The sequence below is a fragment of the Mediterranea massiliensis genome, from assembly GCF_900128475.1.
Classification (GTDB): domain Bacteria; phylum Bacteroidota; class Bacteroidia; order Bacteroidales; family Bacteroidaceae; genus Bacteroides; species Bacteroides massiliensis_E.
On sequence record NZ_LT635836.1, the window covers coordinates 196,197 to 253,867 of the forward strand.

The 57,671-nt window shown below is 47.7% G+C and carries 59 protein-coding genes (2 of these 59 cut by a window edge); 30 read left to right on the forward strand and 29 right to left on the reverse strand.

The features are described from left to right. The 15 genes from BQ7483_RS05470 to BQ7483_RS05535 form a co-directional block, all read right to left on the reverse strand. Positions 1 to 211 carry the 5' end (the start) of a M20/M25/M40 family metallo-hydrolase gene (locus BQ7483_RS05470; RefSeq protein WP_072545159.1) on the reverse strand. It extends 848 nt beyond the left edge of the window, so the window shows 211 of its 1,059 coding nt (coding positions 1-211); it begins with the start codon at positions 209 to 211; its stop codon lies off the left edge, out of view. A gap of 34 nt (positions 212 to 245) precedes the next feature. Further along, positions 246 to 1,541 carry a M18 family aminopeptidase gene (locus tag BQ7483_RS05475; protein ID WP_072545160.1) on the reverse strand — a complete coding sequence of 432 codons (1,296 nt, stop codon included), beginning with the start codon at positions 1,539 to 1,541 and terminating at the stop codon, positions 246 to 248. 11 nt (positions 1,542 to 1,552) lie between these two features. Continuing rightward, positions 1,553 to 2,842: a radical SAM protein gene (locus tag BQ7483_RS05480; RefSeq protein WP_072545161.1), complete on the reverse strand. Its 1,290-nt coding sequence runs from the start codon at positions 2,840 to 2,842 to the stop codon at positions 1,553 to 1,555. Between the two features lie 2 nt (positions 2,843 to 2,844). Next, entirely contained in the window at positions 2,845 to 4,128 is a 1,284-nt protein-coding gene (gene rimO, locus BQ7483_RS05485) for a 30S ribosomal protein S12 methylthiotransferase RimO (protein WP_072545444.1), read from the reverse strand. Beyond that, positions 4,128 to 5,546 (reverse strand): MiaB/RimO family radical SAM methylthiotransferase, encoded by a 1,419-nt coding sequence (locus tag BQ7483_RS05490; protein ID WP_162274245.1) that lies wholly within the window; start codon positions 5,544 to 5,546, stop codon positions 4,128 to 4,130. Before BQ7483_RS05490 ends, rimO begins: the two co-directional genes overlap by 1 nt. Then, positions 5,465 to 6,661: a radical SAM/SPASM domain-containing protein gene (locus tag BQ7483_RS05495; protein WP_162274246.1), complete on the reverse strand. Its 1,197-nt coding sequence runs from the start codon at positions 6,659 to 6,661 to the stop codon at positions 5,465 to 5,467. The genes BQ7483_RS05490 and BQ7483_RS05495 overlap by 82 nt, the downstream gene beginning before the upstream one ends. Positions 6,662 to 7,037: 376 nt before the next feature. Next, positions 7,038 to 7,385 carry a hypothetical protein gene (locus BQ7483_RS05500; protein WP_072545164.1) on the reverse strand — a complete coding sequence of 116 codons (348 nt, stop codon included), beginning with the start codon at positions 7,383 to 7,385 and terminating at the stop codon, positions 7,038 to 7,040. Then, the gene (yidD, locus tag BQ7483_RS05505; protein WP_072545165.1) at positions 7,385 to 7,732 is read right to left on the reverse strand and encodes a membrane protein insertion efficiency factor YidD; all 348 of its coding nucleotides are present in this window, start codon (positions 7,730 to 7,732) and stop codon (positions 7,385 to 7,387) included. Before yidD ends, BQ7483_RS05500 begins: the two co-directional genes overlap by 1 nt. Positions 7,733 to 7,739: 7 nt before the next feature. Continuing rightward, positions 7,740 to 7,970 (reverse strand): hypothetical protein, encoded by a 231-nt coding sequence (locus BQ7483_RS05510; protein WP_072545166.1) that lies wholly within the window; start codon positions 7,968 to 7,970, stop codon positions 7,740 to 7,742. 32 nt (positions 7,971 to 8,002) lie between these two features. Continuing rightward, positions 8,003 to 8,173, reverse strand: a complete 171-nt coding sequence (locus BQ7483_RS17710) for a hypothetical protein (RefSeq protein ID WP_154673568.1) — start codon at positions 8,171 to 8,173, stop codon at positions 8,003 to 8,005. A 307-nt stretch (positions 8,174 to 8,480) separates the two neighbouring features. After that, a complete protein-coding gene (locus BQ7483_RS05515; protein ID WP_072545167.1) occupies positions 8,481 to 9,689 on the reverse strand; it encodes a site-specific integrase in 1,209 nt (402 codons plus the stop codon). A gap of 7 nt (positions 9,690 to 9,696) precedes the next feature. Then, positions 9,697 to 10,509: a hypothetical protein gene (locus BQ7483_RS05520; protein ID WP_072545168.1), complete on the reverse strand. Its 813-nt coding sequence runs from the start codon at positions 10,507 to 10,509 to the stop codon at positions 9,697 to 9,699. Between the two features lie 34 nt (positions 10,510 to 10,543). After that, a complete protein-coding gene (locus tag BQ7483_RS05525) occupies positions 10,544 to 11,476 on the reverse strand; it encodes a relaxase/mobilization nuclease domain-containing protein (protein ID WP_072545169.1) in 933 nt (310 codons plus the stop codon). After that, positions 11,473 to 11,856 carry a plasmid mobilization protein gene (locus BQ7483_RS05530; protein WP_083535681.1) on the reverse strand — a complete coding sequence of 128 codons (384 nt, stop codon included), beginning with the start codon at positions 11,854 to 11,856 and terminating at the stop codon, positions 11,473 to 11,475. The genes BQ7483_RS05525 and BQ7483_RS05530 overlap by 4 nt, the downstream gene beginning before the upstream one ends. A gap of 325 nt (positions 11,857 to 12,181) precedes the next feature. Next, positions 12,182 to 12,694 carry a DUF3408 domain-containing protein gene (locus BQ7483_RS05535; RefSeq protein ID WP_072545170.1) on the reverse strand — a complete coding sequence of 171 codons (513 nt, stop codon included), beginning with the start codon at positions 12,692 to 12,694 and terminating at the stop codon, positions 12,182 to 12,184. 745 nt (positions 12,695 to 13,439) lie between these two features. Between BQ7483_RS05535 and BQ7483_RS05540 the strand changes: the two genes are divergently transcribed. From BQ7483_RS05540 to BQ7483_RS05605, 13 genes are all read left to right on the forward strand, one after another. After that, positions 13,440 to 13,754, forward strand: coding sequence for a helix-turn-helix domain-containing protein (locus BQ7483_RS05540; RefSeq protein WP_072545171.1), 315 nt, complete (start codon positions 13,440 to 13,442; stop codon positions 13,752 to 13,754). Positions 13,755 to 13,784: 30 nt separating this feature from the next. After that, positions 13,785 to 14,096 (forward strand): helix-turn-helix domain-containing protein, encoded by a 312-nt coding sequence (locus BQ7483_RS05545; protein ID WP_072545446.1) that lies wholly within the window; start codon positions 13,785 to 13,787, stop codon positions 14,094 to 14,096. Between the two features lie 728 nt (positions 14,097 to 14,824). Further along, positions 14,825 to 15,397 carry a glycosyltransferase gene (locus tag BQ7483_RS05555; protein WP_317041266.1) on the forward strand — a complete coding sequence of 191 codons (573 nt, stop codon included), beginning with the start codon at positions 14,825 to 14,827 and terminating at the stop codon, positions 15,395 to 15,397. Beyond that, complete coding sequence (locus BQ7483_RS05560) at positions 15,398 to 16,441, forward strand: glycosyltransferase family 4 protein (protein ID WP_072545173.1); 1,044 nt, start codon at positions 15,398 to 15,400, stop codon at positions 16,439 to 16,441. A 20-nt stretch (positions 16,442 to 16,461) separates the two neighbouring features. After that, complete coding sequence (locus BQ7483_RS05565; RefSeq protein WP_072545174.1) at positions 16,462 to 17,349, forward strand: ATP-grasp fold amidoligase family protein; 888 nt, start codon at positions 16,462 to 16,464, stop codon at positions 17,347 to 17,349. A gap of 6 nt (positions 17,350 to 17,355) precedes the next feature. Further along, positions 17,356 to 17,808: a glycosyltransferase family protein gene (locus BQ7483_RS05570; RefSeq protein WP_072545175.1), complete on the forward strand. Its 453-nt coding sequence runs from the start codon at positions 17,356 to 17,358 to the stop codon at positions 17,806 to 17,808. A gap of 52 nt (positions 17,809 to 17,860) precedes the next feature. Next, positions 17,861 to 18,328 carry a glycosyltransferase gene (locus tag BQ7483_RS05575; protein ID WP_072545176.1) on the forward strand — a complete coding sequence of 156 codons (468 nt, stop codon included), beginning with the start codon at positions 17,861 to 17,863 and terminating at the stop codon, positions 18,326 to 18,328. 40 nt (positions 18,329 to 18,368) lie between these two features. Next, on the forward strand, positions 18,369 to 19,694 hold the full coding sequence (locus BQ7483_RS05580; protein ID WP_072545177.1) for a UDP binding domain-containing protein: 1,326 nt from the start codon (positions 18,369 to 18,371) through the stop codon (positions 19,692 to 19,694). 371 nt (positions 19,695 to 20,065) lie between these two features. After that, positions 20,066 to 21,256: an AAA family ATPase gene (locus tag BQ7483_RS05585; protein ID WP_022020052.1), complete on the forward strand. Its 1,191-nt coding sequence runs from the start codon at positions 20,066 to 20,068 to the stop codon at positions 21,254 to 21,256. Next, positions 21,253 to 21,597, forward strand: coding sequence for a hypothetical protein (locus BQ7483_RS05590; RefSeq protein ID WP_072545179.1), 345 nt, complete (start codon positions 21,253 to 21,255; stop codon positions 21,595 to 21,597). The genes BQ7483_RS05585 and BQ7483_RS05590 overlap by 4 nt, the downstream gene beginning before the upstream one ends. A gap of 46 nt (positions 21,598 to 21,643) precedes the next feature. After that, positions 21,644 to 22,159, forward strand: a complete 516-nt coding sequence (locus BQ7483_RS05595; protein WP_072545180.1) for a hypothetical protein — start codon at positions 21,644 to 21,646, stop codon at positions 22,157 to 22,159. A gap of 50 nt (positions 22,160 to 22,209) precedes the next feature. Beyond that, complete coding sequence (locus tag BQ7483_RS05600) at positions 22,210 to 23,691, forward strand: DUF262 domain-containing protein (RefSeq protein ID WP_072545181.1); 1,482 nt, start codon at positions 22,210 to 22,212, stop codon at positions 23,689 to 23,691. A 144-nt stretch (positions 23,692 to 23,835) separates the two neighbouring features. Continuing rightward, positions 23,836 to 26,130, forward strand: coding sequence for a DEAD/DEAH box helicase (locus BQ7483_RS05605; RefSeq protein WP_072545447.1), 2,295 nt, complete (start codon positions 23,836 to 23,838; stop codon positions 26,128 to 26,130). Positions 26,131 to 26,210: 80 nt separating this feature from the next. On the opposite strand, the gene BQ7483_RS05610 is transcribed toward BQ7483_RS05605, so the two are convergent. The 6 genes from BQ7483_RS05610 to lipB all read right to left on the reverse strand — a co-directional run bounded on the left by BQ7483_RS05610 (position 26,211) and on the right by lipB (position 32,469). Beyond that, a complete protein-coding gene (locus BQ7483_RS05610) occupies positions 26,211 to 26,678 on the reverse strand; it encodes a C-GCAxxG-C-C family protein (protein WP_072545182.1) in 468 nt (155 codons plus the stop codon). A gap of 19 nt (positions 26,679 to 26,697) precedes the next feature. Next, positions 26,698 to 27,960 carry an Nramp family divalent metal transporter gene (locus BQ7483_RS05615; RefSeq protein ID WP_022020120.1) on the reverse strand — a complete coding sequence of 421 codons (1,263 nt, stop codon included), beginning with the start codon at positions 27,958 to 27,960 and terminating at the stop codon, positions 26,698 to 26,700. Between the two features lie 213 nt (positions 27,961 to 28,173). Beyond that, positions 28,174 to 28,419 (reverse strand): TIGR03905 family TSCPD domain-containing protein, encoded by a 246-nt coding sequence (locus BQ7483_RS05620; RefSeq protein ID WP_072545448.1) that lies wholly within the window; start codon positions 28,417 to 28,419, stop codon positions 28,174 to 28,176. An 8-nt stretch (positions 28,420 to 28,427) separates the two neighbouring features. Next, on the reverse strand, positions 28,428 to 29,162 hold the full coding sequence (locus BQ7483_RS05625; protein WP_022020118.1) for a YebC/PmpR family DNA-binding transcriptional regulator: 735 nt from the start codon (positions 29,160 to 29,162) through the stop codon (positions 28,428 to 28,430). A gap of 57 nt (positions 29,163 to 29,219) precedes the next feature. Beyond that, complete coding sequence (gene pheT / locus BQ7483_RS05630) at positions 29,220 to 31,682, reverse strand: phenylalanine--tRNA ligase subunit beta (protein WP_072545183.1); 2,463 nt, start codon at positions 31,680 to 31,682, stop codon at positions 29,220 to 29,222. 118 nt (positions 31,683 to 31,800) lie between these two features. Beyond that, positions 31,801 to 32,469, reverse strand: a complete 669-nt coding sequence (gene lipB, locus BQ7483_RS05635; RefSeq protein ID WP_072545449.1) for a lipoyl(octanoyl) transferase LipB — start codon at positions 32,467 to 32,469, stop codon at positions 31,801 to 31,803. A gap of 67 nt (positions 32,470 to 32,536) precedes the next feature. Here lipB and BQ7483_RS05640 point away from each other — a divergent pair, with 67 nt between their 5' ends. From BQ7483_RS05640 to BQ7483_RS05665, 6 genes are all read left to right on the forward strand, one after another. Continuing rightward, the gene (locus BQ7483_RS05640; protein ID WP_022020115.1) at positions 32,537 to 33,370 is read left to right on the forward strand and encodes a helix-turn-helix domain-containing protein; all 834 of its coding nucleotides are present in this window, start codon (positions 32,537 to 32,539) and stop codon (positions 33,368 to 33,370) included. 123 nt (positions 33,371 to 33,493) lie between these two features. Next, on the forward strand, positions 33,494 to 34,342 hold the full coding sequence (locus BQ7483_RS05645) for a DUF3298 and DUF4163 domain-containing protein (protein ID WP_072545184.1): 849 nt from the start codon (positions 33,494 to 33,496) through the stop codon (positions 34,340 to 34,342). Positions 34,343 to 34,384: 42 nt separating this feature from the next. Then, positions 34,385 to 35,008 (forward strand): 16S rRNA (guanine(527)-N(7))-methyltransferase RsmG, encoded by a 624-nt coding sequence (rsmG, locus tag BQ7483_RS05650; protein WP_072545185.1) that lies wholly within the window; start codon positions 34,385 to 34,387, stop codon positions 35,006 to 35,008. 45 nt (positions 35,009 to 35,053) lie between these two features. Next, positions 35,054 to 35,701 carry an MBL fold metallo-hydrolase gene (locus BQ7483_RS05655; RefSeq protein WP_072545186.1) on the forward strand — a complete coding sequence of 216 codons (648 nt, stop codon included), beginning with the start codon at positions 35,054 to 35,056 and terminating at the stop codon, positions 35,699 to 35,701. A 54-nt stretch (positions 35,702 to 35,755) separates the two neighbouring features. Next, entirely contained in the window at positions 35,756 to 38,605 is a 2,850-nt protein-coding gene (gene gcvP / locus BQ7483_RS05660; protein ID WP_022020111.1) for an aminomethyl-transferring glycine dehydrogenase, read from the forward strand. 96 nt (positions 38,606 to 38,701) lie between these two features. After that, complete coding sequence (locus tag BQ7483_RS05665; protein WP_072545450.1) at positions 38,702 to 39,256, forward strand: NUDIX hydrolase; 555 nt, start codon at positions 38,702 to 38,704, stop codon at positions 39,254 to 39,256. Between the two features lie 67 nt (positions 39,257 to 39,323). Here BQ7483_RS05665 and dnaK read toward each other — a convergent pair whose 3' ends face one another. Together dnaK and BQ7483_RS05680 are read right to left on the reverse strand one after the other, a co-directional pair. Then, positions 39,324 to 41,246, reverse strand: coding sequence for a molecular chaperone DnaK (gene dnaK / locus BQ7483_RS05670; protein WP_022020109.1), 1,923 nt, complete (start codon positions 41,244 to 41,246; stop codon positions 39,324 to 39,326). A 434-nt stretch (positions 41,247 to 41,680) separates the two neighbouring features. Then, positions 41,681 to 42,475 carry an META domain-containing protein gene (locus BQ7483_RS05680; protein ID WP_072545188.1) on the reverse strand — a complete coding sequence of 265 codons (795 nt, stop codon included), beginning with the start codon at positions 42,473 to 42,475 and terminating at the stop codon, positions 41,681 to 41,683. A gap of 209 nt (positions 42,476 to 42,684) precedes the next feature. On the opposite strand from BQ7483_RS05680, the gene BQ7483_RS05685 reads away from it, so the two are divergent. The 5 genes from BQ7483_RS05685 to BQ7483_RS05705 all read left to right on the forward strand — a co-directional run bounded on the left by BQ7483_RS05685 (position 42,685) and on the right by BQ7483_RS05705 (position 47,700). Further along, positions 42,685 to 43,878: a saccharopine dehydrogenase family protein gene (locus tag BQ7483_RS05685; protein ID WP_022020107.1), complete on the forward strand. Its 1,194-nt coding sequence runs from the start codon at positions 42,685 to 42,687 to the stop codon at positions 43,876 to 43,878. A gap of 90 nt (positions 43,879 to 43,968) precedes the next feature. Then, positions 43,969 to 44,415: a thioredoxin-dependent thiol peroxidase gene (gene bcp, locus BQ7483_RS05690; RefSeq protein WP_072545189.1), complete on the forward strand. Its 447-nt coding sequence runs from the start codon at positions 43,969 to 43,971 to the stop codon at positions 44,413 to 44,415. A 30-nt stretch (positions 44,416 to 44,445) separates the two neighbouring features. Beyond that, a complete protein-coding gene (gene recA / locus BQ7483_RS05695) occupies positions 44,446 to 45,486 on the forward strand; it encodes a recombinase RecA (RefSeq protein ID WP_022020105.1) in 1,041 nt (346 codons plus the stop codon). A gap of 99 nt (positions 45,487 to 45,585) precedes the next feature. Further along, positions 45,586 to 46,467: a LysR substrate-binding domain-containing protein gene (locus BQ7483_RS05700; protein WP_072545190.1), complete on the forward strand. Its 882-nt coding sequence runs from the start codon at positions 45,586 to 45,588 to the stop codon at positions 46,465 to 46,467. Positions 46,468 to 46,623: 156 nt separating this feature from the next. Beyond that, positions 46,624 to 47,700, forward strand: coding sequence for a YeiH family protein (locus tag BQ7483_RS05705; protein ID WP_022020103.1), 1,077 nt, complete (start codon positions 46,624 to 46,626; stop codon positions 47,698 to 47,700). Between the two features lie 91 nt (positions 47,701 to 47,791). On the opposite strand, the gene BQ7483_RS05710 is transcribed toward BQ7483_RS05705, so the two are convergent. After that, on the reverse strand, positions 47,792 to 48,409 hold the full coding sequence (locus BQ7483_RS05710; RefSeq protein WP_072545191.1) for a DUF6621 family protein: 618 nt from the start codon (positions 48,407 to 48,409) through the stop codon (positions 47,792 to 47,794). 207 nt (positions 48,410 to 48,616) lie between these two features. Between BQ7483_RS05710 and clpB the strand changes: the two genes are divergently transcribed. Then, positions 48,617 to 51,211, forward strand: a complete 2,595-nt coding sequence (gene clpB, locus BQ7483_RS05715; RefSeq protein ID WP_072545192.1) for an ATP-dependent chaperone ClpB — start codon at positions 48,617 to 48,619, stop codon at positions 51,209 to 51,211. A 71-nt stretch (positions 51,212 to 51,282) separates the two neighbouring features. On the opposite strand, the gene BQ7483_RS05720 is transcribed toward clpB, so the two are convergent. From BQ7483_RS05720 to nusB, 5 genes are all read right to left on the reverse strand, one after another. Continuing rightward, positions 51,283 to 51,705, reverse strand: coding sequence for a DUF5606 family protein (locus tag BQ7483_RS05720; protein WP_072545193.1), 423 nt, complete (start codon positions 51,703 to 51,705; stop codon positions 51,283 to 51,285). Between the two features lie 87 nt (positions 51,706 to 51,792). Then, the gene (coaE, locus tag BQ7483_RS05725) at positions 51,793 to 52,407 is read right to left on the reverse strand and encodes a dephospho-CoA kinase (protein ID WP_072545194.1); all 615 of its coding nucleotides are present in this window, start codon (positions 52,405 to 52,407) and stop codon (positions 51,793 to 51,795) included. Beyond that, positions 52,394 to 53,416 (reverse strand): CdaR family protein, encoded by a 1,023-nt coding sequence (locus BQ7483_RS05730; protein ID WP_072545195.1) that lies wholly within the window; start codon positions 53,414 to 53,416, stop codon positions 52,394 to 52,396. The genes coaE and BQ7483_RS05730 overlap by 14 nt, the downstream gene beginning before the upstream one ends. Positions 53,417 to 53,432: 16 nt before the next feature. Then, positions 53,433 to 53,762 carry a preprotein translocase subunit YajC gene (gene yajC / locus BQ7483_RS05735; protein ID WP_072545196.1) on the reverse strand — a complete coding sequence of 110 codons (330 nt, stop codon included), beginning with the start codon at positions 53,760 to 53,762 and terminating at the stop codon, positions 53,433 to 53,435. 43 nt (positions 53,763 to 53,805) lie between these two features. After that, positions 53,806 to 54,732 (reverse strand): transcription antitermination factor NusB, encoded by a 927-nt coding sequence (gene nusB, locus BQ7483_RS05740; RefSeq protein WP_022021857.1) that lies wholly within the window; start codon positions 54,730 to 54,732, stop codon positions 53,806 to 53,808. Positions 54,733 to 54,946: 214 nt separating this feature from the next. On the opposite strand from nusB, the gene BQ7483_RS05745 reads away from it, so the two are divergent. The 5 genes from BQ7483_RS05745 to BQ7483_RS05765 all read left to right on the forward strand — a co-directional run. Beyond that, positions 54,947 to 55,357, forward strand: coding sequence for a PUR family DNA/RNA-binding protein (locus BQ7483_RS05745; protein WP_022021856.1), 411 nt, complete (start codon positions 54,947 to 54,949; stop codon positions 55,355 to 55,357). A gap of 141 nt (positions 55,358 to 55,498) precedes the next feature. Further along, the gene (locus tag BQ7483_RS05750) at positions 55,499 to 56,089 is read left to right on the forward strand and encodes a 50S ribosomal protein L25/general stress protein Ctc (RefSeq protein ID WP_072545197.1); all 591 of its coding nucleotides are present in this window, start codon (positions 55,499 to 55,501) and stop codon (positions 56,087 to 56,089) included. 231 nt (positions 56,090 to 56,320) lie between these two features. Further along, positions 56,321 to 56,884, forward strand: coding sequence for an aminoacyl-tRNA hydrolase (gene pth, locus BQ7483_RS05755; protein WP_072545198.1), 564 nt, complete (start codon positions 56,321 to 56,323; stop codon positions 56,882 to 56,884). Next, positions 56,881 to 57,312 carry an RNA-binding S4 domain-containing protein gene (locus BQ7483_RS05760; protein WP_022021853.1) on the forward strand — a complete coding sequence of 144 codons (432 nt, stop codon included), beginning with the start codon at positions 56,881 to 56,883 and terminating at the stop codon, positions 57,310 to 57,312. Before pth ends, BQ7483_RS05760 begins: the two co-directional genes overlap by 4 nt. Positions 57,313 to 57,351: 39 nt before the next feature. Continuing rightward, a protein-coding gene (locus tag BQ7483_RS05765) for a Gfo/Idh/MocA family protein (RefSeq protein WP_072545199.1) crosses the window boundary here: on the forward strand, positions 57,352 to 57,671 show its beginning. The gene runs 667 nt beyond the window's last position; 320 of the gene's 987 nt are visible here — the first part of the coding sequence; it begins with the start codon at positions 57,352 to 57,354; its stop codon lies beyond the right edge, outside the window.

Consider the following 57,671-nt stretch of genomic DNA (forward strand, 5'->3'; position numbering starts at 1 on the left):
CAATCTCATCAATATGCGCTTCAATAAGAATCCGTTTGCTTGATGATGAATTCAAAACAGCATAACAATTATTGAGACTATCTCTGAAAACTTTTGAGAATGGCTTAACATACTCTTCGTACAGCACCAAAGCATCTTCCTCAAATCCAGAAACACTATATGAATTCATCAGTTTCTCAAGAAAGAGCCTTTCTTCTAATATCTTTTTCATCTGACGACAAACCTGATTATGATTAATTAATTTCTTAACTTCGCATATAAGCACTCAAAGCCCTATGGAGAGTATACATATCAGACAATGATGTTGTTTCTTTTATTGAGTGTCCAGCCCAGGTCGCAACTCCTATGTCGACACATTTAATCGGAGCCCCCATCGCAGCAATAGTTGAAAGTGTATTTCCACCTGTTACATCATTGTTACTCATCTGATATTGATATGGGATATTTTCTTTTTGAAACAAAGAAACCATTATAGCCTCACTCTCGGCATCAGTAGCATAACGAAGACGAGTATCGGTTTTAATAACGGGTCCCTTACACATGATGGGACGATTAGTAGTATCACTCAGTTCTGGATGGTTCGGGTGTACGGACGATGCAAAATCCAAACTAACGCAAAAACTGTTTTCCATACATTGTGATGTTTTATAGATTTCATGTCCCATAGCTTTGAGAATTCTCTCTACAACACTATGGTATATATTAGAAGCTGCGCCCTGCTTTGAAATGCTGCCACATTCTTCATTGTCCCATATAGCAAGCGACAAGGTCTTTTTTTGCAGTTTTGCATTTATTATAGACATAAGCCCTGCATAAACATATGCAACGCAATCTATTCTAGAAGACAACAAGAAATCCTTATTTTGTCCTACTATTGTCGCTTTGTCAGTGTTATAAAAACAGAGCTCCATACTTAAGATATCCTCAGGTAATACACTCAAAGACTCTGCGACAAGAGTATGGACAAAGTTCTGGTAGGCGTCTCTGTCTATTGTTCCGACAATCGGCATCATGTCATATTGCGCACTGATTCCGCCTCCCTCTTTGCCTGTTTTTTTACTATGAAAGGGTGTGGAAGGTATTACAGCTATCGGTTCATTGATTTTTACAGTTTTCTCTATAGGACTGTATATGTCATCGCTTTTTATGAATACGCGTCCAGCTATTGATAATGGTCTATCAAACCATGTGGAAAGTTGCGGTCCACCATAGGGCTCAATATTTATTTTAACGAGACCGCCTTCTGCATACACTTCTGGCAATGACTTCAAATGCAAACATGGAAAGTCACTATGGGCTGCTATGACTTTCAATCCATTATCAGGCAAATCCTCGCCAATGGCAAATGCAAATAACGTGGAGTTGTTCTTAGTAACATACACTTTATCTCCTGGATATAAGGCTGGGAACTCTTTACATAGGTCCAATTTCTTAAATCCTGCATTATCAAGAATGGAAGATGTGTTTTTTACTACCAAATACTTGGATGGGGAATCATCCAACATCTTCATTAGGCCTGCAATATATTCGTTATAATCCATGTGTCACCGTTTTATATATCGTAATGTTTTAATATAAACCTTTCTAGAAAATATCGCATTGAAACGCAATATGCACAACGTGCATCTTCATCCATGGTGCAATTATCTGTATAACATCCTCCCGCACAATGCCATTTGCATGCACAAGACTTACATCTATCAAACTTATGCTGATTATAGCCCAGAATCTCTGTTAATTTATCTTCATCAATTATGATTTCACCATTTTCACTGACATTGCCAAAAATAAACTTATCATACAAAACATCCTTACTCGATGAGACGCAATGACATATAGACAAAGTCCCCTCTGCTGTCAAAACGAACTTTCCAGGACAATATCTGTCTGCAAGGCATATTACGGCATTCCAATAAGGACAAATAAGGTATATGCCTTTTTCTTTCGCAATTTCTTGTGCTTCAAAGAAGTTATCTACGAACTGTTTATAATATAGTTTTCTGCTTTCAATAGTCGGGAAATAACTGTCCGAAATTAAGGATTTGAACGAGACCTTTTTCACTAACGGCATTACATCGGCCATATGATGTATCATTTCATCCATCCTGTTTACATTTTCATTCGTAATTACAGTATTTAATGCCACATCTAAACCATACTCAGCAAACTTGTTGATATTATTCTTCACAAGTTCATAATTCCCGCGCTGTTTGTTCTGTATATCCTCAAGTATATCAAATGAAACAGATAGGCTGATGTTGTTTGACTTGCAATAATGCATAATCTCCTCGGAGATGATGGAGCCATTAGTCACCAATGATACTGGCAATTCTTTTCCTCTATCTGCATTCTTACGATACGCATAGTCCAATGCTGGCTTCAGTACTCCCCAAGACAGTAATGGTTCCCCACCACCCAAAACAGATATGGTCAAACGTTCATTGACCGCTCTTTGGGTATCCAAGAAATAATCAAGAGCCGAATACAATTTATTGATAGATATCTCCATACCTGAGCGTCCATGCGCGGAGTAACAATAGCTACAGTGAAAGTTGCATTTGTTATTGGGCAGTATCATCATATTAAGAAGTCCTCTTTCATCCTTTGATGTATAATACACCTTTTTTATCGGGTCATTCAAGTGCTGCAATATGATATCCACCTTGTCTTTATGCTTATACTCTCTGCCCTCTATTGCATTTCGCAATTCATCAATGACTTCTAACGGCACTATTTGGGCATAACCGACCAATGGCAGGTAAATGATCCAGTTCCCTACATGTTTACCATAAGTGATTTCAATAGGATAAATATCCTTGCAAGTTAATGATAACGTTTCCATAATCAATTGATAATTTCTCCATTAATATCCTTTCCTCTCACACCAGTAATCTTGACATTGTAGAAGTCACCAATATTCAAGCTGAGATTGGATGACACATATATCTTAGGATCAGCCATTGGAGTACTATGTTCTCCTCGTCCAATATAATACTCTCCATACTTCTCATCTATAATAACTTTCTCGAACGTTCCAACTAAAGAACCATTTAGGCTCTCATAGATTGAACTCTGCAAAGACATAAGTGACAACGCTCTTTCAATCTTAACACTTTGAGGAATATTATCCACATAATTCTTATCACAATATGTACCCGATTGGTGCGAATAGGCAAATACGCCCATGCGCTCAAAACGCTGTTCTTTGACAAATTCATACAATTCATCAAAATCTGATTGTGTTTCACCTGGATGTCCCGTCATTACAGTCGTACGAAGATAAATACCGGGAACCCTATCTCTGATAGTGGCAATCAATTCTGTCAATTGCTCCTTTGTCATATTTCTCCGCATCAACTTCAACATTTTGGTATTGCAATGTTGAATAGCCATATCCAAATAGTTGCAAACATTTTCTCGTTGCCGTATAGTATCCAACAGATCCAATGGGAAACCTACTGGATAGGCGTAATGCAGTCTAATCCACTCTACACCATCTATATCAGCAATTCTGTTCACTAGTTCTGCGATTCGCTTATCTTTATATATATCTAAACCATAGGCCGTAAGATTCTGCGCAACAAATTGAAGCTCTTTTACTCCATTCTTAACCAAATACCTTGCTTCGTCCACCAGTTCCTTAATGTCATACGATGTCAGCGGACCATTTATTTTAGGTTTAATACAGTATGAACAGGGCGAATTACATCCTTCTGAAATTTTAAGATACGCATAATGGATAGGAGTTGTCAAGGTTCGTTCATGCGTAATCAGAGACTTACTTCCTAACTCAACCAATATGTTTCCCCAATCGAAATTACCATATATTCTATCCACTTCAGGAATATCTATCCTTAACTTTTCGCCACGTTTTTGGGAATAGCAGCCCATTACCCAAAGTTCTTTAATTTTACACTCCGACTTTCTCTTCGCATACAGTTTGAGTAATTGCAGAGAATCACTATCCGCATTCCCGATAAACCCGCAAGTATTTATTATGGCTATATCAAAAAGAGAATTACTCTCACCAAACACGACATCGTGCCCAGCCATCAATAATTGCTTCATCAGTTTCTCGCAATCAACAAGATTCTTGAAACAGCCTATATTAATAACATTGATTCTCATCAGCAACAAGATTGTCTATTTGAACAATGCCCATAAAGATATTTGGGCGAAACACTATCTACTACCACCTTAACGCACTGATTTATCTCTATGTCATCAGCAGCAATAATGACAGTACGATGATTCATATCCCTACCAAATGATTGATTCAGACTATTCTTTCCCTCCACAATCACATCTAGCTGTTTGCCTATCAGTTCCTGCATCTTATCCAATTTGATGGAATCGTTAAGTTCTTTGATAATCTCGTATCGTTTTTGCTTTTCTTCCTCACAAACATCATCTACATAGATTCTTGAGGCTATAGTCTTTGAACGCATTGAAAAACGGAATACATTGATATCATCGAATTGCAGGAGCTTGACAAGTTCAACCGTTCTCTGAAAATCCTTCCATGTCTCACCACAGAATCCCACCATTATATCTGTTATGATAGATATATCTGGAATCATAGAACGGATACGCTTTACTCTTTTTATAAACATGTCGGCAGTGTATCCTCTATTCATCCGCTTCAACACCTCATCTGATGCAGATTGAATTGGCAGATGGAGCACATGCATTATATTAGGATAATCCAAAATTGTTTGAACGATGTCGTCTGATAGATACGAAGGATGAGAAGAGAGAAACTTGATTCTTAAATTCGGGCATGTCTCGGCCACCATTCCAAGAAGCATAGCGAAGTCATATACCTTCCCGTCAGAAGCATCCAACCATTTATATTTATCAATCAAGTGTCCAACCAAAGTAAGTTCCTTGTACCCCTTGTCTGCAATATCGAGAGCTTCGCCAATAATGGATTTTACACTCCTGCAGTGTTCTTTCCCTCTCGTTATCGGCTCTATGCAATATGAACAATTCTGATTACACCCTTTCATTACATTAATGGCAGCAGTGGTAGCATCTTCAATCTCCCGAATGGGCAATATATCCTCATACAATTCATCATTGCCGTCAACAACTGCAATCAGATGATTGTCACCCTTGCCTACTTTATCTAATAAAGTAGGCAGTGCCCTATAACAATTCGGATTGGCAATGATGTTCACATATGGATATTTTTCAAAGAGGGTCTGTTCAAGCAATGATGCGAAGCATCCTGTAATAACTATTGTTTTTCTTTTAATGTCATCTTCAGCCTCAAAATATGCCAACCGTTCATATATTTTATTGTGCCCATCCTCTCTTACCGAACACGAATTGAGGATAACTATATCCGAAGAACTGATATCTTCAGTATATTGATATCCATTATTAGACAATATTGCTATAATGACTTCGCTATCGCAAATATTCATTCTGCAACCATATGTTTCAATATAGAAGGTTTTCATCATTTCTGCTGTGACGATTTCAGGAACATTTCGTATCTCAATTCCATTAACTCTTCCATATGCGTTTTCTCTGGGCAACAATGATTGATACTGATACCTTCATATTTATTGCGCATTCGGGTCAGAGGACAACCACCTCCGCATAGTGTGATAAACTCACAACTCAAGCATTTAGGATCAAAAGTATAGTCTGCACCAGTCAGATATTTTGAGAATTTAACCATGTCAAATGTTCCGTCATTAACGTTCCCAATGGTCTCTTTTGCATTCCCAACCATTCGCCAGCATTTGTATATCTCACCTTCTGGTCCAATGACAAAAGCAAAATATTTGCTTGCAACGCAGCTATGTCTTCTGTATTTGGGCAAGAATGACTTTATTTCTATTCCATATTTGTCAAAAATATCCAGGACAAACTGGGCTTTATAACCGCCCTCACTAATATTATGTTCTGGCGACACACACTCTGACGAAAGCAGATCCGAAACAAATCCTGGATACATTGTAACCCTGCTATCGTTTATTTCAGACTTGAAACTACGATAAAAGGTATTATAATCATCTTTATTTCGTCGATCTATATTTGTCCTAATGTCTACGGTAATCTCCTTGTTTACCTCTAACAGATATTTGAGATTCTCCATAATAGTTCTGTATGTTGCCTGTCCGCCAAGTAAAGCTCTTCGCTGATTATGTATTTGTTCAGAACCATCAAAAGTAATCTGTATATTCCTTATTGATAGGCCTTTCATCTTCTCAGCCTTATCTTTTGTAAGCAGATAGCCATTAGAGACAATTTTTGCAGAATATTCAATACCTAACTGCTGGAACTTTTTTGTAAGTCTTACGATGGAATCAAAATTCAACAATGGCTCACCTCCATACCAAACAACACTTAATCTCTTCAGATTTGAATTGGACTTTACAAAACGGACAATTGCATCTTCAGTCTGTTCCGACATAGCAATATTTGGACGATCTTGCTCATAACAATATATACATCCGAAATTACATCCTCGGGTTGGCAAAATGGTAAGCGCCATATCCGATGAGTTATACCTATTTTTCAGTATGTCAGCCAGATAAACATTCAAATCATCTTCTTGATTCTCCACGATTATACGTGCTTTAAGCAAGAAGTTGCTATTGCTGAAATCTTTGTAACTGTCTGGGTTTTCTTTAAGTTCCAACCACATATTTATGTCATTCTCCAATATTCTGATGAATGCCAATGACATTGTATTGAACAACAAGTATCCATACTTATTGGATTTTGACAGGATATTATATTTTGACCAAAACATTTATTATACTTTTTATTTATCTGATAATACGGAATGAGGGCGACCCTTGCAGGCCACCCTCATCCCTTTCTGGTTAAAGGCTGAGGTCACCCCAACACATGTCACATGGTCCACTCTCGCAGAAATTGCTGTAACCAAATACAGAATTAGCATCTTGAGCAGCTGCTACAACTTGGAAATTAATAGCTTTCATATCATACAGATATTAAATTGTTCCTACTCGTTTAAGGCTTTTCGGATTCCGCCTATACTTATTTTTTTTAATTACTTATTTTAGAACAGCATATAAAATTGAACCTATCAATACTAGTAATCCAATAATACCTTTACCTCGTTCAGAGTGATATTCTTTAGTTCCATCTTCATAGAAATCTATTCTTATTTCGGGATTTAGAATCCTAGCGATACAATAAATTCCATAGAACACTAAACCAACTATAATCCCAATACCAAAACCTGCATCCCAACCGAAGTCTAAAAGCCAAGAAATAAAACCTCCTAGACATCCAAACATCAAGCACATCACAATCATCCCAATAAATTCGGGTATAATTCCGCTATGCCATAATATCGAAAGTATTATAAAACCACCTATTATATATAAAATCCATTCCACTATAATTTTAGTTTTAAATGTTTTGATTGCAATATTTGAGGATTATCAAAATCAATTAATGAAGGATTGTCTGGTGTTAATAATCGTTCTGCAATATCATTCTCTTTTAGAATAATTCCATTGACTGTTTTTAATTCATACTGATTCTGGTATTTATATATGACAAATCCAGGACAACAATGCTTATTCCTAAATAGTAAAGCTCTTATTCCTGCAATGAAACCATCTTCTGTCGTTGTACGCCATACATAATGCGAGCAACTTTCTCTAAAAATACATTGCTTCCGTTTGGATGGTGGAATAACCCTCCAGTAAACCTGTATTATAAATAGAAGAATGTATTTCATTGAAGGCTTACTTTTTCTTAAATATAGCTACGGCAACTGATGTATTGTAACCAGGTTTCGCTCCGATACCTAAGCATCCACTAGTTGGAGCTACAGATGTTTCAATACTACCCATACTGATAAATTCAAAGCCATTAGCCAACTCCCCATCAATTAATGACTGTAATTGATTAACTGCTACTTGTGATGCATCCTTCTGGTTAAGGTTTGCATTAAAAGGAAGAACTTTGTATTCCATAATGATTAATTTAATTGGTTAATATAAGTTTATTATTCTGTACTACCATTTTTACTAAATAATGCCTTAAAGCCACTGCCTATAAGACTAAATAAACCTCCTATGAGTGCAAATACAAGTTTGATTAGCATATTGAATATCCAACCTATAAGTTCAAATATCCAACCAAACATAACATCAATAATGTCTCCATCCTTAGCCATAATCTAACATTTATTTATCTGTTTAACAATGATTTATATTATCTTTTACTTTAATTTCTCTTTGCAAGAGTGATTTATATAGCATATTCCTATTGATTACAAGCAGGTTATTTGAATAGGTATAATGTGCTTTGCTCAACAATCCGCCTTTAGTCCTAACAAAATCAGAATCTTGCGTGACATTTTTTTAGTATAATTAGGTGCCATTTGCCGAAAAATGTGTAATTTTGCACAGCTAATAATCTCTCTTGCAAAGAGATAAGTTTTCTCTTGCAAAGAGACCTTTCATTCGCTCAACAATACCTCCTCATAGAGATTTCAATATCATACTGTTCGCCTTGTCGATGGCTACGGTATCTAACGATGCAAGGTAGATGCGTGTGGTAGCCTCCGAGTCGTGCCCCATACCCTCACTGATTACCGATAACGGTACATTCTTGCTCTTGGCGATGCTTGCCCAAGCGTGACGGGCAACATACAGAGTGAGCGAAACCGATAATCCCAACTCCTTACCGATGATTTTCAGGCAACGGTTGATGTTGTGGGCCGCATATATATATTGCTTGCGTTCTTCAATATCGTTGAATGGTTTGATGATGGGTAACAGGTAATTGGATTGTGAAGTGTCGTACTTATCCACAATCTCCTGCATACACTTCTCCCATTTGATGAACAGTTGCTGTCCCGTCTTTCGTCTGCGATAGGATAGTACCCCATTCTGCAAATCCTTTTTTCGCAGGTATGCCATATCCACGAATGACATACCACGAGTATAGAAACTTATGAGGAACATATCTCTGGCGAAATCAAAGGTCGGATTCATCGAAAAATCCATCTCTTTGATTCGCTTGATGACTTTCAGAGATACGGCTCGTTTGACGGTCTTGTCTACTCCTGTGTAGACGTGTTTGAACGGGAAACGCTGTGAGGTCAATTCCTTTTCTACGGCTCGGTTATACACAGCCCGAAGATTACGCATATAGAATGATGAAGAGTTTGGACTCACTCCGTTATTCTTCAAATATGCCTCGTATGCCATCATCATATCGGAATCCATATCATCCAATGGCACATCCTTGTCCTCTCGGAAGCGTCTGAAACTACATAGGGTCGCAGCATATGTTTCCGAAGTGCGGATTTTACCCAACGTTTTCAGATTGGCAATGACTCCCTCCATAAATGGAAAGAGAAAATTTTCGGGGTTGTCCGATGCAAATTCCGCTATCACGTCATCTGCGGTATAATCACAACCGCTATGCTCAAAATCTGTGATGACCTTCTGGAAATGCTTTACATCCATTCGGATTTTGTCGCCAATCTCCGATAGATAGCGTTTTCTGTTCTCGTTGAACTTGGGTAACACCACCTCCGAAGAGTGACTGTTCCACTCATAGCCATAGAGACGGTAGCCCGTCTTTTGCTGACGGGCTACACGATTATGGATTACTTGATAGAAAATTGAGCCTTGTCCGCCATCAACCGTTGATGGTCGGAACTTAATCTTTACTGTTGCCATATCACAATCAGGGTTTTGATTTATTTTGTTTAACCTTACTATTATCCTGCTTGTTCTTAATGGACTTCGCTTTGCTTTCCTGTTCCTTTGCTGCTTGCTCTTTCAATCGTGCTTGCTCGGCAAGGGCTACTTGTTTGCGGACAGCCTCTTCGTAGGTCTCTACATCTTCACGCATCTGCTCAATCTTTTGGTTATCTCGGTTGAGTTCAAATATGTTCTCCAATGTGGCTATCTGCTCAGCCGATGCTTCACCTTTCATCTTGATGTAGCGGTATTTGAGAGAATCATCCTCTTCATCCTTGTTCCGCTGCGACTCAAAGTAATATGCGGAAGCAAAGAATGCGATGACAATAGTATTGAGTGTAATCACAAACCAATCAAGTTTGGAATTGAAGTTTAAATTGAAATTATAGTCATTCTCTCTATGGAGAACTTTGGACTCCTCAATCATCGGTATAAGTGATGTCGTCAACTTTTTAAGGTTCTCTAACTCATTTTGTATGGCTACAAAATCGGGCTTATTCTTACCTGAAACACCCCTTACATTATCATTGACAACACCGAGATTCTCACTCAAAGTCTTTGTAAGTTCTTGAATCTTGCGTTCTGTGTACTTACAGTTAGCACCTGTAGCATTTTCTACAAGAGCCTTAATTTCTTGAACTAATGCAGTGTTGTCCACATTAGGAACAGCCGAATTACCCTCATTCGGTTGAGACTTTTGCAATTCAATTACTGCGGTTTCTATTCTTTCCAAGCATCCGTAGATGCCTTCCATAAACGACTCATTGTCGTTGTGGTTAAAATTTTTGTTGCTCATATCAATTTGTTTTAAGTGTGAAAAAATTGTTTGCTTAGAATCTTATTCCTCGATTCTTTTTCTTCTTGTCCTTCTTTTGTTTCTGCCAAGAAGGTACTTGTTCATCCTCTGATGGAGCATCCGATGGAATCAGTAGGCCCAATCCATTGTTCTCAATAAGGTTATCCATAACGCTGTAATTTTGCTCAACTTCTTGCCTTATAGGTCGCTGTTTAGGCTCAATTTCTGTCTGTTGTTTCGGCATATCCCAACTTAATTGTGCGTTTAGTTTAGAATAACTGAACTGTCTGCTCACATCGGAAGCCTTGAAAGTGTAGCCATCTTTGGTAAAACTCAACCCCTCATTCTTACCCGTTCTTCGGTTAATCTTGAAGGTCATTCCAATGCCTTGCTTTCGCAGTTGGTTACCCAAGTCCCACCAAGTACGACTGCGCTTCAAAGCAGCCTTGACTGCATTATGAATCTCATACTTCACCCGTTCAGGATCGTGAAGTTTCTTCACATTGGTCTTGCTCTTATCCTCTGCGTATGTCAATCCGTATTTATCTTTCAGCTTCTTCGTAGCAATCTCATTTCGCTTAAAATCGTTCTGCGAAGAGATTACTTTACCATCATAGTTGATGCGATTATAGACCAAATGACAATGCGGATTGTCGGTATTATGATGCCTTACCAAGAGGAACTGAGTGTTCTTAATCCCCATAAGTTGCATATACTCCAATGCGATTTTAGCCATAAACTCATCGGTTAATCGTGGTGTATCTTCTGGCTTAAAACTGATTGCAATGTGTCCTAACGGTTGCTTAATCTTCGGATTTAAGAGACACTGACAGTTGAAACTGTCAATCATCTCCTTGTTTGTTCCGAGCAAAACGCCATCCGATGCAATGATATTTGCATTGTCTTTTCCCATCACATAGCGTATGCATCCACCAAAGGATTTACCCTTCTTGATTTTGCCTATCATCGACACCTCCTTTCTTCGGCTTTATAGTCGCTCATTATCGACTTGAGTTTTTCAAGAACTTCCATCACTATATTCTTCGTGCGATAGAATCCCGTCTGATGCGATAGCTTTGTCAGTTGATTAAGGTTGTTTGCCATACCCGTAAGGTTGCGGATTGCGGCAGCATCCTCAGCCGAATGTTTGGGTGCTATTCGGGCGTCAAAAGCCGCATCTCTAATGTACTCGGCAAGCGTGCGATTGGCGTTCTTACTACGATGGCGTAGCTTCTCATAGTCGGGCTTTGAGAACTTCACCGTTACAGACTTTGTAAGTCGCTTCAGAGTGCTTACCTGTGGTCTGCCTCTGGGCTTGGGTTTCTGTGTTTTCTTTTTATTCATCATTGCGATTTTTACTTGGTTATTGATTTTCAATTTGGCTTTTTACAATCTGCGACCATCGGGAGCTGATTGCCTCCACCTTCGGGGTGGAGCGAGGTTTTTCGGGTGCAATGGCGGCCCCGCCGACATTTTTCGGCATCCCGAAAGATAACCTCGCTACACCCCAAGACTGAGGTCTTGCTACGTCCACCGTCATTGACGGTTTTCAATGGCTTCGATTGCTTTTTCAGCCTTGATTAGCCACTGTTCATTGTCATAAGTGACCACAACCTAATGCTTCCATGATTCTCGCTTTCGAGATTGCAAGAAAGCTGGAATGCAGTTCTACTTACATCCCTTTCCAATGCTCGAAGTCCTCGGCATAGAGTTCAATGTGATGGCGAACGATGTTTTCCAATAGTCCTGACATACTCATTCTATCCTCACCGATTTTGCAGGCGAACTTGTCGAGCATCTTACGCAACTTGCCACTAATGAATACCGGCTTGCGGTCTTCAATCTTGTAAGGTCGCATAAAGGTGCTGCGGTACTCTTCCAGCGAGAGTTTGCGTTGTTTGCTACTCACTCGGCGTTGGATGGGTGGTGTAGGTGGCTGTTCCTCTACTACATTGGTAGGCGGAACTTCATCTGTCACCCCTGTAACGGAAGGCACTGCTTCCGTTTGGGCTTGCTCCGCTACTGATGGTAGAGGAAGTGGCTTGATGTTCTCAATAGAGAAATCCTCCAATGCTGCATCAATACTCTTCTTTCGACTCTCTTCTATTTGCGAGTTATGCTCAGAGAAATCCAAACCTGTCATTTCCTGCAACTCTGTTTTACTTAAAGTCTGTTTTTTACTCATTTTTTGAATGTTTTTTAGTTCAACATATGGTCTTTGTGCACAATTATGACCGATTATCTGCTGCAAAGAAAATGTGCATACAATTCTACCACAACTAATTAGGTCTATGTAGGCAATTATGAATTGTATTGCTTTTCGGGGTGATTTATAAGCGGTGCTGATTGCATAATTCTTCCCAAGTTGAACGGGTAATTATGGATTAGGACGAAATGCTTAATTGAGGAAATTAAGGGCTTAAATACGATAGCGGATAGACGGACTGCCGAAACACCGGAAGTTGGTCTATCCGCTATACTGCTATCGTAGAATTAGCGACTATCTGTTTCGGCTGTTCGGAGCAGAGGTTTGGCAGACTGATAGGCATCGGTCTGTCAAACGACAATGTACCGGACAAGATCCGAAACGGACAGCCACTTGAAACGGAATCTGTGTGTAAGTGTGATAACTCTACTGAATATATGAGTATATCCAGTGAAAATACAGATTAAAGTGCCACGAACTACGCCAGATACTGCAACAAGTCCGATAAGCCATTGGAGTGTGGTAACTCCTATATTTCTTTGTACCAACAAAACGGAATTGCATATGAGGATAGAGGCTATTTATATGACTGATTATCGTGTCTATGATGAAACGATATGACAAGGAATGACACCTATTGTTAGTGCCATTGAAGTATAAAAATCTCTTCCTTATTTAGCAGTGCGAAACAAGAAAACAAGTGTAATAAATTATAATAAAGCGTATGGATTTAATCATTTTTGAGCGAAAGGCATTCGAGGAATTTGCCACGAAGATTGAGCAGTTCATTCTGCGAGTATCAAATTCACCCGTTGTCAAGAGCGGGAAGAAAAAGACAAACAATTGGCTCGACCATCAGGATGTTTGTCAGCGGTTGAAGATAAGCAAGCGTACATTGCAGACCTTGCGTGATAATGGTACGCTTGCCTACACCAAAATCGGCAACCGCACATACTACCTGCCCGAAGATGTAGAGAGCATTGTAACAAAGGTAGAGGACAGGCGAAAAGAAGCCAAGTGGAAAGGGCGAGAAATCTAATCAATGTATAACACTGAAACCAATTTGAATATGTATCAAGAGATGAGAACCAAAGACGATGCGTGGATGCAGTCCATTCACGAGAGTATCGACCAGCTATCGGAGATTCTCGATAGTATGCCAAAAGACGGGACAACCTTACAAAACGATGATGAGTATCTATGCGACAAGGAGGTGGCATATATGCTTAAAGTGAGCCGAAGAACATTGAGCGAGTATCGCAGTAACGGAACACTCCCTTACTATGTGCTCGGTGGCAAAGTCCTTTACAAGCGAAGTGAGATTGAGCAGGCATTGAAACGGGAGTACAACGGCAAGCACCTGCTTAATAGCAGCGGATAAACCTCTCTATATTTTTGGAGGGAGTGAAATTTACCGCTTGCCCTATATATCTATGATGTAAAATAATAGTGCTCCTATGGATAGAAACAAGAACAGCATACAAATGGGTTATCAATGTAAGAATCCTTTTGTATGCTGTCTGTTTATCTTTATCTACATTTTCGTCAGTCGTTCATTTCCGTTGCCGTCTGCATTCCTAAGTACAGACATTGAAAGGGGAAAGGTTTTCGGGGTGAATACTCTCCGTAGGAGGAAGATTCAGTCCGAAACGGCTTGCCGCCTGACCTTTCAACTTTCAAGGGCTGATGTACTACCTTCGCAGACGAGCAAAGGAAAGGGGCGAATGACGGAATCGGGAAACTCATATATATCGCAGATTGATGATAGACCAAATTCAAATATTACCCTGAACAATGAAAAATGCACCGTCCTTTTGCTCGTTCATAAAAAAGTTGTACCTTTGTTCCAAGATGAGTTGTACATCAATGCAAATCACGCAAGTATGTAGAAATCAGAACAGTTGCCAACTCATTACCTCGTTCTTGAACTTTCCGCATAAACTTTTTATTCTTAGCGGATTATGAGATTATTCCAAAAATAGATATTATTGTTGGTTTGGAAGAAATCCACTTCCACCACTGGCTACTAAATGCATTGCATCATGGAAAAAGTATTTTCCAGACTATGAAATCAAAGAATGAAATGAAGACAATTTCGATGTTAACATCATTCCTTATACAAAAGAGGCATACGAAGCGAAGAAATATGCTTTTGTTAGTGACTATGCCCGTTTTTGGATTCTATATCGTTACGGAGGGGTATATTTTGATACTGATGTTGAGGTTATCAAGCCATTAAATGATATCATAGAGCGAGGAGGCTTTATGGGATTGGAGAGTAATTTGAATTGTAATCCTGGATTAGGTTTAGGTTGTGCTCCAAACCTAAATCAATATAAAAAAATTTTAGACCGATATGAAACGTTACATTTCAAGCATGCCGACAGTAGTTTAAATCTTAAGACAGTCGTTGAATATACATCTGAATTGTTAATAAAAGAAGGTCTAAGTAACAAACCCGGTATACAAAAAATAAATGACATTTACATTTACCCGTCTGAGTATTTTTGTCCGATTAATATCATCACAAAAAAAATACATATCACGCAAAATACACGAACAATCCATCATTATATGGGATCATGGGCAAATCGAGGGCTAACATGGCATATCAAAAGGGCCATGCGAAAATTAATTCCTGAATTTTTACTTCTGAAGTATAATCAATTAAAACATAAATAAATGGATTACATCAATGGTAATAATTTGCTTACCATAGGCATTCAGCATCATCCTGTCCGTGGTGGCGTGGCTGCTGTCATATCATCTTACAGTAAAATGATAAGACCATTCCATTTCATTGGGACTGTTAATGATTCTAACAAGTTATTCAAACTGATAGTCTTTATCAAAGCTCTATTTGTTTTTATGTACTACATGCTTGTCAAGCATAATATAAAGATAGTGCATATTCACGGAGCATCTTATGTTAGTTTTTGGAGAAAGAGTGTCTTTATCTTACTCGGCAAGGCTTTTGGAAAGAAAATTGTTTATCATATCCATGGGGGAGGATTTAAAAAATTCAGCAAAGAACATCCCAATGCCGTCCGATATGTTTTATCAAAAACAGATTGCATTATCGCACTCTCCGAAAATTGGAAAGAGTTTTTTGAAAAAGAGTTTTCATGTAAAAAGGTAACAGTGATAAGCAACATCATAGAGACTCCCCAAATCAATCCTAAGAAAAGTAATCTGTTCACCTTATTGTTTCTTGGCAAAATGAATAAGAATAAGGGAGTATACGATTTATTGGACGTAATCATCAAAAACAAGTCTGAATACAAGAACAAACTACGCCTATTTTTGGGAGGCAATGGTGAAATAGAATCTGTTCAAAGGAAAATTCACGAAAATGGCATTGAGGATATCGTTATTTTCAAAGGTTGGGTCAGCGGCAATAGTAAAATCGATTTGTTCAATCAATCTGACGTATACATCCTACCCTCTTATTACGAAGGACTTCCCATCTCAATACTGGAAGCAATGAGCTATTCAATGCCCATTATTGCAACGAATGTAGGAGGAATCCCTGAAATAGTGGAAAATGGGATCAATGGTTATCTAATAAATCCTGGCAATAAAGAGGCCATAGAAAATGGCATCAATAAATTTCTTTTTAATCCATCATTGATAAAATCAATGGGTGAGAAATCTCAACAAAAAATAAAGAAACATCTTCCAGTTGAAGTATCTAAAGAACTATCACAATTATATAATACAATATAGGAATTTTCCAAATTGAAAATATGAAAGAAATCATCTTGTTTGTAGTCAACTTATTGGCAAATATAAAGATTCTTACCCCAATAAATGTAGCAAAACTTAGATTCTTATACATTATGCATAAGTGGCCGCACTTCAAAAATCCACGAGATTTAAATGAAAAAATCAATTATTTGAAGTTTTACGGTGACACGTCTAAATGGCCCCGTTTGGCAGATAAATATGCTGTTCGTCAATATATTTCAGACATGGGATTAGGTTCTATCTTAGTAAAGCTATATGGCAAATGGGATAATGTAAATGAAATCGATTGGGATATGTTACCCAATCAGTTTGTCATGAAATGCAACAATGGGAGTGGTGATGTACTGATATGTAAGGATAAATCCACTCTCAACATAGAGAGCACCAAACAATATTTTGACAAGATGTTACATCGGAAATTCGGCTTGACAAGCGGTGAACCACATTATGCACTGATCAAACCATGTATTATAGCGGAAGAACTTTTAGATAGTTCAAACCAAGCAGGGAATTCGACTTCTTTGATTGATTATAAGATTTGGTGTTTCAATGGCAATCCTCATAGTGTAATGGTTTGCTATAACAGACAACAATATCATGCCAACGTAGGTGTCTATGATCTCCATTGGCAATATCACCCAGAATATTCCATATTTACAAGTCATTACAAAGAAAGCAAACAACAACTTCCTAAACCGGTTTGTTTTGACGAAATGTTAAAAATTTCCCGCAAACTAGCTACAGATTTCCCAATTCTACGCGTAGACCTGTATGAAGTTAATGGGAAAGTCTATTTTGGAGAATTAACGTTTACATCACAAAGTGGTTGTATGGACTATTTTTCTCAACAATTTTTAAACGAAACAGGAAAATTAATCAATTTATAAATTACTATGAAAACAATATTAGCTGTAGCATCTATTGGAGGACATTGGATACAATTGTTACGTATTGTCAAACCATTGGAAGCTCAATATGAAGTAGTCTATATGTCAACCCATCCTAAATGTAAGTCTATGGTTAAAAATTGTCGTTTTCATACCATCATAGATTTTAGTCGTTGGGATATCTGGAAAATAATACCAGCTTCTTTCAATATCTGTTTCATACTGATCAAAGAAAGACCATCAACTATTATTACTACTGGAGCTGCTCCAGGACTTATAACCATTGCCTTAGGTCGTTTATTAGGGATTAAGACGATTTGGATAGATTCTGTCGCAAATGTAGCAACAATGAGCACTTCAGGGAAACTAGCGCGTAAATTAGCAAACTATGTTTATACTCAGTGGCCTGAACTTGCCACTGGACGGGTGCACTATGCAGGGAACATATTTGGAGATTGACGTTTCTCTAATATTCCCTCCTATTAGTTCTTTGACTTATTGATTTAAACTTATGATATTTTGTACAATAGGGACACAAGCTCCTTTTGACCGCTTTGTGAAGATTATAGATGAAGCGGCCGCTTGCATTGACGAGGAAATTATAGCACAAGTCTATAAAAGCGAGTATGTGGCAAAGAATATTCGCACAATAGACTTTTTGGCACCAGACGTTTTTAATGAATTATTCTGTAAAGCTCGCTTAATAGTAGCCCATGCCGGAATGGGAACCATCATTTCAGCCATGCGACAAAATAAACCGATTATTATCTTTCCACGTATTGCAGCTTTAGGAGAACACCGCAACGAGCATCAGCTTGCTACTGCACAGAAAATGAAAGAATTAGGGTATGCATATGTAGCCAACGATGATGTAGAACTGAAAGAATTGTTGACAAAAAAGGATTTAAAGCCGTTACATAAATTAGGAGAATTTGCAAGCCAATCTTTGATTGACGAATTGTCACAGGTAATTGGATAATAATGAAAGATTTATAAATATTAAATTCAAATTTGTGGATATGAATTACAAAATAGCAGTAGCCGGAACGGGCTACGTGGGACTGTCAATAGCGACGCTGCTGGCACAGCATCACCAAGTGACGGCGGTGGACGTGATCTCTGAAAAGGTGGAGAAGATAAACCGGCGCATCAGCCCGATACAGGACGAGTACATCGAGAAGTATCTGGCGGAAAAGGAACTGAACCAGACGGCGACACTGGACGGACGGAAGGCGTACGGCGACGCGGACTTCGTGGTGATAGCGGCACCGACAAACTATGACCCGGTGAAGAACTACTTCGACACGAGCCACGTGGAGGAGGTGATAGACCTGGTGCTGGAGGTGAACCCGGACGCGACGATGGTGATCAAGAGCACGATTCCGGTGGGATACTGCCGGAGCCTGTACGTGAAGTATGCACAGGTGTTCAAGGAGACACCGGCGCTGCAGGGGAAGCGGCTGAACCTGCTGTTCTCGCCGGAATTCCTGCGGGAGAGCAAGGCGCTGTATGACAATCTGTACCCGAGCCGCATCATCGTGGGTTATCCGAAGATGATGGACGACGGACGCTTCGGAGAGGAAAACGAGGCCATACGCACTATCGCCGGAGAGCACCTGGAGGAGAAGGCACGGGAGTTTGCGGCGCTGCTGCAGGAAGGGGCCATCAAGAAGGACATCCCGACGCTCTTCATGGGGATGAAGGAGGCGGAGGCGGTGAAGCTCTTCGCGAACACGTACCTGGCGCTGCGCGTGAGCTACTTCAACGAACTGGATACGTATGCGGAGATGAAGGGACTGGACACGAAGGCCATCATCGACGGCATCTGCCTGGACCCGCGCATCGGGACGCACTACAACAACCCGAGCTTCGGCTACGGGGGATACTGCCTGCCCAAGGACACGAAGCAGCTGCTGGCCAACTACCAGGACGTGCCGGAGAACCTGATTCACGCCATCGTGGAGAGCAACCGCACGCGCAAGGACTTCATCGCGGAGCAGGTGTTGAACAAGGCAGGATATTATACGGCCAACTCGCAATGGAACGCCAACAAGGAACAGCCGTGTACCATCGGGGTGTTCCGCCTGACGATGAAATCGAACAGCGACAACTTCCGCCAAAGCTCGATACAGGGAGTGATGAAACGTGTGAAGGCCAAAGGAGCGGAGGTCATCATCTACGAACCGACGCTGGAGGACGGAACGACGTTCTTCGGCTCGCTGGTGGTGAACGACCTGGAGGCCTTCAAGCGGCAGTCGCACGCCATCATCGCAAACCGCTACGACGCCTGCCTGGACGACGTGAAGGAGAAGGTGTATACGAGGGACCTATTCCAAAGAGACTGAGATCAAATATAAAATATTAAATATAAAATATTAGATTTCAGATCTTAGATTTCAGATTTCAATGGTTAATGATACTAACCGCTCACCGTTAACCGCTAATAGGGCATGACACTGTGTGTGTAATGGATCCCGCATCGAGTGCGGGATGACATGAATCTGTGGAACTCTGTGTAATCTGTGGTGAGAAAGAGAGAGGGATTAGGTTTGAGGTATTGGAGGAATTATCGGGAACATGCTGTTTTGAATGTGGTGACGGGAGGAAGTGAAAGTAAATGGCTACGTTTCCTAAATTTAATGTTCTTCGAAGGAATTTATTGATAAATTCATCGTATATTTGTATCCATCATATTTAGCAAACAGGATTTTTGAATATGGAAGAAGCAACATTAAATAAAGTTTTGTTCTCTGCATACAAACGATTTGGAGGAGATGAATGTTTGTCCATCAGACCTGTCACCATATTGGTGGGCAAAAACAGCAGCGGAAAAAGTTCAATCACAAAACTGTTGAGTATATTGGCCAAATCGTTTTCCGGAACGTTGAAAAAATCCACTTTGGTGCTGGAAACGGAAGGTGTATCATTAGGCGTATCTTACCAAAGCCTTTGCCACAACGGAAATACGACTGGATTGGAATTCGGAGTGGAATATACGGACGGAACCCAGATAATAATCGAGCTGATGGCTTCGCCCAAAAATGAAATTCAAATCAGAAAATATACGGTATGGACAAAGGGAGAAATACACTCCATAAAGCTGGCTGAAGACCGGGTGAACTACTACTGCGAGGAAAACGGAAAAACATATTTGAGCACCGGTTTCTCGGGATTCATACACAAGGACTTCCTGAATGACATCGGGGTGGATACCAAACTGAACTTCAACGTAGACTATATAGGACCGCTGAGGAACGAGCCCCAACGAAGCTATTATTATACAGGAGGAGAATTGTCTGACAATGTGGGACCCAAAGGAGAAAACGCCTACCAACTGCTATGTGCCGACGAAAAACTGGTCCAACAAACAAGTGAATGGTTCGAAAAGAACTTCAACGGATGCCGTCTGCGCATCGAACCGGGAGGAGAAAAAGGAGCCTATCTTGTACAGATGAACAAGCCGGACAACGGAGATTATTGGGTGAACATCGCTGACGAAGGTATGGGTATGAGCCAGGTGCTTCCCATCGTAACCAGATGTCTGCACAAAGTGCCACAATCAATTGTGGTAGTGGAACAGCCGGAACTGCATCTGCACCCCGCGGCACACGCCGAACTGGCACGCCTGTTTGCGACAAGTAGCAAGACCAGCCAACAACGCTACATCATAGAAACGCACTCGGAGAACATCTTGCTGGGACTGAGGGATGCCGTCGTGGATGAAAATATAGATTTCAAGGCGGATGATGCCGTCATCTATTTCCTGGATGAAGAGGAAGATGGGGTATCGATGGAGGAAATATTTATCGAAGAGGACGGCACACTGACCGACTGGCCCAAAGGGGTATTCAACGAATCGTATGAGCTACTGAAAGACATAGCAAGCAAAGCCACCAAAGCAGAATGATTTTCCACATAGACAACAGCATCATGGGGCAAGGGAAGGACATTGTCCTGAACTTTGCAAAGGCACTGCAGACCGCTGCCGACAACCAACACTGCGTGGAACTGACACCACAGGTATGGAACTGGACCGAAAAAACGATTCTGCTGACAGATGATTATCTGGGAAAACTGGTACGGGAACAATTGACCAGCAATACGGGACTATGGAAGCCTACCAGCATGATGAGGTTGCATGAGACGTCCGTCACAATAGGATATGGGGAAGGTATGCTAACGGTAGATGATATGGCTTTCCTGGCTAAAGAAGCGTCTACACTGGTATTGGAAAACGGATGGGTATGACGGAATTGCCGTCAAACGATGGGTACAACTCTACCGAAAGGAAAAAATGGCTGGAAATATAAACAAAGATGTACACAAGGCCATATCCGAAGGACGAATCAGAATATATAATAGCGGAGGAGGAAACGGAAGCATCCTCAACGCAGTAAGGACGTTGATGGAAACAACCCGCCATCTGTCGCCCTACCGACTGACCACCTTGTTTGACAGCGACAAGAATGCAGCCAATGACAAGGACCATAACCAAAACCTGAAAGACTCACTGAAGAGACTGCAGATTGAATGGCACGAATTGGAAAAAAGGGAAATAGAAAACTATTTTCCACCTGAAACATATAAAAAAGCCGGATTCATGACGAACGAAAACAGGGCAATGACAATGAGTAAAGAGGAATGGGACTTCCACGATACCGGCCATAGCGACGTCGTGAAAATCGAAAAGAAAAACATAAAGGACCTCTGCGACCATCTGACCAAAGAAGATCTGAAAAAGAGAGTGGAAGAAAGTTCCGGAACAGATGAAATCCAAAGAATCATTTTTCACCTTGCAAAATTCATCTGACTGTTATGGCTAAAATGACAATAAAGGCAAATAGAGACTATATTACGATTATGCTGGACAAAATATTGTCCGGAGAATATGCCATACCGGAATTCCAACGGGACTTTGTGTGGTCAAGCAAACAAATCGTAGAGCTATTCGACAGTATCATCAAGGGATATCCGATCGGAACGTTGATCCTATGGAAACCAGAATCGGAAAGCTTCAGAACGCTGCATGAAATCGGAGGAATCAGCGTAACACAAAAACAACAGGAATACGAAAAGATGTATATTCTGGACGGCAGGCAACGGATAACCGCACTCATCAGTGTACTATATCCAGGCGGAGAATACTACAACAAAATATATATCGACCTGGAGGAAATGCAAATCATACAGGCTCCGGCCAACAGACATACGGGAAAAGTAAACATGCTGAAGCTGGGAATGGCCTATGACACCTATGAGCTGGTGGATTTCCTCGAAAAACTGAAAGCCAGTCCGCTAAACGATACACAGAAGAAAATATACGCGGAAAGAGCCAAGAAAATCAACAAGACATTGCTCTCCTATGAACTGGGATATATTTCGGTAACAGGAGGAAACATCAACGAAGCTGTGGAAGTTTTCTCCAGACTCAATTCCAAATCGACGCCTATCAGTGCAGACTATATGCTGCAGGCACTGGCGTATGACCCCAATACGGGATTCCTTTTTGCCAATGAAATTTCGACCATCCTACAGAACCTGTGGAAATATAATTTCAACAAGATGAAAAGGGAACTGATCCTGAATTGTGCATATACTTATGCAGAAATTCCATTCATTGACGGCAAAGTGGAAGATCTGCTGAAGAAGAAAAACAACTTGAAGGATGTGATGGAGAATGTAGCAAAGGATGTGAGCCAGGCGGTGGAATTCTTGTATAAAGAATGTGGGGTCATAGACTACAGACTGTTGCCCTACTCCTATCAGCTCATCATGCTGGCCTCGTTCTTCAGATGGAACAGACAACCCAATCCGCAACAAATCAAAGAACTGAAGCAATGGTTCTTTTATACCACATACAGTGCATATTTCACCAATTCATCCCTGTCGGTGATAAGGGAGGACATCAAACGGTTTACCAACTATGCAAAAACAATAGAAAAGACTCCTATTGCATACAATCGGGACAATATGGATTTCAAACTGCCTGATTCGCTCAACTTAGGAGGGGTAAGGGCATGCGCCTTCGTCATCACAACCATTTTACAGCATAATATGCACAAATCCGATGCGGCATTGGAAATTATAACCATTCCGCACTCGGGAGGAAAATGTCCCGGTAACTCATTTATCTGTACCAGCAAAAAAGACATAGCCGAAATCTCAAACTGGCTGAACAAACGGCATGAATGGTCTGACAAGTTGGCCAAGTTTGGTCTGACAGCAAGTTTAGCCCATTGCTTTAAACAGAACACAGCCGAAACTTTTATCAAAGAACGGAGTCAATACATCTTACAACAGGAAAAAACGTTCATTAAAGACATGTTGTCTGATGTGTTGTAAACTGCCCGATTGAGTAATGGGATACATGGAGTTCTTGAGCGTGACGGCGGTCTGACAGAACTGTAACAAGAGCATTTCTCTTTTTCTTTGGCGGAGCTTCTCATTCTGAATGCTTCGCTTCTTCCATTTTTTTTCATAGGAATCATGCAGTCGACCGGGCTTCGTGACTACCAGCTGGCCACGAAAGCGAAAATCTTTGAGGCGTGGAAGCTGCACCCGAACGTGATGGTGCAGATGCCCACCGGTACGGGCAAGACACACCTGCTGGCGGCGGTGGTACACGACGTGCTGGAGGCAGGCGGCGGCAGGGGCTGCGTGTGGATCGTGGCACACCGGCGGGAGCTGGTGGAACAGATTGAGGAAACGGTGGCACGCTACGGACTGGAGAAAACGGACGGAAGGGTGCGGGCCTGCTCCATCCAGTGGCTGGCGAGACACTGGGAGGACACGGGTGAGAAACCGGTGCTGATCGTGATAGACGAGGCCCACCATGCGCTGGCGGAGACGTACCGGGAGCTGTGGAAACGGTATCCGGACACGCCGAAACTGGGAATGACGGCCACACCGTGCCGGCTGAACGGCCGGGGATTCACGGACCTGTTCGACCGGCTGGTGGCATCGGACAGCATCGCGGACTTCATCCGGAAGGGATGGCTGTCGGTGTTCGACTACATCTCGATCCGTCCGGAAAGCGAGGACCAGCGGCTGATAGACGGGCTGACGAAGCGCGGGGCGGACGGCGACTACCAGGTGAAGGAGATGGACGCGGTGCTGAACCGCCGTCCGGGCATCGGGAGGCTGTACGAGGGGATGCGGCGGTATGCGGCGGGGAAGAAGGGCATCGTGTATGCAGTGAGCATCGGACACGCACGGAACATAGCGGCCTACTACAGCGCACAGGGGGTCAGGGCGGAGGCGATAGACAGCCGCACGCCCGCACCGCTGCGGAAAAGGCTGGTGGAGGAGTTCCGGGCGGGACGCATCCGGGTGCTGGTGAACGTGGACGTGTTCAGCGAGGGGTTCGACTGCCCGGACGTGGAGTTCGTGCAGATGGCACGGCCGACGCTGTCGCTGGCGAAGTATCTGCAACAGGCGGGCCGGGGCCTGCGGAAGGCGGAGGGAAAGGAGACGTGCGTGCTGATAGACCACGTGGGCCTCTACCGGATGTTCGGACTGCCGGTGGCGGAACGCGACTGGCAGGCCACGTTCGAAGGAAGGCTGGCGGGGAAAGGCTATGCAACAGCCGGAACGCACGGCCAAACGGAGGAAGTAGCCGGAAGAAGGGAAAGGGAGGACGACACTACGGACTATGACCTGGAGGTGGTGGTGGAGCACGGGGAGCTGCTGGAATACCTGGACGCGACACGTCACAACCGGAGGAAAGAGGGACTGCCCTACCCGCTGAAGGCATTCAAGGACCGGAGGAGCAGGCTGTACGGACTGAAACGGGGGGAAACGGTAACGGCACCGGCTGCCTACGGAAAGGTAATCCAAACGACGGAGGACGTGGCCGAGGTGGAATGGGCCGACGGAAGCAGGGGACTGGTGGACGGAAGGGGAAGCCTCGTCCTGAGAACCGACAGCGGACGGAAAGCGAGACGCCTGAAGCACGATCTGCTGGAAGCCACGGACAAGGACGGACGGAAACGATACGTAGACCTGAGGAACAACTGCGTGTACGAAGAACGGCCGACGGTCATGGACTTCGGAGGGCTGGAACTGCTGAAAGCGGGGAACAGGTATTGCACGCGGACGCGGAAGGTTTACCGGACTCCGCCGGGACTGAACCGGACGGACATTGTATGCAAGGGCTTCTACCTGAAAATACTGGACCGGCTGGCAGCACTGACCGACAGGAATGCGGACGGAACGGAAACGCGACGGAACGGGTGCATCTGCCTGCTGGCCGACGACCCTGAAGAGGCATATCGCTTCGAGGGACAGCTGGCCGACGGAAGTATCGTGGTGGCGGACGATGAAGGCAGATACTACCACGCGGAGGCGGGAAAGGAGAAGCGGTACATCGCCCGGGAAAACGCCGAAACGGCGGAAGAAGACCCGGCCACAGCGACAGCCCGGCTGCAGGTGGAAGCGGAAGCACGCGCCGGGCAACGGCTGGAAGAGGACCGGAGGAGACAGGAGGAGATGCGGCAGACGCGACTGGAGAGCCTGGCGAACGCCGCACCGTTCCAATCGGGACGGAAATGGGGACTGAAAGCGGGAGAACGAATCCTGATCCCTCCCATCTACCGGCACATAGAGAAACCTGTGGGTTCCTACTGTGCCTTCGAAATGAATCCCTGCCAATGGGGAGTGGTCACCCTGGACGGACAGGTGGTGGTAGAGGCCAAATACCTGAACGTAGAAATTGGAACGGACGGCACGGCCCGCCTGACCCTGCTGCCGGGAAAGACGCAGACGGTGAAGCTGAAACCGTAAAGGGAGGAGCCGGAATACTAAAACCCGGAAAGAGAGAACACGGACGTCCGGTCATTCCGGGCAAAGCGAAGAAGGCCTCATCAGAGGCCGTTCTTACCTTCCAGATGTTCTACCCAGATGCGGGCGGCCTCTTCGACCATGCGGGCACAGGGACGCTTGGCATAATATTGCGCGGTACGTTCTTCGGGCATTGAGCTTCCTTCGGGCTTCTTCAGTCCCAGGAGTTCGGCACAAATCAGGGAACCGTTGCGCTTCTTAAATTCTTCGGCCAACCGCTGCACAAGGGCATAATTGGCAGCCTTGCTCTCGCGGTCACTGCCTTCGAGGGCGCACTTCTCCAGCCCGGCCAGCATGAACAGGCCACAGGCAGCCCCACACGTCATACGCATACGGCCGATGCCTCCGCCAAACGAGGCGGACATGTGCAGGGCCTGCTCTTCGGTAAAGCCATAGCGGTCGGCAAAGGCTGTCACGACCGACTGGGCACAATTGAAACCACTCTTGAAAAGGGCTACGGCCTTTTCTATTCTTTTCTCATTTTCTTCCATATCTGTTTTTCTTTTTGTCTTATAACAATTCTGACACAATCAGCCAGACGTTGAGCACCGTCACGACGGAGGCTATCAGATAGAGCACCACACTGCTCCACCGGCTGTTGGCGTACTTGCCCATAACACGCCTGGAGGACGTCAGCCCCACCTGGAGAAAGACGGTAAAGGGCAACTGGAGGCTCAATACCATCTGGGAAACCAGCAAGCCCTTGAAGGGGTCGCCGATGAAGAAGATCAGCAACAGGGCCACACCCAACGAAAGCACGACACCCACCTGCGAATGGCTGTCCTTGATGTGATAGGACTCACCGAACATGCCGGCAAAGATGGAACCGGCCGCCATACCGCTGGTGATGGTAGACGAGATGCCCGCCATGAGCAGAGCCAGGGCGAAGACTACGGCGGCATTACTGCCCAACAAGGGTTCGAGCAGGGACTTGGCCTGCTGGAGTTCGTCCACGGGAACGCCTGCCTGAAAGAAGGTGGAGGCGGCCAGCAGAATCATGGCGCTGTTGATGGCCCAGCCGACGAGCATGGAGAAGAGGGTGTCGAACAGCTCGTACTTCAAGACACGGCGGATGGAAGCGTCGTCCCGCTTATTGTACTCGTGGCTCTGGATGACCTCGGAATGGAGGAACAGATTGTGGGGCATGACGACCGCACCCAACACGCTCATGACGATGAGCATGCTGCCCTGGGGCAACGAAGGGGTGACCCACGAAGCGGCCGCCAACGGCCAGTCGACCTTCACCAGAAAGAGTTCGTAGATGAACGAAAGCCCGATGATGGAGACAAAGGCAATGATGGCCCGCTCGATCTTCTTATAGGAATTGGTGAAGAGCATCAGCAGCACAAAGGCTGTAGTGAGCACCGCTCCCCACGGTATGGGGACGCCGAAGAGCATCTGCAAGGCTATGGCTCCACCCAGTATCTCGGCCAGCGAGGTGGAGATAGAGGCCAGCACAGCTGTAGCCAGAATGGGACGGGACACCCACGCGGGGGTGTACTTGGTAGCCGCTTCGGAGAGGCAGAGGCCGGTGACGATGCCCAAATGGGCCACGTTGTGCTGCAGGATGATGAGCATGACGGTAGAGAGGGTCACTACCCACAACAGGGCGTAACCGAACTCTGACCCGGCCGCAAAATTGGAAGCCCAATTGCCGGGATCGATAAAGCCGACTGTCACAAGCAGGCCCGGCCCGATGTACTTGAACACATCGAGTCCGCCCAGATAACGTTTGTGGTCCCTCCGTCTGAGGTCCTTCAGAATGTTCTTCATATCCCTTTCGTCTAAAAATCACGCGATAAAAAAGAGACTGTATCAAAACAGAAGAAAATAACGTCATCCCGGCCTTGAGCCGGGAACCATTGCCGCATAAACAACCGGCGGAATGTGGATCCCGCATCGAGTGCGGGATGACCAAACGTTAGTACTTTCTCATTCTGATACAGCCTCTTCCTACATGCTTAACAAGAGATAGAGCTATATTGTTCAGTATCCCATTTCATGAAGCGCCTGACACAGCTGGTCGGGACACGAGGTGGGACGCATGCCACAACGGATTCCCTCCAGACGGGCAATGACATCCTTCACCGGCATACCTTTCACCAACCGGCAGATGCCCTGCAGATTGCCGTTACAGCCGCTCCAGAATTCGATGTCCTTGATGACACCGTCTTCCACCTCGAGGTTGATGTCGGTACTGCAGGTACCTTTCGTCTTATAATGATAGGTCACCGCAGCCATTATGCTTCCTCTTCGGGCTTCATGTTGGTGTACACCGTCTGTACATCGTCGAACTCTTCCAGACGCTCGATCATCTTGTTGATGGTTTCGCGATGCTCGGGCTCGATGTCCTTCAGGTCGTTGGGGATGTAGGTGAAGTCGCCGCCGACATCTTCGAAACCACACTCTTCGAGGTGCTTCTGAATGGCAGCGTAGCTCTTCGGGTCACCATAGATGGTGATGGTGCCTTCTTCCTCGTCTTCCTCATAGTCTTCATCCACGTCGAAGTCGATCATGTCGAGGATGAATTCTTCCATGTCCATGCCGTCCTTCTTCTTGAAAGTGAACACGCACTTGTGGTCGAACAGGAAGGCCAGCGAGCCCATGGTACCCAGGTTACCGCCGAACTTGTTGAAAACCGAACGGACATCGGCCACGGTACGGGTAGGATTGTCGGTCAGTGTATCTACGAAGATGGCAATGCCGTGGGGGCCGTAGCCTTCGTAAGTCATGCCCTTGTAGTCGCTCTGGTCCTTGCCCATGGCGTTCTTGATGGCGCGCTCGATGTTGTCCTTCGGCATGTTCTCGCGCTTGCAGGTCGCGATGACCGAACGCAGTGTAGGGTTGTTTTCGGGTTCGGGACCGCCTGCCTTCACGGCAATGGCGATTTGTTTACCCAGACGTGTAAATGTTTTGGCCATGTGGCCCCATCTTTTCAGCTTGGTAGCTTTTCTATATTCAAACGCTCTTCCCATTGGAGTAATGTTTTTATTTTGTTTTTAATAATTGTTCTCTTTACTTTCCAGCCTGGATTATCTCAGTTTGGCATCCAGCTTGTTCTGCAGGTTCGTGATGAGCTTCTGCATGATTTTGTCGATCTGCTTCTCGTTGAGCGTGGCGTTCTCGTCCTGCAACAGGAAGCTGACGGCGTAGCTCTTCTTGCCGGCCTCGAGGTTCTTGCCTTCGTAGACATCGAACAGCTCGACTGACTTCAGGAGCTTCTTCTCGGTCTCGTAAGCAATCTTTTCGATTTCGGCAAACTGGACCTTCTTGTCGATCAACAGGGCCAAGTCGCGCTTCACGGCGGGGAACTTGGAAATCTCCGTATAGCTGACCTTGATGTTCTTGATGGCCTTCATGAGCTCGTTCCAGTTGAGGTCGGCATAATAGACATCGTTCTCGATGTCAAACATCTTGAGCAACTTACGCTTTACAACGCCGAACGAAGCCAGACGCTTGCCGCCGCGGGTGTTGACCGACAGGGCAGCCCCATAGATGTCGTCGGACAGATTGCCTACCACGAGGTCGTGCATGTGCAGCCCCATACGGGACAGAATATTTTCTACATGTGCCTTCAGCTCGTAGACCGAACTGTCTTCATCGGGATGGGCCCAAGAGTTGGAAACCTTCTTGCCGGTCATCCACAAGGCCATGTGATATTCTTCCGAATAAGCGGCAAGGGGTTTCTCGTCGTTCTTCTTCTCGGCAGTATAGTGATAGCAGTTGCCGAACTCGAAGAACTTCAGGTCGGCATTCTTGCGGTTGACGTTGCGCACGATGCTTTCCAGTCCGCCAAAGAGAAGGGTCTGACGCATGGCGTTCAGGTCGGCACTCAACGGATTCATCAGCATCACCAGACGGGAAGCCGGATAGGATTCGAGTCCGTCATAATAAGCGGCGCGTGTCAGGGAGTTGTTCAGGATTTCGTTGAAGCCGGCGCCTACCAGCTGCTCGGCCACGAGGTTCTGTATCTTGTTGGATTCGTCGCAGGCACCTTTCGTCGTCAGGCTGGACTTCAGGGCGGTGGGAATCTCCACGTTGTTGTAACCATAAATGCGAAGGATGTCTTCGATGACATCGCAATCGCGCTGTACGTCCACGCGGTAAGGAGGAACGTCCAGCGTCAAGCCGTCGGCCGTCTCGCTGACAATCTTCATCTCGAGGCTCTTTACAATGCTCTTGATGGTATCGACGGGGATGGTCTTTCCGACCAGTGAATGAACCTTCTCATAGGAAAGTTCCACGCGGAAATCGGCAACAGGACCGGTACATACGTCCTTGATTTCAGACGAGATGGTACCACCGGCCAGTTCCTTGACCATCAGGGCGGCCAGCTTCAGGCAATAGATGACACTGTTGGGGTCGATGCCGCGTTCGAAACGGAAGGAAGCATCGGTGCTCAGGCCGTGGCGACGGGCCGTCTTGCGCACCCAAGTGGGATGGAAATAGGCACTCTCGAGGAACACGTCCTTGGTGGCCTCGGTAGAACCCGAGTTCAATCCGCCGAACACACCGGCAATACACATGGGCTCTTCGCGGTTGCAAATCATCAGGTCGCGTTCGCTCAGCTTGCGCTCCACGCCGTCCAGCGTCACGAAAGGCGTACCTTCGGGCATGGTCTTTACGATGACTTCCCCACCCTTGATGGTATCGGCATCGAAGCAGTGAAGAGGCTGGCCGAATGCGTGAACGATGTAGTTGGTGACATCGACCACATTATTAATAGGACGCACGCCGATGGTGCGGAGCTTGTCCTGCAACCAGGAGGGACTTTCCTTGACGGTGACACCCTTGACGGTGACGCCTGCATAATGGGGACAAGCCTCGGTATTCTCGACCTTGACGTTGATGTCCAGGTCGTGGTTGTCTACGGCGAAAGCCTCGACCGACGGACGTTTCAGGGTAGCCGTACGGCCATTCTCGATCAGCCAGGCATAGAGGTCGCGGGCCACACCGTAGTGCGAGCAGGCATCGGCACGGTTGGGCGTGATGTCCACCTCGAGCACATAGTCGCTCTTCACCTGATAGTAATCCTTGGCCAGCGTGCCGGGAACTACGTCGGCGGGCAATACGATGATGCCGGCATGGTCGGTGCCGATGCCTATCTCGTCTTCCGCACAAATCATTCCATTGGATTCCACTCCGCGAAGCTTTGATTTCTTGATGGTAAAGCACTGTTCTCCGTCATAGAGCTTGGTGCCCAGCGTGGCGACCACCACTTTCTGTCCGGCAGCTACATTGGGAGCGCCGCAGACAATCTGTACGGGTTCGCCCGAACCGAGGTTGACGGTGGTGACGTGCATGTGGTCTGAATTCGGATGAGGAACGCATGTCAGCACTTCGCCAATCACCAGTCCTTCCAGTCCGCCCTTGACGGTCTGCACTTCTTCCACACCGCCCGTCTCCAGTCCGATGGAGGTAAGCGCGGCGGCAACTTCGTCCGGCGTCAGGTCGAAATCGACATACTCTTTCAGCCAGTTATAAGAGATATTCATATCGTAATGTTTTTATTGTTTCCAAAAGTGACCTGCAAAGTTAATAAGTTTTTTTGTATCGTCGGGAATTCTCCTCCAAGAAAATACGCAAAAAGCCCGCAGGCGGCCATGAACAGACCTACAGACGGGCCGAAAGAAGCGAAAGCAACCAGTCTTCCAGACGCAGGCGGACTTCATCCATCGGCACTTCGCGTCCCAGTTCCTTCTGCAGGGAAGTCACTCCCTTGTCTACAAAGCCGCAGGGATGGATGTAGCTGAAATAGCGCAGATCGGTATCGACATTGAGCGCCAGGCCGTGCATGGTGACGAAATGACTGCTCCTCACACCGATGGCACATATCTTGCGGGCACGGGAAGTATCGCCTTCGAGCCAGACACCCGTCGCCTTGTCTACCCTGCCGGCTTTAATTCCATAGGAAGCGCATACGCCGATGACGGCCTCTTCGAGCAAGTGGACGTACTCCTTCAGCCCCAGACCGAAGTCTTCGAGATTCACAATCGGATAGCACACCTGCTGGCCGGGGCCGTGATAAGTAATGTCGCCCCCACGGTCGATGTGGAAGTAAGAGGCTCCTATCCGCCGGAGCTGCTCTTCCCCCAAAAGCATATTGCCCTCCTTGCCGCTCCGCCCCAGGGTATAGACGTGCGGATGCTCGCAGAAGATGATACGGTTCACATACCCGCTGCCGGCCTTCTTGGCTTCAACCAGCTCATCAAAATATTCGGTCTGTCTCTTCCAGGCCTCGTCATAGGGAATCGTTCCCCAATTTTCAACCAATGTTTTCATGCCTGCAAAGGTAAAATATTTCGGGAAAAAGATTATCTTTGTCGCACCAAAATATAGCATTGCCATTATGGATTTTCCACATGTAGACCTCCCGGTAGACATCATTGCCTGGACGGATGTGACCGAGGACATTCTGAACATATACAAGCAGTCGTGCCGGCTGAAGGCCTGCATCTTCGCCCTGTGCCTCGAAGGCTCCATCACCGTATCCATCAACCTGATGGATACGGAAATCAAGCAGGGCGACTTCGTGGCGCTGCTGCCGGGCACCATCATCCAGTTCTATTCCCAGAACGAGAAGGTGCGCATCGGCTTCGTGGGCTTCTCCGAACAATGCATCGCGAAAGTGAACGTCGTACAGTCGACCCTGCACTCGTTCTCCTCCATCCTGCGGTCGCCCGTGCTCCACATCGAACCGACACTGGCCTCCTATTTCCAAGACTATTTCGCCCTGCTGGGCCGCGTCACGACCGGCCCCTACACGCTGGATACGGAGATGAACCGCCACATCCTGCAAGGTATGCTCTACGGCATCGACAAGCTGTACAGCGAAAGCCCGCATATGGAAATCCATCCGCAAAGCCGCAAGGAAGAAATCTGCCGCAAACTGGTGCAGCTTGTCACCGAAAACTATACCCACGAACGGCGGGCACAGTTCTATGCCGACAAGATGGGCATCTCCCTCCAGCACCTGAGCACCACCATCAAGCAGGTGACGGGGAAGAACATTCTCGACATCATCGCCCACATCATACTGATAGACGCCAAATCGAAACTGAAGTCTACGGACATGACTGTACAGGAGATAGCCTATTCGCTCAACTTTCCCAGCGCGTCGTTCTTCGGCAAATATTTCAAGCGCCACACCGGCGTAAGCCCGCAAGAATACAGGAACAGCTGACGGCCGTCCCTGTAAAGAAAGCAAGAAAAAAGTTCTTCCATTTCTATTCGGGTTCATGAATTAATCCTATATTTGTCGCTAATGATTGAGTTCTATTTTAATATTCTAACAACAAAAATTGATATGAAAAAACATTCTGTCATCCTGCTGATGGTTTTGCTTGCAACAAGCTGCTTTTTCTATTCGTGCAACAACAAGATGCAGCCCGATACGGGCAAGTTCGTATTCGACAGCCTTCAGGTAGACCGCACGGAGCACCTCTTCGGAGATACAGCCAAGCCGTCCTGCAACATCCGCATCAACCTGACCAGCATCACCGGCTCGGACAACGAGAATTTGAAGGACAGCGTCAACCGCTACGTGCTCTCCCTGTGCCTGGGCGAAAAATACATCAACCAGACACCTGCCGAAGCGATAAAGAACTATGTGGAAGCCTATGTAACCAACTACCGCAAGGATCTGGAGCCGATGTATCAGCAGGAATCCAAGGAAGACACCGCCAGCATAGGCGCGTGGTATTCTTATTATAAAGGTATAGAAGGACACGTGCAGTTCTATCACAAGGACCTGCTGGTCTATCGCATGGACTATAACGAATACACGGGAGGAGCCCACGGCATCTACATGACCACGTACCTGAACCTGAACCTGGCAACGCTGACTCCCATCCGGCTGGATGATCTCTTTGTACCCAATTACAAGGAAGCGCTGACCGACCTGCTATGGAACCAACTGATGGCCGACAACCACGTAGCTACCCACGAAGAACTGGAAGACATGGGATATACCAGTACCGGCGAGCTTGTCCCGACAGAGAACTTCTGCCTCAATCCAGACGGCATCACTTTCCACTACAATATATACGAGATTGCCCCCTACGTCATGGGAGCTATCCAGATTACGTTGCCCTACGATGCCCTCAGCCATCTGTTGAACGACGAGACCTTCCTCCAGAACAACGTAAAAAAATGAGGAACACCCCGCTCACTCCACATTTCTAAAGAAGAACTGAACATGGACATTATCCTGAAATATTTCCCTGAACTCAGCGACGTACAGAAGCAACAATTCGCTGCCCTGGAAGCGCTCTACACCGACTGGAATGCCAAAATCAACGTCATCTCGCGCAAGGACATCGGAAACTTGTACGAGCACCACGTGCTCCACTCACTGGGCATTGCCAAGGTGATCCGCTTCACGCCAGGAAGCCGCATCATGGACTTGGGGACAGGCGGAGGCTTTCCAGGCATTCCGCTGGCCATTCTCTTTCCAGAAGTGCATTTCCACCTGGTAGACAGCATCGGAAAGAAGGTACGCGTAGCCACCGAAGTGGCCCACAGCATCGGCCTCGGCAATGCCACATTCAGCCACACCCGCGCCGAAGAAGTGAAGGACACATACGACTTCGTAGTGAGCCGTGCCGTCATGCCGCTGGCCGACCTGATGAAAATCATCCGCAAAAACATCTCCAGCCACCAACAGAATGCCCTGCCCAACGGGCTTATCTGCCTGAAAGGGGGAGAACTGGCAAACGAAACCATGCCTTTCCGACACAAGGCTACCACCTGGAACCTCAGCGACTATTTCGACGAGGAGTTCTTCCAAACCAAGAAAGTGGTATATGTACCGGTGGTATAAGCAAAGAAGAATACAGGAATCAAGATACACATAGAAAGACCTGCCATGAAGATAAAAAGATTTGAATTCAATATGTTTCCCGTAAACTGTTATGTTTTATGGGATGAAACCAACGAAGCGGCAGTCATAGACGCCGGCTGCTTCTACGAAGAAGAAAAGCAAGCCCTGAAAGGCTTCATCAAGGACAATCACCTGGAAGTGAAACATCTGCTGAACACCCATCTCCATCTGGACCACATCTTCGGCAACCCCTTTATGCTGAAAGAATTCGGTCTGAAAGCCGAGGCCAACCAGGCAGATGAATATTGGATAGAAAACGCTCCGAAGCAGAGCCGGATGTTCGGTTTCCAACTGCAAGAGCAGCCTGTGCCGCTGGGCAAATACCTGCACGACGGAGACATCGTCACCTTCGGCCACACCCAACTGGAATGTATCCATGTGCCGGGACATTCGCCTGGTAGCCTGGTCTATTACTGTGCCGCCGACCACTGCATGTTCTCGGGCGACGTGCTCTTCCAGGGCAGCATCGGACGGGCAGACCTGGCCGGAGGCAATTTCGATGACCTCATCGACCACATTTGCAGCCGCCTTTTCGTCCTTCCCAATGATACCATTGTCTATCCGGGCCATGGTGCACCGACAACCATCGGCATCGAAAAGGCAGAAAACCCGTTCTTCAGATATAAGGAATGACGGGCCTCTCCCCGAAGACAACCAATTGTACAATTCCTATTAAATAATACAACCATGATAAACGACTTGTTATCCAACCGTCACAACGGCATCAGCCCGAAGGACGAGGAAATCATGCTCCGCAAAATAGGCGTGGGCAGCCTCGATGAGCTGATTGACAAAACCATTCCTTCGAACATACGCCTGAAAAAGCCGCTTGACCTGCCCCAGCCCATGACCGAATACGAATTCGCGCAACACATTGCGCAAATCGCCTCCAAAAACAAGCTCTATACCACTTATATCGGTATGGGATGGTATGGGACCATCACACCGGCCGTCATCCAGCGCAATGTTTTTGAAAACCCCGTTTGGTATACCTCCTATACTCCCTATCAGACTGAAGTTTCGCAAGGACGTCTGGAGGCGCTGATGAACTTCCAAACCGCCGTGTCCGACCTTACCGGCATGCCCCTGGCAAACTGCTCCCTGCTGGACGAAGCAACTGCGGCAGCCGAAGCGGTCACCATGATGCATGCCCTGCGTTCGCGCCAGCAACAGAAGGACGGAGCCAATGTGGTATTTGTGGATGAAGCCATCTTCCCACAAACGTTGGCTGTAATGACGACCCGTGCCATCCCCCAAGGCATCGTGCTCCGTACAGGCAAATACAATGAAATAGAGTTTACTCCCGACATGTTTGCCTGCGTACTCCAGTACCCCAATGCCAACGGCTGCATCGAGGATTATCGGGCTTTTGTCGAGAAAGCCCATGCCGCGGGATGCAAGGTGGCCGTTGCAGCGGATATCCTGAGTCTGGCCCTGCTGACGCCTCCAGGAGAATGGGGAGCCGACATCGTTTTCGGATCGACCCAACGGCTGGGCACTCCGATGTTCTATGGAGGTCCTTCCGCCGCTTACTTCGCTACCCGCGACGAATACAAGCGCAACATGCCGGGCCGCATCATCGGATGGTCCAAAGACAAATACGGCAAACTGTGCTACCGCATGGCACTCCAAACCCGCGAGCAACACATCAAACGTGAGAAGGCAACTTCGAACATCTGCACCGCACAGGCACTGCTCGCCACCATGGCCGGATTCTATGCCGTCTATCACGGACAAGAAGGCATCCGTACCATTGCCGGCCGCATACACAGCATCGCTGCATTCCTGGCCAAAGCTATCGGTAAATTGGGATACACTCAAGTAAACGCGACCTACTTCGACACCCTCCGCTTTGCACTGCCAGGCACCATCTCGGCCCAACAGATACGTACCATCGCCCTCAGCAAAGAAGTGAACTTACGATACTTTGACAACGGCGATGTAGGTATGAGCATCGATGAGACGACCGACATAGCGGCCATCAATACCCTGCTGGCCATCTTTGCCATTACAGCCGGCGTAGAGGCTCCGCAGATTTCCGATGTTCCCAATGCCTGCACATTACCCAAAGAGTTGAAGCGCCAAACTTCTTATCTGACGCATGAAGTATTCTGCCGCTATCACACGGAAACTGAAATGATGCGTTACATCAAGCGCCTGGACCGTAAGGATATCTCATTGGCCCACTCCATGATTTCACTGGGCTCGTGCACCATGAAGCTCAACGCGGCAGCAGAAATGCTTCCGCTCAGCCGACCGGAATTCATGAACCTGCATCCGCTGGTACCCGAAGACCAGGCAGCAGGCTACAGAGAACTGATCCATAACCTTTGCGAAGAGCTGAAAGTCATTACAGGCATGGCCGGAGTGAGCCTCCAACCCAACTCGGGTGCAGCTGGTGAATATACTGGTCTGCGTGTCATCCGTGCCTACCTGGAAAGCATCGGACAGGGACACCGCAACAAGATACTGATTCCTGCATCGGCCCACGGCACCAACCCGGCCAGTGCCGTTCAGGCCGGATTCACAACCGTAACTTGTGCCTGCGACGACCACGGCAATGTCGACATGAATGACCTCCGCCTGAAAGCAGAGGAGAACAAGGACTCTTTGGCTGCCCTGATGATCACCTATCCTTCCACTCACGGTATCTTTGAAACCGAAATCGTGGAGATTTGCAAGATTATCCATGCCTGCGGAGCACAAGTCTATATGGACGGAGCCAACATGAATGCCCAGGTAGGTCTCACCAATCCGGGCTTCATCGGTGCCGATGTCTGCCACTTGAACCTGCACAAGACCTTTGCTTCACCTCACGGCGGAGGTGGTCCCGGTGTAGGTCCCATCTGCGTTGCTCCACACCTCGTTCCGTTCCTGCCCGGACATGCCTTGTTCGGCAATTCGACCAACGAAGTGTCTGCCGCCCCGTTCGGCAGTGCCGGCATTCTGCCCATTACCTACGGTTACATCCGAATGATGGGTACCGAAGGACTGACACGCGCCACCCGCACGGCCATTCTGAACGCCAACTATCTGGCAGCTTGCCTGCAAGACACGTACGGCATTGTCTATCGGGGAGCCCAAGGATTCGTGGGCCACGAAATGATTCTGGAATGCCGCAAGATACACGAAGAGACCGGTATCAGTGAAAACGACATTGCCAAACGTCTGATGGATTATGGGTACCACGCCCCCACTCTTTCCTTCCCGGTACACGGTACCTTGATGATAGAACCTACGGAAAGCGAAAGCCTGGCCGAACTGGACAATTTTGTGGATGTAATGCTTCACATCTGGCAGGAAATACAAGAAGTAAAGGACGGACGTGCCGACAAGACTGACAACGTTCTGCTCAATGCACCCCATCCCGAATATGAGGTGGTTGCTGACCAATGGGATCACAGCTACACACGCCAGAAAGCTGCTTACCCCACCGAAGCGGTCCGCGAGAACAAATTCTGGATTAACGTAGCCCGTGTGGACAATACATTGGGCGACCGCAAACTGTTGCCTACCCGCTACGGTACATTCGAATAAGACGAACTGAAATAAAAAGAAGTGGCAGAAATGCCGGAACTGACAAATTGCTTCCGATATTCTGCCATTTTTTACATCATCAAACTTTTAACGTTTATGGACAATAACAATAAAGAATGGCAAGTGCTTCATAGTGAATACCTCATCCGCCGCCCTTGGCTGACAGCACGCCGAGACCATGTACGCCTGCCCAATGGAGTAGAAAATCCCGAATATTATGTATTGGAATATCCTGATTGGGTCAATGTCATCGCCATCACCCGCGACGGACACTTCATCATGGAAAGACAATATCGACACGGACTTCGGTATACGGGATACGAAATCTGTGCCGGAGTATGTGAACCGGGTGAAGAACCCGTTGATTCGGCACGCCGCGAACTATACGAAGAAACAGGCTACGGAGGAGGACATTGGACACACCACATGACCATTTCGGCCAATACCAGTACGATGAATAATTTGTGCCATTGTTTCGTAGCAACCGACGTAGAACCCGTCTCTACCCAACACCTGGAACCGACAGAAGACATCAGCATCCATCTGATGACAAAAAAAGAAGTACGCTCCCTGCTTACAGGCGACCAGATACGTCAAGCACTGATGGCCGCTCCTTTATGGAAATATTTTGCAGAGAACCATCTTCTCTAAACCGTTGAAACAAAAAAAGCGTACAATCCTTGCGGATTGTACGCTTTTTCATATCTATTTCAGGAGGTTACTTTACTTCCTCGAAGTCAGCATCCTGAACATTGTCACCTTGCTTACCGTTGTTGCTCTGAGTGTTGTCTTGGCCGGCGTTGTTGGTACCTTGCTGTTGAGCGCCACCCTGAGCACCAGTCTGTGCATACATCTCGGCACTGGCAGCCTGGAAGGCCGTGTTCAGTTCGGCCATTGCACTGTCGATGGCAGCCAGATCCTGAGCCTTGTGAGCATCTTTCAGTTTCTGAAGAGCAGCCTCGATAGGAGCCTTCTTGTCGGCAGGAAGCTTGTCGCCCAAATCCTTCAACTGATTTTCGGTCGTGAATATCATCGAGTCAGCCTGATTCAGCTTGTCTACTTTCTCACGCTCCTTCTTATCAGCTTCAGCGTTGGCGCTGGCCTCAGCCTTCATACGCTCGATTTCTTCCTTGCTCAAGCCACTGGAAGCCTCGATACGGATGGCCTGTTCCTTACCGGTAGCCTTATCCTTGGCAGATACCTTCAAGATACCGTTGGCATCGATATCGAAGGTAACCTCAATCTGAGGAACACCACGACGGGCCGGAGCAATACCAGTCAGATTGAACTGACCGATGGACTTGTTCTGAGCAGCCATAGGACGCTCACCCTGCAGGACGTGGATGGTTACCTCGGTCTGGTTATCGGCAGCTGTCGAAAAGACTTCGCTCTTCTTGCACGGAATAGTCGTGTTGGCATCAATCAACTTGGTCATGACACCACCCATGGTTTCAATACCCAGGGTCAACGGAGTGACATCCAGCAAGACGATGTTGCCCACACCGGCTTCCTTATTCAATACGGCACCCTGAATAGCGGCACCTACGGCTACAACCTCATCGGGGTTAACACCCTTCGAAGGAACTTTGCCAAAGTAGTCCTGAACCAGTTTCTGAACGGCCGGTATACGAGAAGAACCACCTACCAAGATGACTTCATCGATATCGGAAGTGTTCAAACCGGCATCGCTGACGGCCTTCTTACACGGCTCCAAGCAAGCCTGAATCAAGTCGTGAGTCAGTTGCTCGAATTTAGCACGGGTCAATGTCTTAACCAAGTGCTTGGGCACACCACCTACCGGCATGATGTACGGCAAGTTGATTTCAGTAGAAGTAGAAGAAGACAATTCAATCTTGGCCTTTTCGGCAGCTTCCTTCAGACGTTGCATAGCCATCGGGTCGGTTGTCAAGTCGGCACCTTCGTCGTTCTTGAACTCCTGTACCAGCCAGTTGATGATAGCCTGGTCGAAGTCATCACCACCCAGGTGAGTATCACCGTTGGTAGAAAGCACTTCGAATACGCCGCCACCGAACTCCAGGATAGAGATATCGAACGTACCACCACCCAAGTCGAATACGGCGACCTTCATATCTTTGTTGGCCTTATCCACACCGTAAGCCAAGGCGGCTGCGGTCGGTTCGTTTACAATACGCTTAACGTCCAGACCTGCAATCTGACCGGCTTCCTTCGTAGCCTGACGCTGTGAGTCGGAGAAGTAGGCAGGAACGGTAATAACGGCTTCCGTTACTTCCTGTCCCAGATAGTCTTCGGCTGTCTTCTTCATCTTCTGAAGAATCATAGCGGAGATTTCCTGCGGAGTGTAGTGACGTCCGTCGATGTCGACACGCGGCATGTTGTTGTCGTTCACTACCGGATAAGGTACACGGGCTATTTCCTTTTGTACCTGCGACCAATTTTCACCCATGAAACGCTTGATGGAGTACACCGTACGTTTCGGGTTCGTGATGGCCTGACGCTTGGCAGGATCACCTACCTTACGTTCACCACCGTCTACAAATGCCACTACTGAAGGAGTTGTACGCTTGCCTTCGCTGTTGGCGATTACTACAGGTTCGTTGCCTTCGAATACGGCCACACAAGAGTTTGTAGTTCCTAAGTCAATACCAATAATCTTTCCCATGATCGTTATTTTTTTATTTGTTATTATTCAGTTTATTTCTGTCCGCCTCATCGGCAGACGCCTATTAAAGGACAAACGCTGTGCCAAACACCGGACGACCGCATTTCCATGCCAGAAGTCTGACAAAATATGCCAGTTTGGCAGAATTACATTCGAAGAGCTGACGAAGCAGACAGCTACACAGACGCGGACAGTCCATTGCTTCCGAAAGGCTTCATCGGATGAAAGCAGGGACCACAAGCAAGGAAGTCTGCGTTTCCCGACAAGGAAACGAGCGTTCCCCGGCAAGGAAACGGGTGTTTCCAAGCAAGGAAACCGATGGTATCAACGAAGGAAACCACAGGCGGGATGCCCGATAGAAGACAACAAGAAAGCCGCCTCCGAAGGAAAACTCTGTTCCTCGGAAGGCGGCTCTACACCTTATTATATATATGTCATTCCTTGACGAGTACCAGCACCAGCTCGCCCGTAGCACTATAGAAGCCGAAGCCCCCGTTTTCCAGCCGGGCAAAAGCCTTCACGTCACCCAGAGCCTTGGTAATCCGTCCTTCCACCTCCATATCGGGACAGGCCATCATCGTGCTGATGAGATTGGAGAAGGTAATGGCCGAAGGGCTGCCCTCGCCTGCCGAAAAGGTTCCGTTGAGCACATTACAGCCCGCATTGCCATGCACCTTCTTCTCGTTGACATTCAATTCAAGGAAAGGTTGGCTCTCGAGACTGTCGGGAATCATCTCACCGCCGGCCTGTTCAATCTTCCAGCGACCGTCCAATTCAGCCAGTTTGGTATCGGAAGCCCGATGCTGCAACACCAGAATCGGCCGTTTCAACGACTTGCCGCACAAGGCAAGTTGACCGTCACCAAGCTTCGTGAACTTCTTTACCTGTGACAGGGCGGAGAGGACATTCTTCTCCAGCGTCATGTCGGGACACATCATGCGGGTACTGCCCATCTGGCTCAGGTCCAGCTCACCCGGCTTGCCGCCCGTATCAAAGCTGCCCATCAGGCGATTGCATCCGCTGTTTCCATAAACCCGGCCGGTATTCGTCTCAAAGCCTATGTAGGGAAAAGCCTGCCCAGGTGCCGGAACGACTGCCGTCCCGTTGATTTCAATGATGTTCCACTCTCCGCCAAGGTCCGAAACCGGAGTCAGATTCTTGGTCGAAGCACACGACGACAGAACTGCCACCGCAGCTGCCATACCCAAATAAACACAAATTTTCTTCATTGTCTCGTAGTTTAAGTTAAATTATCAACCGCAAATATAGAATAAAATAACAGCATAACAAACATTTTGTTTGGTAATCGCACCCGAAAAGTCAAAGTATTTAGCCGTATTTTAATGTTTATCTAAGAATTAAACAGTATATTTGCTGACGAAAAAACTGAAACAAATAACTTGCATATTTATCAATCACATTATTAATAAGAAACAAAATGGGTAAAGTTCTAATTATCGGTGCAGGCGGTGTAGGAACCGTCGTTGCACACAAAGTTGCTCAAAATCCGGATGTGTTCACCGAAATCATGATTGCCAGCCGCACGAAGTCCAAATGCGACGCCGTCGTGAAGGCCATCGGCAATCCTAATATCCAGACAGCACAGGTCGACGCGGACAACGTGGACGAACTGGTAGCACTCTTCAACAGCTTCAAACCCGAAATCGTCATCAACGTGGCCCTGCCCTACCAGGACCTGACCATCATGGAAGCCTGTCTGAAGACCGGCGTCAACTATCTGGACACAGCCAACTACGAGCCCAAGGACGTGGCCCACTTCGAATACAGCTGGCAATGGGCCTACAAGAAACGCTTCGAGGACGCTGGCCTGACCGCTATCCTCGGCTGCGGCTTCGACCCGGGCGTAAGCGGCGTATATACAGCCTACGCAGCCAAGCATCATTTCGACGAAATCCAGTATCTGGACATCGTGGACTGCAATGCGGGCAACCACCACAAGGCTTTTGCCACCAACTTCAACCCCGAAATCAACATCCGCGAAATCACCCAGAACGGACGTTATTACGAGAACGGCCAGTGGATTACCACCAAACCGCTGGAAATCCACAAGGATCTGACGTATCCGAACATCGGCCCGCGCGACTCCTACCTGCTCTACCACGAAGAACTGGAATCGCTCGTCAAGAACTTCCCCACCATCAAGCGCGCCCGCTTCTGGATGACCTTCGGCCAGGAATACCTGACCCACCTGCGCGTCATCCAGAACATCGGCATGGCCCGCATCGACGAAGTGGACTATAACGGCGTGAAGATTGTTCCCCTTCAGTTCCTGAAAGCCGTGCTCCCCAACCCGCAGGACCTCGGCGAAAACTACGAAGGCGAAACGTCCATCGGCTGCCGCATCCGCGGACTGAAGGACGGCAAGGAACACACCTACTACGTCTACAACAACTGCAGCCACCAGGCCGCCTACAAGGAAACGGGCATGCAGGGCGTCAGCTACACCACAGGTGTACCGGCCATGATCGGTGCCATGATGTTCCTCAAGGGCATCTGGAAGAAGCCGGGCGTATGGAACGTGGAAGAATTCGATCCCGATCCGTTCATGGAACAGCTCAACAAACAGGGCCTGCCCTGGCACGAAGTTATCGACGGCGATCTGGAACTTTAATATCAGCGGTAAGTGGTGAACGGTGAGCGGCGAACATGCCGCCCCGACAACCACTGACCGTTAATCACTAACCGTTAACCACTAACGAACATGAATGTAGGAGATAAAGCCCCTGAAACATTGGGCATCAACGAGAAAGGCGAAGAAATCCGCCTGAGCGACTATAAAGGAAAGAAACTGGTGCTCTACTTCTATCCGAAGGACAGCACGTCCGGCTGCACTGCAGAAGCCTGTAATCTGCGCGACAACTACGACACCCTGCGCCAGGCAGGCTACGAAGTGGTAGGCGTCAGCGTGGATAGCGAGAAGTCGCACCAGAAGTTCATCGAGAAGAACTCTCTCCCCTTCCCTCTGATTGCCGACACAGACAAGAAGCTGGTCGAGCAGTTTGGTGTATGGGGTGAGAAGAGCATGTACGGCCGCAAGTACATGGGTACCTTCCGCACAACTTTCATCATCAACGAAGAAGGTATCGTAGAGCGCATCATCGGTCCGAAGGAAATCAAGACCAAAGACCATGCGGCACAAATCCTTTAAATCCAATTACCCTTATCCAAACGAACAAGTATGGCAAAAAAAGACGAACTGAATTTTGAAAACGAAGGTGCCGCAACGCCCAACAGCGAAAAGCTGAAAGCCCTGCAGGCCGCCATGGACAAGATAGAAAAGAGCTTCGGAAAAGGCTCCATCATGAAAATGGGCGACGACAACATCGAGCAGGTGGAAGTCATCCCCACCGGCTCCATCGGACTGAACGTGGCCCTGGGTGTAGGCGGTTATCCCCGCGGCCGCATCATCGAAATCTACGGCCCCGAATCTTCCGGTAAGACCACGCTGGCCATCCACGCCATCGCCGAGGCCCAGAAAGCCGGAGGCATCGCCGCCTTCATCGACGCCGAACATGCTTTCGACCGCTTCTATGCCGCCAAGCTGGGCGTAGACGTAGACAACCTGCTCATCTCCCAGCCCGACAACGGCGAACAAGCCCTGGAGATTGCCGAACAGCTAATTCGCTCCTCGGCCATCGACATTATCGTGGTCGACTCCGTAGCTGCTCTTACACCGAAAGCCGAAATCGAAGGCGATATGGGCGACAACAAGGTAGGTCTGCAGGCCCGCCTGATGTCACAAGCCCTGCGCAAACTGACGTCGGCCGTCAGCAAGACACGCACCTGCTGCATCTTCATCAACCAGCTGCGCGAAAAGATCGGTGTCATGTTCGGCAATCCCGAAACGACCACCGGCGGCAACGCGCTGAAGTTCTATGCTTCCGTCCGCCTCGACATCCGCGGCGGCCAGGCCATCAAGAACGGTGACGAAGTCATCGGCAAGCAGACCAAGGTAAAGGTTGTCAAGAACAAGGTGGCTCCTCCCTTCCGTCGTGCCGAGTTCGACATTATGTTCGGCGAAGGCATCTCGCGTGCCGGCGAAATCATCGACTTGGGTACCGAACTGGGCATCATCAAGAAGAGCGGTTCCTGGTTCAGTTACAACGACACCAAGCTGGCCCAAGGTCGCGATGCCGCCAAACAGGTCATTCTGGACAACCCCGAACTGGCCGAAGAACTTGAAGGCCTGATTTCCGAAGAACTGAAGAAAGAAAAATAATATGGATGGGGCAAAACAGAAGCCGGACAGACTTACTCGTTTTGCCCCTTTCTTAATCTGACAAGACCTGCATCACTATTCTGAAAAACCACCGCAGCCATGAGCGATTTCCGCCTGAAAGTATTCCAGTCCGTAGCCAGAAACCTGAGCTTCACCAAGGCTTCCCAAGAATTGTTCATCAGCCAACCGGCCATTACCAAACACATACAGGAACTGGAAAGCACCTACCAGACCCGCCTGTTCGACCGCCAAGGAGGAAAAATCTCGCTGACCGAATCCGGCCAACTGCTGCTGGAACATTGCGAACGCATTCTGGAAGAATACCGCAAGTTGGAATACGAGATGCACCTGCTGCACAACCAGTATACCGGCGAACTGAGGCTGGGAGCCAGTACCACCATTGCCCAATACGTGCTGCCGCCCATGCTGGAAACCTTCATCAGCAAATTCCCCCAAGTGGAACTGTCATTGCTCAACGGCAACACACGCGAAATGGAAGCTGCCCTGCAGGAACACCGCATCGACCTCGCAATGGTCGAAGGAGTGACCCGCCTGCCCAACCTCCGCTATACTCCCTTTCTGGAAGACGAACTGGTGGTAGTGGTACGGACAGGCAGCCGCCTTCCGGTGGACGACGAAATCACTCCCCAGCAACTGGCCCGTCTGCCGCTGGTATTGCGCGAACGAGGCTCGGGCACTTTGGATGTTTTCGAGCGGGCCATGCTGCAACATAACATCAAGTTATCAACACTGCATGTACTGATGTACCTGGGCAGCACGGAAAGCATCAAGCTGTTTCTGGAGCATACCGACTGCCTGGGTGTCGTTTCCATCCGTTCCGTCAGCCGGGAATTGTATGCCGGCCGCTTGCGTGTAGTCGAGGTCAAAGGACTGGAAATGAAACGGGAATTCAACTTTGCCCAACTGCAGGGTCAGGAAAGCGGCCTCAGCCAGGTTTTCATGCAATTTGCCCGGCGCTGACCGTCCGTCGCCATTCCCGGTACCAACTCTGCACTCTCCTCCCCTCCTTATTACTTTTGGTTATAGCTGATAAAAATATAAGAATTGTGGCCTCCACAGGAAATGCGTACCTTTGCATCCGAAAAGAAAAAGTTAAACCAACAAAAAATAAATGTTATGTTCGAACGTGGAAACAGAGGCAACACCTTTCATGGCATTCTGCTCATAGCCTTATTCTCCTTCTCAGCTTTCTACATTGCTGAAATTCCTTTCGTAAAAAGTCTGTCATTCAGCCCACTGATTGTCGGCATCATTTTGGGTATGCTCTATGCCAACAGCCTTCGCAACCGCCTGCCTGAAACGTGGGTACCGGGCATCAAGTTCTGTACCAAGCAGATTCTCCGTGCCGGTATCGTGCTCTACGGTTTCCGCCTGACGCTGACCGAAGTGGCCGCCGTAGGTCTCCCCGCCATCGTGGTAGACAGCATCATCGTTTGCGGAACCATCTTCCTGGGCATCTTCTTGGGCAAGCTGATGAAGGTCGACAAAGACACCGCCCTGATTACCTCTACCGGTAGTGCCATCTGTGGTGCGGCTGCCGTACTCGGTGCCGAACCGGTAATCAAGTGCGAAGGCCATAAGACTGCCATCGCCGTTTCTACCGTGGTTATCTTCGGAACCATCGCCATGTTCCTCTACCCCATTATGTACCGCTCGGGACTGCTCTCCAGTCTTTCCGATACCCAGGTGGCCATCTATACAGGAAGCACCCTGCACGAAGTGGCCCACGTCGCCGGTGCAGGCAATGCCATGGACCCCACCGATACGCTGGGTATTGCCGGTACAGCCACCATCACCAAGATGATCCGCGTCATGCTTCTGGCCCCCGTATTGGTCATCATGAGCTTCGCCCTTGCAGGACGTAAAAAAGTATCGGCCGACGGCACAGTAGCCAAGAGCAAGATTACCATTCCCTGGTTTGCCTTTGGCTTCATCGGCATCATCTGCCTGAATTCCTTGCTCCAGTACCTCTTCGATGCCCCGACCGTGAAGGACATCCCCCTGAACGGAGCCATCGAATACATCGATACCTTCATGCTGACCATGGCCATGACAGCCTTGGGTACAGATACCAGCATTGACAAGTTCAAGCAGGCAGGAGCCAAGCCTTTCGTTTTGGCCTTCGGACTCTTCATCTGGCTGCTGCTGGGTGGCTACCTCCTGGTAAAATACCTGGTTCCCCTGATGGCTTGACAACAGAAACCATTTCACATATAGAATGGGCCTGCCTCTTTCCAGAAGCGGGTCCATTCCCTATTATACCTATAATATATAGAAAGCAACGTCATCTCAGTTCCTCTTCCCGAATGCCTAATACATGGGCCAGTGATGGCACAACCGGACACCATTGGCTGACAACAGGGCAAGAAGGTCTCTCCAAACCGAACCACACCGCCTGAACATCCGCCCCCTCTGCATTCTTTCTCCTTTCACGAAGGACTTCCCCCATCACTTCGTTCATCTTCGCCTCGTCAGCAGTCATTGCAGGCACCATCAATACCTGACGCACGGCAACATTGTTCAAGACCAACGCCATCAGGTCCCGATACAACGTTTCGGCCGTAGCCATGTTCTCAGTCGGTACCACCGAAAAGACGTATTCCGCCAAAGCCGTACGACAGGCCTTTCCATCCAAATCCGACAACGATGCAGGGAAACAGGTGTTCAAGGCATCCCCCTCCGTTCCATGGGCAAGCAGCACCTGCACCTCTGCCGAAGAAAAATCACGTATACCCGCATCCAGCAGCAGGCAGTCCAGCCATGCCGCCAGGTCGAGTTTGGGCAAGGGACGCCCCAACCTGGCAGACATCACCTCCTGTACCATCCCGACCGTACGGTTCAGGAAAGCCACATCCAACAATATCACACGTTCCGAAAACTTCAGTTCTGTATTTCTATCCATATTTATTTATTCATTGTCCGTTTGGTTAATCAGGTGGACAAAGATAACACAAATAAAGATAATATACGACATAAAGGCCGATTGAATGTCATATTGTCACGTAAAATCAACGAAATCAAGACACTTTGTCTACTTATTGCAGATGGCAAGTTATTTGCCAATCTATGGATGTCAAACCTAACCAAGAAAAAAGAAAGGAGAAACGATATGAACTTTAACAACTTTACCATCAAAGCGCAGGAAGCCGTACAGGAGGCTGTGAACCTGGTACAACGCCGGGGGCAGCAAGCCATCGAGCCGGTACACCTGCTGCAGGGAGTGATGAAGGTGGGCGAAAACGTCACCAACTTCATCTTCCAGAAGCTGGGTATGAATCCCCAGCAGATAGAGCTGGTTCTGGACAAGCAGATCGAATCGCTGCCCAAGGTTTCGGGCGGAGAACCCTACTTGAGCCGTGAGACCAACGAAGTGCTGCAGAAAGCCTTGGACTATTCCAAGGGACTGAACGACGAGTTCGTTTCACTGGAACCCATCCTGCTGGCCCTGCTCACCGTCAAGAGCACCGCATCGAGCATTCTGAAAGATGCCGGTATGACCGAAAAGGAACTGCGTACAGCCATCAGTGAACTGCGTCAAGGCTCGAAGGTCACTTCACAGTCGAGCGAAGACACCTACCAGTCGCTGGAAAAGTACGCCATCAACCTGATAGATGCCGCCCGGAACGGCAAGCTCGACCCGGTCATCGGCCGTGACGAGGAGATTCGACGGGTTCTGCAGATATTGAGCCGTCGTACCAAGAACAATCCTATCCTGATTGGTGAACCGGGTACCGGTAAGACCGCCATCGTAGAAGGGCTGGCACAACGAATCCTTCGCGGGGATGTGCCCGAAAACTTGAAGAACAAGCAACTCTACTCCCTGGATATGGGTGCACTGGTAGCCGGTGCCAAGTACAAAGGAGAGTTCGAGGAACGTCTGAAGGCTGTCATCAACGAAGTGAAACAGTCCGAAGGAAACATCATCCTCTTCATCGATGAAATCCATACCCTGGTAGGCGCCGGTAAGGGTGAAGGTGCCATGGATGCCGCCAACATCCTGAAGCCGGCCTTGGCTCGTGGCGAGGTACGTAGCATCGGTGCCACGACGCTTGACGAATACCAGAAGTATTTCGAGAAGGACAAGGCCCTCGAACGTCGTTTCCAGACCGTCATGGTCAACGAACCCGATACGCTGAGCACCATCTCCATCCTGCGTGGATTGAAGGAGCGTTATGAGAACCATCACCACGTGCGTATCAAAGACGATGCCATCATTGCCGCCGTCGAGTTAAGTAACCGGTACATCACCGACCGTTTCCTTCCCGACAAGGCCATCGACCTGATGGATGAAGCTGCCGCCAAGCTGCGTATGGAAGTAGACTCTGTCCCCGAAGAACTGGATGAAATTTCACGTAAGATCAAGCAACTTGAAATCGAACGTGAAGCCATCAAGCGGGAGGACGACCAGGCCAAACTGGAACAGATCGGCAAGGAACTTGCTGAACTCAAGGAACAGGAAAGCTCCTACAAAGCCAAATGGCAGAGCGAAAAGACATTGGTCAACAAGATACAGCAGAACAAGGTCGAAATCGAAAACCTGAAGTTCGAAGCCGAGAAGGCCGAACGCGAAGGCGACTACGGCAAGGTAGCCGAAATCCGTTACGGCAAGCTGCAGGCCCTGAACAAAGAAATCGAAGAAACCCAGCAGAAGCTTCATCAGATGCAGGGCGATAACGCCATGATCAAGGAGGAAGTCGATGCCGAAGACATTGCCGACGTCGTATCTCGTTGGACGGGTATACCGGTCAGCAAGATGCTGCAAAGCGAAAAGGAGAAACTCCTCCATCTGGAAGAAGAGCTCCACAAGCGTGTCATCGGTCAGGACGAGGCCATCGAGGCCGTAGCCGATGCCGTACGCCGCAGCCGTGCCGGTTTACAAGACCCCAAACGGCCTATCGGTTCCTTCCTCTTCCTCGGTACGACCGGTGTCGGTAAGACTGAATTGGCCAAGGCCTTGGCCGAATTCCTGTTCGACGACGAAACCATGATGACCCGTATCGACATGAGCGAGTATCAGGAGAAGCACAGCGTTTCCCGTCTGGTCGGAGCGCCTCCCGGATACGTCGGCTACGATGAAGGCGGACAGCTGACCGAAGCTGTTCGGCGGAAACCATACTCCGTTGTTCTGTTCGATGAAATCGAGAAGGCCCACCCCGATGTATTCAACATCCTGTTGCAGGTACTCGATGACGGACGTCTGACCGACAACAAGGGCCGGACGGTGAACTTCAAGAACACCATCATCATCATGACCTCCAACATGGGTAGCTCCTACATCCAGAGCCAGATGGAGAAGATGAACGGCAGTAACAAAGAGCAGATTGTGGAAGAGACCAAGCGCGAAGTGATGAACATGTTGAAGAAGACCATACGGCCCGAGTTCCTCAACCGTATCGACGAGACCATCATGTTCCTGCCGCTTACCGAATCGCAGATCCGTCAGATTGTAACGTTGCAGATCAACAACGTTCGCCGCATGCTCGAAGGCAATGGCGTAGAGCTCCAGCTCACCGATGCCGCTATCAGCTTCCTGGCCCAGGCCGGTTTCGATCCCGAGTTCGGTGCCCGTCCTGTCAAGCGTGCCATCCAGCACTACCTGCTCAACGACCTCTCCAAGAAGTTACTGGCGCAGGAAGTGGACCGCAATAAGCCCATTATTGTAGACGTCAACGCTACCAAGGATGGACTCGTATTTAAGAATTGAACCAATCTTCTATAAAAAGAAAACCCCGAAGGAATTGTCCTTCGGGGTTTTCTTTTTATATATCTAATCAATTACTTATCACTCTCTTCCTCTTCTGCAGCTTCTTCCTCAAAATCAGTCAAACCGGCATTGACCAGCAGGTTGTACCAGGAAATCAGCTTCTTGATGTCGGACACATGCACGCGGTCGCGGTCGTAGTTGGGAAGTACTTCGGCCAGATAGGCACCCAGCTCCTTAGCAGATGCTTTCTTGACATCCAAAGCGGCCACCGCACCGTTCTCCTTGGTTTTCATGGCCTGCAGAACCTGCTGCAAGGGAACATCGTCACCATCGGTATACATGGCAATGTCACCCAAGGAGATGATTTTCTCGTTGCCGTAGGCCGGAAGGCGTTTCTTGTCGGCAATCGACTCCACAATCAACATATTCTTTCCTCTGGAAACCAGTCTGTACAAACCAGGCTTCCCAGAAATAGACAAAATAGTCTTCAACATAGTCTTTGTTCTATTTAAACTTGAATGTTACAAAAATAAATTAGGTAATGCCTGAAATCGTCCTGCCGGGCCGGCGGCCCGCAGGCTTCATTCGCGGCGACAAAGGTAATCAATATTTTTATATAGTGAAGAAATTAGAGACAAAACCTGTGGTATCAGGGGCTTTTCGCCATCGTTCACAATGACAAAGTCGGACAAGCGGCACTTCTCCCCATCGTCCATCTGGCTGCGAATGCGCTGTTCTATCGACTCGCGCGAAGAAGCATCGCGCTCCATGGCCCGACGGATGCGCACTTCGAGGGGAGCACTGACCATGACCACCACATCCACTTCCCGACGGAAACCGGCTTCCAACAGGATGGCCGACTCCATACCGACCCACCTGTCGGAAGCATGCAACCGACACCAGCGGCGAAAATCGTCCTTGACCCGCGGATGCACAATGCCGTTCACACGGGCGGCATGGACGGCACTGCCAAAGATATAGGAGGCCAGCAAAGGCTTGTTCAGCCGACCGCCCTGATAAACGTCCTCTCCCAAAAGGGAAACCAGTTCCCGACGGATCTGAACATCTTCCACCATCAGCCGACGGGTCTCGATATCCGAGATATAGACCGGCACGCCCATCAACTCCAACAGACGGGAGACGACACTCTTGCCACTGCCAATGCCGCCGGTAATTCCGATTCTAATAGCTGCCATAATCCGATGTACCTACCTGTTCTATCAGAAAATCTACCTGCTCGGGGTTGAACCGTACATGACTGATCCCCTCGGGCAGTTTCTTCAGTTTGACCGTATACTTGTTGTCGCCCAAACCAACCAGCTCTTCGTATGAAACAACCAGATGAAAGTCGTCGGCCGTAACCTGACGGAAACGCCCCACGCCAATCTGGAAAGAAATCTGCACTTTGGAAGGGAATGCTCTCAGCTCCTTGCCTGCCGGGAAGTTGATGCCTTTCAAAGGTACTTCCACCGTTTTCTCCGTATACATGTCTACCGGCAGCATAAGGTTGACCGAAGCAGGCACATACTTCACTCCCCGTCGCACCTCCAAACTGACCTGACGACGAAGGGTATCGGTTATGTTCTCCAATTGCAAGGCCTGCGTGTAGGCTGCTGTGATGGTGTCCAGCACACCGGCTGGAGCATATACCCTTACAGAATCTGGAGTAAAGACGGTATCGGGCAGATAGTATTGCAGGCCGGCCTCTACCCGCCCCTGCAGCCTGACAGGCACCCATTTGGACTCGCCCGTAGAATAATAGTATTCCAAGGTATCGGGCTTCATGGAGAGCAGAGTCGTAGAGGCGTTCAGCTGGGCCGTCACCTTCTTCTGAATCTGCGAGGTGAGTATCTTGACGTGAGTATTGGCCGACTTGTACTCGGAGAAGTCGAGGGTAGCGGGATAGAAACTCTTGCCCAGCATGTAGTTGAGCAGGACAGTTCCCTTGTCGCGTACCCTTACACGCAATTCCGAAACGGGTTCCGAAGTGATGACCACGTCCTCGGGTACGTTCTTCAGACGTACAGGGACGGAAAACTCCGTTTCGTAGTCGTTGTTCAGGGTCTGTAACAGCCAGAAACCGGCCGCGATAAAGAAGAAAACCAAAAAAACAAAGAACTCCCGGCTCTTGTCACTGAGCAGGAAGTCCTTTGTCTGTTTTCTGATTCTTATATAAAGCCGCTTTATGTTCCTCTGTTCGAACATGAGCTTTCACTTTAGATTATTTACCGGCCTGGCTGCTGTTGGCATCGGCAGCGGCGGCAAAAATAGAATTTTTGTCGATACGGATCTTGACGTTCGAAGCGATTTCCAGTATTACATCGTTATCGTTGATTTCTTTGATCACGCCATGGATACCACCAGCAGTGATTACCTTCTGGTTAACCTGAAGTGATTTGCGGAAATTGGCAATTTCTTTCTGTTTCTTGTTCTGCGGACGGATCATAAAGAAATACATGATGGCAAACATGGCAATCAGCATGATCCACGTCCATTCAGCACCGCCTCCCGATACGGAAGCCTGCAAGAGAAATACGGTCATTAAATTCATAAAGGTTCTTCTGTTAGTTTTTAATTAGTGTCGGACAAAGTTATCAGTTTTTCGACAACTTGCCCTCTTTTTTCAATTGATTAACAATTCCGTCCAACGTACCGTTCACGAAACTGCCGCTCTTGGGCGTGCTGTACACCTTGGCAATATCCACATACTCGTTCAGCGACACGCTGACAGGGATGTTGGGGAAGCTCAGGATTTCGGCCAACGCGCACTGCATGATGATGACGTCCATAAAAGCCACACGATCCAGATCCCAATTGCGGGTATTCTCACTGATGAGATGACGGTAGTAGTCGCAGTTCAGGATGGTACGACGGAACAGGCGGCGGGCAAACTCGCGATCCTCGTCGTCCTTGAACTCAGGCAACAGGGGCTGGTCGGCTCCGTTCTTTTCGTCGAAGCGTTTGATGGTCTTCAGCACAAAGGTGTCGACAATCTCCTTGTCGTCGTTCCAATACAGACTCTGGTCTTCGAGCAGAGCGTCGAGGTCGGCGTTGTTGAAGACGAAAGTCTTGTAGAGCTTGCGCCACAATTCACGGTCGGCTTCATACGAACGGTCGTCCGAAGCCATGTATTCCTTATAGATGTCTGAAGCCGTAATTTTTTCGTAAAGGCCCTTCACGAAATCTTCGTCGTTGTCCCACGAGCGCTTCTGGTTGGACATGAAGTCGAGCAACTGCTTGTTCACCTCCAGCTGGGCGATAAACTTGTTTTCCACAAACTTGGTGTTTGGGTGCAAATCCTCCGGCGTAGGAGCCAGCTTGGCCTTGCCGGCCGCAATGCGCTTCTGCGCATAGTTCGTCACTGCCATCATCAGCATCAGCAGGTAGTTGTACAGGTCATAAGCCTTGGAAAGGCTGAAGAACAACTCTTTCTCCGCTGAGTCCAAATTTTTACTGCCGTTCTGATAATAAGCATATACAATCTGTATAATCTTAAGACGAATAAGAACTCTGTTAATCATAATGTGTTCAGTAAATACGGTTGTTTAACAGGGCACAAAAGTAGGCATTTTTAATGACTTGACATAAATAAATCGCTTTTTTTATTGCAGAAGTTGATAATCCGCCCGTTTTCTTTTGACAGTTGAAAAAAAATCGTCAATTTTGACCCCCGAAACCAAAAATTGGGAAAACATAACATCAGACCTTTTTTTATTATATATAAAGTAGTAGATTATGGAAGAAGAGTGGAAAAAGAAAAACGGAGGAGAGTCTAACGACAAGGAAATAGTATTTTCACAAGCCATCAAGGCTGGAAAGCGCATTTATTACCTGGATGTAAAGAAAAACAGAAAAGACGAAATGTTCCTTGCCATCACGGAGAGCAAGAAAATCGTCAGCGGCGAAGGAGAGGATTCACAAGTCAGCTTCGAAAAGCACAAGATTTTCCTTTATCAGGAAGACTTTGACAAGTTCATGAACGGATTGGAGCAATCCATCCACTTCATCCAAAGCCAGCAGGGATATCACGTCGCTCCCCGCTATGCGGAAAAAGAGAACCTGCAGGAGGGTACGCCAACAGCAGCCAAGGACGAGACATCCGCCTCGACGCTGGACGACGAAATCAAGATTGACATCGATTTTTAACCGCAACCCTTTGATAATTCAAAAAGAAGCAGTACTTTTGCACCGCTTTTTTACAGCATGTGTGGCCAAGCCGCATCGTGTGATGGTGAATTAAGCAAAAACAATTACTTAATTTAGAGTAACACAAAAACATTAATCCAAATGAAATCAATTGAAGTAAAAGGAACTGCAAGAACCATTGCAGAACGTTCTTCGGAACAAGCAAGAGCCTTGAAGGCCATTCGTAAAGACAACGGTGTACCCTGTGTACTTTATGGTGGTGGTGAAAACATCCACTTCACTGTACCCGCCGATGGTCTGCGCAACTTGGTTTACACGCCGCACATTTATGTAGTAGACCTGGTTATCGACGGCAAGAAATACAACGCCATCATGAAAGATATCCAGTTCCACCCTGTAAAAGACACCATCCTGCACGTAGACTTCTATCAGATTGACGAAAGCAAACCTATCGTCATGGAAGTTCCCGTTCAGCTCGAAGGCCTGGCCGAAGGTGTGAAGGCCGGTGGTAAGCTGGCCCTGCAGATGCGCAAGCTGAAAGTGAAAGCCCTCTACAACGTCATCCCCGAAAGACTGGTGGTAAACGTATCTCACCTGGGTCTGGGCAAGACAGTAAAGGTTGGCGAACTGAGCTACGAAGGTCTGGAGCTGCTGAACGCCAAGGAAGCCGTGGTTTGCGCCGTTAAGCTGACACGTGCCGCAAGAGGTGCTGCCGCCGCAAACAACCAATAAAAGTGCTGCCCTGAAAAAGGGACAATCCTCATAAGGTACGCGGATTAACGCAGAGACGCAGATTTGAATTACACAATCCGCGGAAATCTGCGATAATCCGCGTACTTTTTTATCAGTTCTCGGACATACCACGAAGCTCCTCCAAGGAAAACGGCGGAATGTCCGAAGGAAAACAATGGGATACGCCAAGGAAAGCAATGCTTTTCCTTCCCCTGCAAATTTGAAAACAAGATGAAATACCTGATCGTAGGCCTTGGGAACATAGGCCCCGAATATCACGAAACCCGCCACAACATCGGCTTCATGGTGGTAGACGCCCTGGCACAAGAAGCAGGCGCCACCTTCAAGGACGGACGTTACGGCTTCACCACCACCCTGTCGATAAAGGGACGCCAGCTGCTGCTGCTCAAGCCGTCCACCTATATGAACCTCAGCGGAAACGCCGTGCGCTATTGGATGCAAAAGGAAAACATCCCGCTGGAGAACACGCTGATTGTAGTCGACGACCTGTCGCTTCCCTTCGGCACCCTGCGCCTGAAAGGAAAAGGAAGCGATGCCGGCCACAACGGACTGAAGCACATTGCCGCCACGCTGGGCACGCAAAACTATGCCCGCCTGCGCTTCGGCATCGGCAACGACTTTCCACGCGGCGGACAGATAGACTATGTACTGGGACACTTCACGGACGAAGACTGGAAGACCATGCCCGAACGTCTGAAGACCGCCGGCGAAATCGTGAAAAGCTTCTGCCTGGCAGGTATCGACATCACCATGAACCAATTCAACAAGAAATGAACGACGCAAGAATAGACAAATGGATGTGGGCGGTACGCATCTTCAAGACACGCACCATCGCCGCCGAAGCCTGCAAAAAAGGTCGCATCAGTATCAACGGTGCCCAGGCCAAAGCCGCCCGCATGGTGAAGCCGGGCGACATCGTGCAGGTGCGCAAACCGCCAGTCACCTATTCGTTCAAGGTCCTCCAGCCTATCGAAAAACGGGTCGGAGCCAAGCTGGTATCTGAAATGATGGAGAATGTCACGACTCCCGACCAATATGAATTGCTGGAAATGAGCCGCGTCAGTGGCTTTGTCAATCGGGCCAAAGGTACAGGTCGTCCCACCAAGAAAGACCGCCGCAGCCTTGAAGAATTTACCACACCCGAATTTATGGACGACTTCGATTTCGAATTCGATTTTGACGACAGCGAAGACGATGAATAACTACTGTAATTGTAACTGAACCCTAAAACGTCTTATACAATGAAAAGAGAAAAAATCAGATGGGGCTTCATCGGTTGCGGAGAAGTGACCAAATACAAAAGCGGCCCTGCCTTCCAGAAGATAGAAGGATCGGAAGTGGTGGCCGTCATGAGCCGCAACGGTGCCAAAGCCAAAGCCTATGCCCAGGAACGCAACATACCCAAATGGTACGACGATGCCCAGGAACTGATTGACGACGAAGACGTCAATGCCGTCTACATCGCCACCCCCCCCTCCTCGCATGCCACCTATGCCATCATGTCCATGAAGGCCGGCAAGCCGGTCTACATCGAAAAACCGATGGCCGTCACCTACGAAGA

Bases quoted from the DNA above. Each gene is read 5' to 3' on its own strand.
- BQ7483_RS05475 (WP_072545160.1), bottom strand. From the start codon at position 1,541: ATGGATTATAACGAATATATTGCAGGCCTAATGAAGATGTTGGATGAT.
- BQ7483_RS05480 (WP_072545161.1), bottom strand. From the start codon at position 2,842: ATGGAAACGTTATCATTAACTTGCAAGGATATTTATCCTATTGAAATC.
- rimO (WP_072545444.1), bottom strand. From the start codon at position 4,128: ATGAGAATCAATGTTATTAATATAGGCTGTTTCAAGAATCTTGTTGAT.
- BQ7483_RS05495 (WP_162274246.1), bottom strand. From the start codon at position 6,661: ATGTGGTTGGAACTTAAAGAAAACCCAGACAGTTACAAAGATTTCAGC.
- yidD (WP_072545165.1), bottom strand. From the start codon at position 7,732: ATGAAATACATTCTTCTATTTATAATACAGGTTTACTGGAGGGTTATT.
- BQ7483_RS05510 (WP_072545166.1), bottom strand. From the start codon at position 7,970: ATGGAATACAAAGTTCTTCCTTTTAATGCAAACCTTAACCAGAAGGAT.
- BQ7483_RS17710 (WP_154673568.1), bottom strand. From the start codon at position 8,173: ATGGCTAAGGATGGAGACATTATTGATGTTATGTTTGGTTGGATATTT.
- BQ7483_RS05515 (WP_072545167.1), bottom strand. From the start codon at position 9,689: ATGGCAACAGTAAAGATTAAGTTCCGACCATCAACGGTTGATGGCGGA.
- BQ7483_RS05520 (WP_072545168.1), bottom strand. From the start codon at position 10,509: ATGAGCAACAAAAATTTTAACCACAACGACAATGAGTCGTTTATGGAA.
- BQ7483_RS05525 (WP_072545169.1), bottom strand. From the start codon at position 11,476: ATGATAGGCAAAATCAAGAAGGGTAAATCCTTTGGTGGATGCATACGC.
- BQ7483_RS05530 (WP_083535681.1), bottom strand. From the start codon at position 11,856: ATGATGAATAAAAAGAAAACACAGAAACCCAAGCCCAGAGGCAGACCA.
- BQ7483_RS05535 (WP_072545170.1), bottom strand. From the start codon at position 12,694: ATGAGTAAAAAACAGACTTTAAGTAAAACAGAGTTGCAGGAAATGACA.
- BQ7483_RS05540 (WP_072545171.1), top strand. From the start codon at position 13,440: ATGGATTTAATCATTTTTGAGCGAAAGGCATTCGAGGAATTTGCCACG.
- BQ7483_RS05545 (WP_072545446.1), top strand. From the start codon at position 13,785: ATGTATCAAGAGATGAGAACCAAAGACGATGCGTGGATGCAGTCCATT.
- BQ7483_RS05560 (WP_072545173.1), top strand. From the start codon at position 15,398: ATGGATTACATCAATGGTAATAATTTGCTTACCATAGGCATTCAGCAT.
- BQ7483_RS05565 (WP_072545174.1), top strand. From the start codon at position 16,462: ATGAAAGAAATCATCTTGTTTGTAGTCAACTTATTGGCAAATATAAAG.
- BQ7483_RS05570 (WP_072545175.1), top strand. From the start codon at position 17,356: ATGAAAACAATATTAGCTGTAGCATCTATTGGAGGACATTGGATACAA.
- BQ7483_RS05575 (WP_072545176.1), top strand. From the start codon at position 17,861: ATGATATTTTGTACAATAGGGACACAAGCTCCTTTTGACCGCTTTGTG.
- BQ7483_RS05580 (WP_072545177.1), top strand. From the start codon at position 18,369: ATGAATTACAAAATAGCAGTAGCCGGAACGGGCTACGTGGGACTGTCA.
- BQ7483_RS05585 (WP_022020052.1), top strand. From the start codon at position 20,066: ATGGAAGAAGCAACATTAAATAAAGTTTTGTTCTCTGCATACAAACGA.
- BQ7483_RS05590 (WP_072545179.1), top strand. From the start codon at position 21,253: ATGATTTTCCACATAGACAACAGCATCATGGGGCAAGGGAAGGACATT.
- BQ7483_RS05595 (WP_072545180.1), top strand. From the start codon at position 21,644: ATGGCTGGAAATATAAACAAAGATGTACACAAGGCCATATCCGAAGGA.
- BQ7483_RS05600 (WP_072545181.1), top strand. From the start codon at position 22,210: ATGCTGGACAAAATATTGTCCGGAGAATATGCCATACCGGAATTCCAA.
- BQ7483_RS05605 (WP_072545447.1), top strand. From the start codon at position 23,836: ATGCAGTCGACCGGGCTTCGTGACTACCAGCTGGCCACGAAAGCGAAA.
- BQ7483_RS05610 (WP_072545182.1), bottom strand. From the start codon at position 26,678: ATGGAAGAAAATGAGAAAAGAATAGAAAAGGCCGTAGCCCTTTTCAAG.
- BQ7483_RS05615 (WP_022020120.1), bottom strand. From the start codon at position 27,960: ATGAAGAACATTCTGAAGGACCTCAGACGGAGGGACCACAAACGTTAT.
- BQ7483_RS05625 (WP_022020118.1), bottom strand. From the start codon at position 29,162: ATGGGAAGAGCGTTTGAATATAGAAAAGCTACCAAGCTGAAAAGATGG.
- pheT (WP_072545183.1), bottom strand. From the start codon at position 31,682: ATGAATATCTCTTATAACTGGCTGAAAGAGTATGTCGATTTCGACCTG.
- lipB (WP_072545449.1), bottom strand. From the start codon at position 32,469: ATGAAAACATTGGTTGAAAATTGGGGAACGATTCCCTATGACGAGGCC.
- BQ7483_RS05640 (WP_022020115.1), top strand. From the start codon at position 32,537: ATGGATTTTCCACATGTAGACCTCCCGGTAGACATCATTGCCTGGACG.
- BQ7483_RS05645 (WP_072545184.1), top strand. From the start codon at position 33,494: ATGAAAAAACATTCTGTCATCCTGCTGATGGTTTTGCTTGCAACAAGC.
- rsmG (WP_072545185.1), top strand. From the start codon at position 34,385: ATGGACATTATCCTGAAATATTTCCCTGAACTCAGCGACGTACAGAAG.
- BQ7483_RS05655 (WP_072545186.1), top strand. From the start codon at position 35,054: ATGAAGATAAAAAGATTTGAATTCAATATGTTTCCCGTAAACTGTTAT.
- gcvP (WP_022020111.1), top strand. From the start codon at position 35,756: ATGATAAACGACTTGTTATCCAACCGTCACAACGGCATCAGCCCGAAG.
- BQ7483_RS05665 (WP_072545450.1), top strand. From the start codon at position 38,702: ATGGACAATAACAATAAAGAATGGCAAGTGCTTCATAGTGAATACCTC.
- dnaK (WP_022020109.1), bottom strand. From the start codon at position 41,246: ATGGGAAAGATTATTGGTATTGACTTAGGAACTACAAACTCTTGTGTG.
- BQ7483_RS05680 (WP_072545188.1), bottom strand. From the start codon at position 42,475: ATGAAGAAAATTTGTGTTTATTTGGGTATGGCAGCTGCGGTGGCAGTT.
- BQ7483_RS05685 (WP_022020107.1), top strand. From the start codon at position 42,685: ATGGGTAAAGTTCTAATTATCGGTGCAGGCGGTGTAGGAACCGTCGTT.
- bcp (WP_072545189.1), top strand. From the start codon at position 43,969: ATGAATGTAGGAGATAAAGCCCCTGAAACATTGGGCATCAACGAGAAA.
- recA (WP_022020105.1), top strand. From the start codon at position 44,446: ATGGCAAAAAAAGACGAACTGAATTTTGAAAACGAAGGTGCCGCAACG.
- BQ7483_RS05700 (WP_072545190.1), top strand. From the start codon at position 45,586: ATGAGCGATTTCCGCCTGAAAGTATTCCAGTCCGTAGCCAGAAACCTG.
- BQ7483_RS05705 (WP_022020103.1), top strand. From the start codon at position 46,624: ATGTTCGAACGTGGAAACAGAGGCAACACCTTTCATGGCATTCTGCTC.
- BQ7483_RS05710 (WP_072545191.1), bottom strand. From the start codon at position 48,409: ATGGATAGAAATACAGAACTGAAGTTTTCGGAACGTGTGATATTGTTG.
- clpB (WP_072545192.1), top strand. From the start codon at position 48,617: ATGAACTTTAACAACTTTACCATCAAAGCGCAGGAAGCCGTACAGGAG.
- BQ7483_RS05720 (WP_072545193.1), bottom strand. From the start codon at position 51,705: ATGTTGAAGACTATTTTGTCTATTTCTGGGAAGCCTGGTTTGTACAGA.
- coaE (WP_072545194.1), bottom strand. From the start codon at position 52,407: ATGGCAGCTATTAGAATCGGAATTACCGGCGGCATTGGCAGTGGCAAG.
- BQ7483_RS05730 (WP_072545195.1), bottom strand. From the start codon at position 53,416: ATGTTCGAACAGAGGAACATAAAGCGGCTTTATATAAGAATCAGAAAA.
- yajC (WP_072545196.1), bottom strand. From the start codon at position 53,762: ATGAATTTAATGACCGTATTTCTCTTGCAGGCTTCCGTATCGGGAGGC.
- nusB (WP_022021857.1), bottom strand. From the start codon at position 54,732: ATGATTAACAGAGTTCTTATTCGTCTTAAGATTATACAGATTGTATAT.
- BQ7483_RS05745 (WP_022021856.1), top strand. From the start codon at position 54,947: ATGGAAGAAGAGTGGAAAAAGAAAAACGGAGGAGAGTCTAACGACAAG.
- BQ7483_RS05750 (WP_072545197.1), top strand. From the start codon at position 55,499: ATGAAATCAATTGAAGTAAAAGGAACTGCAAGAACCATTGCAGAACGT.
- pth (WP_072545198.1), top strand. From the start codon at position 56,321: ATGAAATACCTGATCGTAGGCCTTGGGAACATAGGCCCCGAATATCAC.
- BQ7483_RS05760 (WP_022021853.1), top strand. From the start codon at position 56,881: ATGAACGACGCAAGAATAGACAAATGGATGTGGGCGGTACGCATCTTC.